Annotated in this window: 56 protein-coding genes and 5 pseudogenes (2 of these 61 only partly in view); 6 read left to right on the top strand and 55 right to left on the bottom strand. The window is 36.0% G+C overall.

What is annotated here, in order from left to right; translation table 11 throughout:
* The 20 genes and pseudogenes from AAHI02_RS19335 to AAHI02_RS19240 all read right to left on the bottom strand — a co-directional run.
* Positions 1–1,731, bottom strand: the 5' portion of a protein-coding gene (locus tag AAHI02_RS19335; RefSeq protein ID WP_322924778.1) for a TonB-dependent receptor. Its footprint begins 690 nt before the window's first position; only the first 1,731 of its 2,421 coding nucleotides appear in the window; it begins with the start codon at positions 1,729–1,731; the stop codon falls past the left edge of the window.
* A 151-nt stretch (positions 1,732–1,882) separates the two neighbouring features.
* Positions 1,883–2,326, bottom strand: coding sequence for a hypothetical protein (locus AAHI02_RS19330; protein WP_322924776.1), 444 nt, complete (start codon positions 2,324–2,326; stop codon positions 1,883–1,885).
* A 279-nt stretch (positions 2,327–2,605) separates the two neighbouring features.
* On the bottom strand, positions 2,606–3,649 hold the full coding sequence (locus AAHI02_RS19325; protein WP_322924774.1) for a hypothetical protein: 1,044 nt from the start codon (positions 3,647–3,649) through the stop codon (positions 2,606–2,608).
* Between the two features lie 137 nt (positions 3,650–3,786).
* On the bottom strand, positions 3,787–4,989 hold the full coding sequence (locus AAHI02_RS19320) for a HAMP domain-containing sensor histidine kinase (RefSeq protein ID WP_346984601.1): 1,203 nt from the start codon (positions 4,987–4,989) through the stop codon (positions 3,787–3,789).
* Between the two features lie 62 nt (positions 4,990–5,051).
* Positions 5,052–5,666, bottom strand: a complete 615-nt coding sequence (locus AAHI02_RS19315; RefSeq protein ID WP_346984600.1) for a response regulator transcription factor — start codon at positions 5,664–5,666, stop codon at positions 5,052–5,054.
* Between the two features lie 15 nt (positions 5,667–5,681).
* Entirely contained in the window at positions 5,682–6,062 is a 381-nt protein-coding gene (locus tag AAHI02_RS19310) for a phosphatase PAP2 family protein (RefSeq protein WP_346984599.1), read from the bottom strand.
* Positions 6,063–6,078: 16 nt separating this feature from the next.
* Positions 6,079–6,348: a hypothetical protein gene (locus tag AAHI02_RS19305; protein ID WP_346984598.1), complete on the bottom strand. Its 270-nt coding sequence runs from the start codon at positions 6,346–6,348 to the stop codon at positions 6,079–6,081.
* Positions 6,349–6,415: 67 nt separating this feature from the next.
* Positions 6,416–6,865, bottom strand: a complete 450-nt coding sequence (locus AAHI02_RS19300; RefSeq protein ID WP_322924767.1) for a DUF2147 domain-containing protein — start codon at positions 6,863–6,865, stop codon at positions 6,416–6,418.
* A 167-nt stretch (positions 6,866–7,032) separates the two neighbouring features.
* Positions 7,033–8,554 (bottom strand): annotated as a pseudogene (gene eptA / locus AAHI02_RS19295) (phosphoethanolamine--lipid A transferase EptA).
* Positions 8,541–9,368, bottom strand: a complete 828-nt coding sequence (locus tag AAHI02_RS19290; protein ID WP_322924762.1) for a phosphatase PAP2 family protein — start codon at positions 9,366–9,368, stop codon at positions 8,541–8,543. Before AAHI02_RS19290 ends, eptA begins: the two are co-directional and overlap by 14 nt.
* Before the next feature lie 116 nt (positions 9,369–9,484).
* Positions 9,485–12,520 (bottom strand): efflux RND transporter permease subunit, encoded by a 3,036-nt coding sequence (locus tag AAHI02_RS19285; protein ID WP_322924760.1) that lies wholly within the window; start codon positions 12,518–12,520, stop codon positions 9,485–9,487.
* An 87-nt stretch (positions 12,521–12,607) separates the two neighbouring features.
* On the bottom strand, positions 12,608–13,543 hold the full coding sequence (locus AAHI02_RS19280; RefSeq protein ID WP_346984597.1) for an efflux RND transporter periplasmic adaptor subunit: 936 nt from the start codon (positions 13,541–13,543) through the stop codon (positions 12,608–12,610).
* Positions 13,544–13,545: 2 nt separating this feature from the next.
* Entirely contained in the window at positions 13,546–14,214 is a 669-nt protein-coding gene (locus tag AAHI02_RS19275; RefSeq protein ID WP_346984596.1) for a TolC family protein, read from the bottom strand.
* Between the two features lie 46 nt (positions 14,215–14,260).
* The gene (locus AAHI02_RS19270; protein WP_346984595.1) at positions 14,261–14,758 is read right to left on the bottom strand and encodes a hypothetical protein; all 498 of its coding nucleotides are present in this window, start codon (positions 14,756–14,758) and stop codon (positions 14,261–14,263) included.
* Between the two features lie 166 nt (positions 14,759–14,924).
* On the bottom strand, positions 14,925–15,518 hold the full coding sequence (locus AAHI02_RS19265; protein WP_322924752.1) for a phosphatase PAP2 family protein: 594 nt from the start codon (positions 15,516–15,518) through the stop codon (positions 14,925–14,927).
* Between the two features lie 44 nt (positions 15,519–15,562).
* Positions 15,563–17,215, bottom strand: a complete 1,653-nt coding sequence (locus AAHI02_RS19260; RefSeq protein ID WP_322924750.1) for an LTA synthase family protein — start codon at positions 17,213–17,215, stop codon at positions 15,563–15,565.
* Positions 17,216–17,653: 438 nt separating this feature from the next.
* The gene (locus AAHI02_RS19255; RefSeq protein ID WP_322924748.1) at positions 17,654–19,057 is read right to left on the bottom strand and encodes a BamA/TamA family outer membrane protein; all 1,404 of its coding nucleotides are present in this window, start codon (positions 19,055–19,057) and stop codon (positions 17,654–17,656) included.
* A 107-nt stretch (positions 19,058–19,164) separates the two neighbouring features.
* The gene (locus AAHI02_RS19250) at positions 19,165–20,448 is read right to left on the bottom strand and encodes a HAMP domain-containing sensor histidine kinase (protein WP_322924746.1); all 1,284 of its coding nucleotides are present in this window, start codon (positions 20,446–20,448) and stop codon (positions 19,165–19,167) included.
* A 14-nt stretch (positions 20,449–20,462) separates the two neighbouring features.
* A complete protein-coding gene (locus AAHI02_RS19245) occupies positions 20,463–21,137 on the bottom strand; it encodes a response regulator transcription factor (protein ID WP_322924744.1) in 675 nt (224 codons plus the stop codon).
* A 308-nt stretch (positions 21,138–21,445) separates the two neighbouring features.
* The gene (locus AAHI02_RS19240; RefSeq protein ID WP_322924742.1) at positions 21,446–21,718 is read right to left on the bottom strand and encodes a hypothetical protein; all 273 of its coding nucleotides are present in this window, start codon (positions 21,716–21,718) and stop codon (positions 21,446–21,448) included.
* A 234-nt stretch (positions 21,719–21,952) separates the two neighbouring features.
* Here AAHI02_RS19240 and AAHI02_RS19235 point away from each other — a divergent pair, with 234 nt between their 5' ends.
* The gene (locus AAHI02_RS19235) at positions 21,953–22,618 is read left to right on the top strand and encodes a transposase (RefSeq protein WP_322924740.1); all 666 of its coding nucleotides are present in this window, start codon (positions 21,953–21,955) and stop codon (positions 22,616–22,618) included.
* A gap of 340 nt (positions 22,619–22,958) precedes the next feature.
* Here the strand turns inward: AAHI02_RS19235 and AAHI02_RS19230 are convergent, their stop codons facing one another.
* The gene (locus tag AAHI02_RS19230) at positions 22,959–23,360 is read right to left on the bottom strand and encodes a hypothetical protein (RefSeq protein WP_346984594.1); all 402 of its coding nucleotides are present in this window, start codon (positions 23,358–23,360) and stop codon (positions 22,959–22,961) included.
* A gap of 315 nt (positions 23,361–23,675) precedes the next feature.
* Positions 23,676–24,281, bottom strand: a complete 606-nt coding sequence (locus AAHI02_RS19225; RefSeq protein WP_322924734.1) for a recombinase family protein — start codon at positions 24,279–24,281, stop codon at positions 23,676–23,678.
* 219 nt (positions 24,282–24,500) lie between these two features.
* On the opposite strand from AAHI02_RS19225, the gene AAHI02_RS19220 reads away from it, so the two are divergent.
* On the top strand, positions 24,501–24,992 hold the full coding sequence (locus AAHI02_RS19220) for a Crp/Fnr family transcriptional regulator (protein ID WP_346984593.1): 492 nt from the start codon (positions 24,501–24,503) through the stop codon (positions 24,990–24,992).
* A 224-nt stretch (positions 24,993–25,216) separates the two neighbouring features.
* Here AAHI02_RS19220 and AAHI02_RS19215 read toward each other — a convergent pair whose 3' ends face one another.
* From AAHI02_RS19215 to AAHI02_RS19150, 14 genes and pseudogenes are all read right to left on the bottom strand, one after another.
* Positions 25,217–26,407 (bottom strand): DUF3570 domain-containing protein, encoded by a 1,191-nt coding sequence (locus tag AAHI02_RS19215; protein WP_322924729.1) that lies wholly within the window; start codon positions 26,405–26,407, stop codon positions 25,217–25,219.
* 24 nt (positions 26,408–26,431) lie between these two features.
* Positions 26,432–26,659, bottom strand: a complete 228-nt coding sequence (locus AAHI02_RS19210) for a DUF4266 domain-containing protein (protein ID WP_322924727.1) — start codon at positions 26,657–26,659, stop codon at positions 26,432–26,434.
* 42 nt (positions 26,660–26,701) lie between these two features.
* The gene (locus AAHI02_RS19205; RefSeq protein ID WP_322924725.1) at positions 26,702–27,628 is read right to left on the bottom strand and encodes an FAD:protein FMN transferase; all 927 of its coding nucleotides are present in this window, start codon (positions 27,626–27,628) and stop codon (positions 26,702–26,704) included.
* 6 nt (positions 27,629–27,634) lie between these two features.
* Positions 27,635–28,081 (bottom strand): thioredoxin family protein, encoded by a 447-nt coding sequence (locus tag AAHI02_RS19200; protein WP_322924723.1) that lies wholly within the window; start codon positions 28,079–28,081, stop codon positions 27,635–27,637.
* Between the two features lie 70 nt (positions 28,082–28,151).
* Positions 28,152–28,541 carry a hypothetical protein gene (locus AAHI02_RS19195; protein ID WP_240581666.1) on the bottom strand — a complete coding sequence of 130 codons (390 nt, stop codon included), beginning with the start codon at positions 28,539–28,541 and terminating at the stop codon, positions 28,152–28,154.
* Positions 28,542–28,582: 41 nt separating this feature from the next.
* A pseudogene (locus AAHI02_RS19190) lies at positions 28,583–31,092 on the bottom strand (cation-translocating P-type ATPase).
* Positions 31,093–31,163: 71 nt separating this feature from the next.
* Positions 31,164–31,628 (bottom strand): heme-binding domain-containing protein, encoded by a 465-nt coding sequence (locus tag AAHI02_RS19185; protein WP_322924716.1) that lies wholly within the window; start codon positions 31,626–31,628, stop codon positions 31,164–31,166.
* Between the two features lie 45 nt (positions 31,629–31,673).
* Positions 31,674–32,828: an efflux RND transporter periplasmic adaptor subunit gene (locus AAHI02_RS19180; RefSeq protein ID WP_322924714.1), complete on the bottom strand. Its 1,155-nt coding sequence runs from the start codon at positions 32,826–32,828 to the stop codon at positions 31,674–31,676.
* A 2-nt stretch (positions 32,829–32,830) separates the two neighbouring features.
* Positions 32,831–37,174, bottom strand: coding sequence for a CusA/CzcA family heavy metal efflux RND transporter (locus AAHI02_RS19175; RefSeq protein WP_322924712.1), 4,344 nt, complete (start codon positions 37,172–37,174; stop codon positions 32,831–32,833).
* A 135-nt stretch (positions 37,175–37,309) separates the two neighbouring features.
* On the bottom strand, positions 37,310–37,696 hold the full coding sequence (locus AAHI02_RS19170; RefSeq protein WP_322924710.1) for a hypothetical protein: 387 nt from the start codon (positions 37,694–37,696) through the stop codon (positions 37,310–37,312).
* A gap of 203 nt (positions 37,697–37,899) precedes the next feature.
* A complete protein-coding gene (locus AAHI02_RS19165) occupies positions 37,900–38,481 on the bottom strand; it encodes a TlpA disulfide reductase family protein (protein ID WP_322924708.1) in 582 nt (193 codons plus the stop codon).
* 6 nt (positions 38,482–38,487) lie between these two features.
* Positions 38,488–39,192 (bottom strand): thioredoxin domain-containing protein, encoded by a 705-nt coding sequence (locus tag AAHI02_RS19160; protein WP_322924706.1) that lies wholly within the window; start codon positions 39,190–39,192, stop codon positions 38,488–38,490.
* 1 nt (position 39,193) lies between these two features.
* On the bottom strand, positions 39,194–39,490 hold the full coding sequence (gene trxA / locus AAHI02_RS19155) for a thioredoxin (RefSeq protein ID WP_322924704.1): 297 nt from the start codon (positions 39,488–39,490) through the stop codon (positions 39,194–39,196).
* A gap of 12 nt (positions 39,491–39,502) precedes the next feature.
* On the bottom strand, positions 39,503–39,739 hold the full coding sequence (locus AAHI02_RS19150; protein WP_322924702.1) for a hypothetical protein: 237 nt from the start codon (positions 39,737–39,739) through the stop codon (positions 39,503–39,505).
* Between the two features lie 107 nt (positions 39,740–39,846).
* Between AAHI02_RS19150 and AAHI02_RS19145 the strand changes: the two genes are divergently transcribed.
* From AAHI02_RS19145 to AAHI02_RS19135, 3 genes are all read left to right on the top strand, one after another.
* Entirely contained in the window at positions 39,847–40,320 is a 474-nt protein-coding gene (locus AAHI02_RS19145; RefSeq protein WP_322924699.1) for a hypothetical protein, read from the top strand.
* 8 nt (positions 40,321–40,328) lie between these two features.
* Positions 40,329–41,612: an alginate export family protein gene (locus AAHI02_RS19140; RefSeq protein WP_322924698.1), complete on the top strand. Its 1,284-nt coding sequence runs from the start codon at positions 40,329–40,331 to the stop codon at positions 41,610–41,612.
* 70 nt (positions 41,613–41,682) lie between these two features.
* A complete protein-coding gene (locus AAHI02_RS19135) occupies positions 41,683–42,102 on the top strand; it encodes an Rrf2 family transcriptional regulator (protein WP_322924696.1) in 420 nt (139 codons plus the stop codon).
* Here the strand turns inward: AAHI02_RS19135 and AAHI02_RS19130 are convergent.
* The 14 genes and pseudogenes from AAHI02_RS19130 to AAHI02_RS19065 all read right to left on the bottom strand — a co-directional run bounded on the left by AAHI02_RS19130 (position 42,048) and on the right by AAHI02_RS19065 (position 53,576).
* Complete coding sequence (locus AAHI02_RS19130; protein ID WP_346984592.1) at positions 42,048–43,292, bottom strand: hypothetical protein; 1,245 nt, start codon at positions 43,290–43,292, stop codon at positions 42,048–42,050. The genes AAHI02_RS19135 and AAHI02_RS19130 overlap by 55 nt on opposite strands.
* Positions 43,292–43,519, bottom strand: a complete 228-nt coding sequence (locus AAHI02_RS19125) for a hypothetical protein (protein ID WP_322924692.1) — start codon at positions 43,517–43,519, stop codon at positions 43,292–43,294. Before AAHI02_RS19125 ends, AAHI02_RS19130 begins: the two co-directional genes overlap by 1 nt.
* A gap of 102 nt (positions 43,520–43,621) precedes the next feature.
* Positions 43,622–44,074, bottom strand: coding sequence for a hemerythrin domain-containing protein (locus AAHI02_RS19120; RefSeq protein WP_322924690.1), 453 nt, complete (start codon positions 44,072–44,074; stop codon positions 43,622–43,624).
* A gap of 93 nt (positions 44,075–44,167) precedes the next feature.
* Positions 44,168–46,417 carry a nitric-oxide reductase large subunit gene (locus tag AAHI02_RS19115; RefSeq protein WP_322924688.1) on the bottom strand — a complete coding sequence of 750 codons (2,250 nt, stop codon included), beginning with the start codon at positions 46,415–46,417 and terminating at the stop codon, positions 44,168–44,170.
* Positions 46,418–46,528: 111 nt separating this feature from the next.
* On the bottom strand, positions 46,529–47,254 hold the full coding sequence (gene ric, locus AAHI02_RS19110) for an iron-sulfur cluster repair di-iron protein (protein ID WP_322924686.1): 726 nt from the start codon (positions 47,252–47,254) through the stop codon (positions 46,529–46,531).
* Between the two features lie 89 nt (positions 47,255–47,343).
* Positions 47,344–47,763: a c-type cytochrome gene (locus AAHI02_RS19105; protein ID WP_322924684.1), complete on the bottom strand. Its 420-nt coding sequence runs from the start codon at positions 47,761–47,763 to the stop codon at positions 47,344–47,346.
* A gap of 20 nt (positions 47,764–47,783) precedes the next feature.
* Positions 47,784–48,005: a hypothetical protein gene (locus AAHI02_RS19100; protein ID WP_346984591.1), complete on the bottom strand. Its 222-nt coding sequence runs from the start codon at positions 48,003–48,005 to the stop codon at positions 47,784–47,786.
* Complete coding sequence (locus AAHI02_RS19095) at positions 47,971–48,348, bottom strand: SCO family protein (RefSeq protein ID WP_346984590.1); 378 nt, start codon at positions 48,346–48,348, stop codon at positions 47,971–47,973. The genes AAHI02_RS19100 and AAHI02_RS19095 overlap by 35 nt, the downstream gene beginning before the upstream one ends.
* Positions 48,348–49,184 (bottom strand): formylglycine-generating enzyme family protein, encoded by an 837-nt coding sequence (locus tag AAHI02_RS19090; protein WP_322924680.1) that lies wholly within the window; start codon positions 49,182–49,184, stop codon positions 48,348–48,350. The genes AAHI02_RS19095 and AAHI02_RS19090 overlap by 1 nt, the downstream gene beginning before the upstream one ends.
* Before the next feature lie 36 nt (positions 49,185–49,220).
* A complete protein-coding gene (gene nirK, locus AAHI02_RS19085) occupies positions 49,221–50,258 on the bottom strand; it encodes a copper-containing nitrite reductase (protein ID WP_322924679.1) in 1,038 nt (345 codons plus the stop codon).
* A 103-nt stretch (positions 50,259–50,361) separates the two neighbouring features.
* A complete protein-coding gene (locus AAHI02_RS19080) occupies positions 50,362–50,793 on the bottom strand; it encodes an Rrf2 family transcriptional regulator (protein WP_322924676.1) in 432 nt (143 codons plus the stop codon).
* 432 nt (positions 50,794–51,225) lie between these two features.
* The gene (locus AAHI02_RS19075) at positions 51,226–51,663 is read right to left on the bottom strand and encodes a Rid family detoxifying hydrolase (protein WP_322924674.1); all 438 of its coding nucleotides are present in this window, start codon (positions 51,661–51,663) and stop codon (positions 51,226–51,228) included.
* 64 nt (positions 51,664–51,727) lie between these two features.
* Positions 51,728–52,636 (bottom strand): alpha/beta hydrolase, encoded by a 909-nt coding sequence (locus AAHI02_RS19070; RefSeq protein WP_322924672.1) that lies wholly within the window; start codon positions 52,634–52,636, stop codon positions 51,728–51,730.
* Between the two features lie 119 nt (positions 52,637–52,755).
* Positions 52,756–53,576 (bottom strand): annotated as a pseudogene (locus AAHI02_RS19065) (alpha/beta hydrolase).
* Positions 53,577–53,757: 181 nt separating this feature from the next.
* On the opposite strand from AAHI02_RS19065, the pseudogene AAHI02_RS19060 reads away from it, so the two are divergent.
* Positions 53,758–55,299: pseudogene (locus AAHI02_RS19060) on the top strand (cbb3-type cytochrome c oxidase subunit I); the annotation flags it as partial.
* Here AAHI02_RS19060 and AAHI02_RS19055 read toward each other — a convergent pair.
* From AAHI02_RS19055 to AAHI02_RS19035, 5 genes and pseudogenes are all read right to left on the bottom strand, one after another.
* Positions 55,225–55,490 (bottom strand): annotated as a pseudogene (locus AAHI02_RS19055) (glutaminase); the annotation flags it as partial. The pseudogenes AAHI02_RS19060 and AAHI02_RS19055 overlap by 75 nt on opposite strands.
* 49 nt (positions 55,491–55,539) lie before the next feature.
* Positions 55,540–55,968, bottom strand: a complete 429-nt coding sequence (locus AAHI02_RS19050; protein ID WP_346984589.1) for a chloride channel protein — start codon at positions 55,966–55,968, stop codon at positions 55,540–55,542.
* Positions 55,955–56,791, bottom strand: a complete 837-nt coding sequence (locus tag AAHI02_RS19045; RefSeq protein ID WP_346984588.1) for a chloride channel protein — start codon at positions 56,789–56,791, stop codon at positions 55,955–55,957. Before AAHI02_RS19045 ends, AAHI02_RS19050 begins: the two co-directional genes overlap by 14 nt.
* Before the next feature lie 66 nt (positions 56,792–56,857).
* Positions 56,858–57,223, bottom strand: a complete 366-nt coding sequence (locus AAHI02_RS19040; protein ID WP_322924666.1) for a DUF488 domain-containing protein — start codon at positions 57,221–57,223, stop codon at positions 56,858–56,860.
* 85 nt (positions 57,224–57,308) lie between these two features.
* Positions 57,309–57,671: the 3' portion of a hypothetical protein gene (locus tag AAHI02_RS19035; protein ID WP_322924665.1), read on the bottom strand. 39 nt of this gene lie beyond the right edge of the window; the window shows 363 of its 402 coding nt (coding positions 40–402); its start codon lies beyond the right edge, outside the window — the gene reads right to left on this strand; it ends in the stop codon at positions 57,309–57,311.

The following is a 57,671-nucleotide window of genomic DNA, read 5'->3' as shown; positions in this document are numbered from 1 at the left end:
ATCTACTTCATTCGGACGGTCTACCCTTCTATTATAAAAAATAGAAAATTTGTTTCTGTCATTGAGCTTATAAGCCAATCTCAGATTTGGAAACGGCTGTGTGTAATTGTAACCATCGCTTTTATACGTCGGATGATTCGGATTGACATCATACTGAATTTTCACATACTCCAACCTCACTCCCAATTCAGCTTCCCATTTTGGAGTTTCAAAAATATAATTCGCGTAAACAGCGGGAATTAATTCTTTATAAGTCGCCCAACCTCCTGCATTGACATCCAAAACAGAGTTTGCTCCGGGAAGAAAATTCATATTTGTCGGGATGCTTCTGTTTCTTAATTTGATTCCAGTTTCTAATCTTCCGTATTTCAGAGGTTTGATATAATCTACATTGAAATCATAAACCTGTTCGTCAGACAATAATTTAAAAGCATCTGTTCCTTTGGAAGTTGGCAAATAATTATCGTAAAAATACTTCTCATCTTCTCTGTGAAAAGTATAATTAAAACCTACATTCAATAAATGCCCTGCTTCCTTAAATTTATGCTGATAATTGGCAGTTCCCATGATTGTCGTTTTCAATTCATCTTCCAAAAACTGCCACAAACGAAGTCTTTGTGAAAAATCTCCGTTGAAAAAAGGCTGGTCGCCACGGTCAATTATTTTTTCACTTCCGTACATCCCAGAAACCGTTAATGAATTTTGAGAATCGATATTCCAATCCAAACCTGCTTTTGTTGTTAAGAAATTGGTATTTCTGTTTCTTTTTAACTGAGATTTAATGATTGTTCCGTCGTCGTAAGTTCTTGTGACGAATTCATTTTTATTCAAAGTCTGGGTGTAAAGATTGTCTGCCTGAAGAAATACATTAACCTTATCTTTTCTATAATTAAGCGACAAAGAAGGATTGATTTTCGGGGCAAAAGTATATTGAGGTCTTATTGTCGGAAGATTTTCTTTTCGTACCCAAAGCGAACCCGTTCCGTAAGTGAAACCCACTTTCCCGTTCAAACCGTTTTTTGAATTTTTCTTCATAATAATATTGATGATTCCAGCGTTTCCATTGGCATCATATTTTGACGAAGGATTGTTGATGATTTCGATTCTATCAATGGATGAAGCAGGAATGTTATCCAATCCGGTCTGGCTTCCGAATCCTGTCAACGCAGTTTGTTTTCCATCAATCAGAACCGTGATTTTATCATTCCCACGCAACTGAACTTTCCCGTCCTGAACCGTTACACCCGGTAAATTCTGCATCGATTGTAATAAAGAACCTCCACTTTGACTGATATTATCGGCTAATGAAAATGTTTTTTTATCCATCTGATTGCTGATTTCGTTTTTCTTGGTAGATGTTATAACAACTTCCTCAATTTTAGTTTCTTTCGTCGAAGAAGAATTCTCCAGTTCAATAATTGGAATTTCAATAAACTCAGAAAGACTTCCTACAAAGAGATTTTGTTTTTTGGCAGTAAATCCAGAAATAGATATTTCCAAATAATAATTATCGGGTTTCACTCCTTCAAGCGAAAATCTCCCTTCTTCATTGGTAATGGTTCCAGCGACAAAAGCCTCATCATTTGATTTTTTTAAGATAATATTTACATATGGCAGATTTTTTTGATCCGATTGATTTTTAACCATTCCGGAAATAGTTACATTTGAAAACTGCGATTTAAAAAAACTCATCGTCATTAGTAAAACAAGGAAAAACAAATTCTTCAGCATTTTATATCATTTTAATTTTATGAGACAAAAATGAGATGAGATTTAGAAGAAATTTAGAATTTGATAATATAAATCTTACATGTTTACATAAAAATGGAAGCAGTTTCGGTCAGACAGCTTCCATTCAATAAACACTAAATTACTAACACATCTAATCTTTCTGAAGTTTTATAAAATTACCTTTTGCATCAAACAAAGCATCACCACCATACACTTCGGCTTCATAATTTACAGTACCATTTGCTTTTGTAATTTTTGCAGCTTCTTTGATCTTACCTAATTTGTTTTTTGTAATATAAGCTGAAACTGTTGCTGGTAACTGATTAGCTTTAATTTCAACTTCCTTTTCTTCTAAAGTTCCCTGTGCGTTATAAACAACACTCATTTCCTGACCTTTGTATTTAAAAGAGCCTTCAAGTTTTCCGCCTTCATCTTCCCATTCTGCTTTTGTATTAGGATAAGCCTTTTGAAATGCCTTTTCCACAACAGCCGGAACTTCTACATTCTCTTTTTTTTCATCTTTCTCTTTTTTCTTCTGAGAATATGCCAATGTACTTACGCATAATAGAGACATTGCTAACATTAAATTTTTCATTTTATAATATTTTAAATTAATACTGTAAAGTTGAAATTCAATTCTGTAGAGATACTGAATTTTGAAAGTAAATTGAAAATTTATTTGAAGAATAAATATTATTTTTTAATGACTTTATATGTCTTAACTCCATTCTTAGAATTTAAAGAAATGAAATAGACTCCATTTGGATATTTCTGGAAATCTATCTTGTTTGAAGCAAGATTAGAAACTTCCAGATTCTCACCTAAAACATTAGAAATAACATATTGACATCCTGAAAAATCAGCTTTTAAATCCTTAAAAAAAAATAGAATCAGAAGTAGGATTCGGATATATTTCCATCAAATTATTTGAACTTAAATCTGAGGTTTGAAGGTTGGTTGTAGCAGTTGCAAGCCAGATAACAGCATTTAAAAGCAATGGTTTGTGATTTCCGTTGCCATCTCCTGTATATCCATTGTAAAGACTGTCACCTGAATCTCCAGTTCCGTCATCAGGAACCGAACTATCGCCCAAAGCCACCACTTTTCCGGTACCATAACTTGCTGTTGCAACCATAGCTCCTGTAAGCCCTGTTGTAGAAGAACCTGTTTTAAAAATCAAACCCTGAACTGCGGAATTATTCACTTTATTAAGTGTCATAGAAGTCCCGTTTGAATATTGCATTTGTGTAGGATTTCCAACAATTCCGTGTAAAATTGTATTTGCTGGAAGTGAGGCAAAATTACTAGTAGTTTGACTAAAATTACCAAGATCAAAAGTAATCCCGAACGGATTTGTCTGTACGGTATTATTTTGCAGGATATCATTCCAGATCGCTGGTGAATCCCATCCATCATTGTTTCTGTCGCTGATGTTATGGTCGCTGATCATAAACAAACCGCCTCCATTTTGAACAAAGTTTACTAGCGCATTAGCCTCTGCTGTTGTAAATTTCAGATTAGGTTCATCAATAATAAAAACTTTATAAAGAGAAAGATCCTGTGTATTAGTTAAATCACCATAGCTGATTCTTCCATTGTACGGTAAAGTTTCAACGGCATAACCCAATTTGACCAGATCAACTGCCCAACCGCTTAATGCGCCATTCCAATACGCTTCAGAGGTAGAACTTGTGATACCGCTTTGTGCGGGTGATGGAATTCTCTGAGGATTGCTTTGACTTCCACCTGTGGTGACAGTTCCATTGGAATTTGCTTTAAGATTATGCAGATCTGCATCGATCACCCAATCTGCATTACCAGCCATTTCAGCTTTCGTTGCATCAAATAAAATTTTAATCTGAGCATTGGATAAATGAACTACACAGATTAATGTAATAAGGGTAATAATTTTCTTCATAGAAGTAATTGAAATTTGTAAACATGGCAAAGCTGCAATTCAATTCTGTAGACATGCTGAATTTTTAGAAATCAGCTTATTTAAAACAAACTGTAAAAGAATGCCTGTTTTCTACAAAATCATACCGAATATCGTAATTATAAAGATTGCATATTTTTTTTACAAATTTCAAGACCAAGACCTAAGCTTCTATTGTCATTTGACTGTTTCTTGAAACGTTGAAATAATTCAGATTCATTTAGTTTTCCTACACCATTCTTTGAATCATTACTGAAAGTGAGCGTTTCTCTATTAATTTCAATTTTTATCGTTTTATTTTCATCCGTATATCTTAGAGCATTTGAAAAAAGATTTCCGAACAGGATGTCGATCAAAATAGGATTTGCCGTAATTACAGAACTATTGTTGAATTGGATATCTAAATTTATATCCTTTAACTGCAAAGTATCTTTGTACTGACTGATAATGCCATCCAATACATCTTTGAGTACGATCCTTTCAACATTTGGAAACTGGTTATTTTCGATTTTGGTAAGCAGCAGTAATGTTCTGTTAATTCGCTGCATCTTTTCTCCGGCAGAAAAAATTTCGCTGATGAGTTCTGCCTGCTCTTCGGTGATAGGACTGGTCTGCATCAAGAGTTCCAGTTTGCTGGTAAAAACAGCAATCGGAGTCTGCAATTCGTGAGAAGCATTCTCGGTAAATTCTTTTTGGGCCTTATACAATTTGCCATTGCGATTCACCAGATCGCTGATTGAACTTTCAAGATCCTTAAATTCAAAAATTCTGGTTGGCATAAAATTAAGTTTGTCACTTATATCCACTCGATATCCCTTCATTTTATTGACAATATCATTAAACGGTAACCAAAGTTTCTTTGAAATTGAAAAATTAATTAAGCCAAGACCAACAATAAGAATCAAAATAAATACAAACTGAAGCAATAGGATGTTCTGTAAAAGATCCTCATCTTCGATCATTGATTTTTGAATGCGGATCACATAGTTTTTTCCATTTACACTGACATTAGAAAGCAGAACACGGTGCATAACGGTTTCATGATCAGCTTCTACAAATACAGGTTCATTGAAAGATTGTTCAGATTTCCGAAACTTCTCCTTTATAGGCGTTATTGTTATATTATTTTCAAATGTTGAAATAGCATTGGGCTTTTCAGTCTTCAATTTATTTTCAATCCAGCTTTTTTGCTGCTTCATGCCTTCATCAAGACCTTTAAGTAATAAATGCTGCAACGAAACGTAGAAAAGAGGAATAGCAATAAGAGATATTATCGTTGAATAAATAATATATCTACGTGATATGTAATGTATAAGTTTCATATCAGATTTCATATTTATATCCCATACCATAGACAGATTTTAGGTAGTCGTCACTTCCGGCCTTAGCAAGTTTCTTTTTTTAAATTTTTAATATGAGCATAGATAAAGTCGTAATTATCATACAGATATAAATCTTCTCCTGAAAGGTGTTCTGCAATAGCGGCTTTTGAAAGCACTCTGTTTTTATTGACTGCAAAATAAAGCAACAAGTCATACTCTGTTCTTGTAAGATCAACGATATGATTGTTTACCGCAACTGTTTTGGCCAATATATCAATCGTAATTTCATTCAGGATCAAAATATTATCTCCATTAAATTTTCTACGCCTAATAACTGCAGCGATTCTCGCGCTCAATTCCGATAAGTGAAATGGCTTGGGAATATAATCATCTGCTCCTAATTTTAATCCTTCAATTTTATCTTCTATTGAGTTTTTGGCAGAAATAATAATAACACCTTCGGTCTTATTATTTTCCTTTAAAAACTTAAGGACATTAAGACCGTTTCCATCGGGCAATGAAATATCTAATAATATACAATCGTAATCGTAGGAATCCACTTTTTCGATACCGTCGGTGAAATTACCTGCGACCTCACATAGATAATTTTCCGATTTTAAATAACTGACTATGCTTTTACTTAAAGCCACTTCGTCTTCTACAATTAATATCTTCATAAAGATTTTTTTTAGTTAAAGTTTACTACCAATCCAAGAATCTTTGAGATAGTAGTGGCCCGTGATAAATAAAAACAAGATTCCTAAAATAAATCCACCAAGCACATCCGTAAACCAATGTGCTCCTAAATAAACCCTGGAAACAGCACCCATAAAGATCATTCCGAGACAAGCAGCTGCAAGAAATATTTTCATTTTGTTACTGAAAATTTTTAAAGTCATTATAATCATAATTATAGATCCAAAAAATACGGTGTAGAACAAAACGTGTCCACTTGGAAAGCTTTGATATTTGGTATCTTCCAGCAGTAGTACAAGGTCTTGTGTAGGTCGTGGCCTGTTAATTAATATCTTAAGACCCAAACCTAAAACTCCTGAGAACAAAGTCGATATCATTAGAAGAGCTTCCTTTTTATGTTTCTTCAAAGCCAAAAAAAGATGAGAAAAATATTACTATAATAACAGAAACTGTTGTTCTTCCTAAAGAACTGATCCCTATCATAACATTATTGATATATATATTTTGGTTTTCTTGTATCTCCTTTGAAATGTGAATATCCAGATATTGGGGAGGTTCTACCATGACATATAAGCTGAGTAAAACGAAAGTAATCAGGCATACAGTAAAAATACCCGCTAATAAAGGTTTTAGATTGGTATCATTGAAAAAAAATGGTTTCATAAATTTTAATTTATAGCGACAAAATAAAAACCTAATTTTGAATTAATTCTGAATTTGGATTTCAGTGTTATTTCTCTTTAATTCTTGTGAAGTAAAGAGATCTACCCAGATATTTCCATTTCCAATAGCCTCGAACATACATTTGTCCTTCATCATTAATTTCGGCAAAAGCGTCCCAGGTTTTTCCGCTTGAAGCATCGTAAATCTTTCCATTTTCCCATTGTTGCTTTTGGGAATTATAATTCAATCCTTCCAAAATATCCATTCCGATAACTTTAGTACCCCGTAATTTTGGATTTGGATTGTGAGAATCAACACGTGTGTTCATCGGAGTTCCACTTCCCAATCTTTCATCAAACCAAATCACTTTTGCTTTAAAAGAAATCCCTTCACGATAAATATGAACGGCTACACTTTTGTCTGTCGCCATCCATTTTCCTAAAATGTCGTCCTTCGATGTTTGACCGGAAATATTTAGGAAGAATAAGAAAGAGAGCAATAAAAAAGATTTTTCCATTTTGAAGTAGGGATCTATTATTTTTTTAAAAATTAATTATCACCCACAAATATTTATGGAAAAACTGTATAGAATCTGAATTCTATAAAGAAATGAAAAATTAAACCATCAATTTGTATAAAATTGATGGTTTTTAATTGTGGAAGTGATTATTATCTAATTATCTGCTACTTAAAAATATTCATATTCTCATCATAAATCGGACTTTGTACATTTAGAAAATTCAAAACGCTGTGGAAAACATTATGCTGAGACAATGTTTTATTCGGTTTCAATTGTTTTGAATCATCGGAAGACCAAACGATAAATGGAATTTCGTACTGTTCTTTTGGCGCCATACTCAGCGGCAATCCGTGCATATAAAGATTTTTTTCGCCCAAAGATTCACCGTGGTCGGAAACGAAAATCATTGCACTGTTATAATCTTTCAGTTGTTTCAAATCCTCAATGACTTTGGATAAAATATAATCAGTGTAAACAATCGTGTTGTCATAAGCGTTCATCAATTCGGTTTGAGAACATTTTCCCAATTCCACGCTATTACAAACCGGTTTGAATTTTTCAAATTGTAAAGGATATTTCTTACTGTAAGTTGGTCCGTGGCTGGTGCTTGTGTGAAGGACAATCAGTATTTTATTCTTTTTGCTTGCTAAAATCTGCCCGTTCAAATCAGTCAGAAGAACTTCATCATAACTACAGCCTTCGCCTTTACATTTTGGTACTAAAAAAGCTCTGTCCTGATAATTTTTTATGTGAACAGGAGGTTCTCCCCAGTTTGTGGTTCTCCAGATAACTTCAACATTATTTCGGTCTAAATAATTAGGTAAAATCTCATACAAGTCGCCTGTATCTTTATATTCCAAGATACTTTTCACACCTGCAGTTGTATAAGTTGCATTAGAATTCGCATTGAAATGATGGACATTCGGAATTTTCGAAAGCAATGGATTGGTATCTTTTTTTATATCCATAAAGAGAAAAGTTCGCCCTTCTAACAGACTCTCCAATTACCAAAACAACAACCGATTTTTTATTGTCTTTTATAGTTGCATTTGGCAGTAAAATTTCCTTTTGATTTTTCTGACTTTTATGAATGTAAAACAGTGAAATATTCACCGAATAAGACCAAGGCATTGCCAATCCGCCTAGTGTTTTTGAGTTTTTATCAATCCAAAGCCAATTGCTTGCATTTACGAAAACCATCGTCAGCATAAATAAAAGTGTAAGAGAAATTGTAATGAAAAATTTCTTCAGTGGAACAGTGGTAACTTTAGCTTTAATGATATAGATGCTTGGAAGAATTCCCAATAAAAGAACATATAATACTAGTTTAAAGGAAAAAAAAGTGCTTGATTCAGAATAATTTGTATTCAGAACATTTCCAATCATACTTTCATCAATAATAACGCTATATGTATTGATAAAATATACTGCGATTGAACTAATGATAAAAGTAATAACCAATAAAAATTTTCCTACATAACGTGACAAAAAATAAAACAGATAGAAAGCAAAAGCATTGGCAACTAACATTAAAATTATTAAACTAATGATAAGAAAAATACCGCTAATACTTTTATAATCAACGTTTTCAAAAACAAAACTGAAAAATGGAAAATGAAAAAACAGAAAATTTAGTAAACTTATCAATAAAACAAAATGAATCAGTTTTATATTATTTTTTAACATATACCGTAACAATTTTATATAATGAAACCACTAAGCTAACGAATGCTAAATAAAAAATAATCAAATTTTCATTAATTATTCTGTTGATTAATGAAATGCAGCAACCAGAAAATAACAGAATAAAAATTGGATAATATTTTTTATTCCCAATCCAACTCCAGATTTTATATTTTCGGCATATAAAAATTCCGACAAGTCCGGAAACAAATCCAATAATTCCGCCAATAATAGTATCCAGCGGATAATGTGCTCCTACTCCAACCCTCGTCAAAATAAGAATGAAACCGACAAACAGTATGGCAAAAATCCATAAAATTTTATACATTATTTTCTTGGGAAAAAATGCAAATAATACAATCGTAAGCGATGTAAAAATCGTAATCGAATGTCCCGAAGGAATACTGTTATGACCTGCCAATGTTTTTCCTACAATCACAAAACTGTTGTTATCAAAAGCTCCCGCCGGTCTTGGAACTGCAAATATTTTCTTCAATGAACTTGAAAATAAACAAGATAAAAGTGAAGCAGATAGCAATGCTTCCCACATTTTTGGTGCTGAAATAAATATCAAAGCTAAAAATGATGAGAAAATAAGCGCATCTCCAAACTGAGTAAGATTATATTCCAGATTCGGAAACTGACCTAATCTTGAATTCAAATTATAAAAACATTCCTTCTGAGCCTGAATGTATCCTTTAACAGATAATGCATTTTTGCTATATAGAAATCCAACAATTAAAATCAAAAGAGCTAGTGGCACAAGGAATATAGAAAGTTTCAGTCGTGAATAATTTTTGATGACAATCGTATTCATAATTATTTTTGATTACAGATTTTAAATACTTTTTAGCTTGTAAAAAAATTTCTGTAAAAATGAAATCCGACTTTGTAGAAATTCTGAATTATTTCATTGCCAATTTTAACAAATCATTAATTGTTTATTTCATCTTGATTAAATTTGATTTTACTTAATAGTGTTGGCAATACGATCAATAAAAGTGGTAAAGCCACAATGAATCCACCAATAACCGCAATCGCTAAAGGTTGATGCATTTGCGCTCCTGTTCCGATTCCCAATGCTAAAGGCATTAACGCAATGATAGCTCCTAAAGCGGTCATTAATTTGGGTCGAAGTCTTGTACTGATAGCATAAATTACCGCCTGTTCTTTTGTTTTCGTTGCTAAACTTTCATGAAATTGCAGATAAGTGAAAATGGCATTTTCGCCGATGATTCCGACCATCATAATGAGTCCTGTGTAGCTTCCGACATTCAGGGGTGTATTCGTTAGAAACAATAATAAAATTCCTCCCGAAAGTCCTAAAATAGATACAAATAAAATGATTAAAGCCACCAAAACATTCCGGAATAAAAACAACATCACAGAAAACACCAATAAGCTGGAAACCACCAAAATGATGAGCAATTCTTTAAAAGACTGCTGTTGTTCCGCATAAGCACCGCCATAAACCACAGAATATCCGCTTGGTAGTTTTATTTTCTGATCAATCTGTTTCTGAATTTCCTGAATCGTTCCGCCTAGATTTCCGTTATCCAATCTTGCCGTTACAATTCCTAAAGTCTGTAGATCTTCCCTGTTTACCTCAGCTGTACCGGTAACAACGCTTACTGTCGCAAATTCGCTCAGCGGTTTTAAAGTTCCATTGGGCAGAGCAATCATACTGTTGTTGATATCACTTAAAGACTGGTTGCTTTTTTCATTGTATAATAATCTTATCGGTGTATACTGAACCTGATCAAAAATATTTCCTGCAACATTTCCATCCAGATTGGCCTGCAGCTGATTCTGAAAATCTGGTAATGAAATATTATACTGTGCTAAAACAGGCAGTTTCGGAGTGACAACCATTGATGGACCTGCAATTACAATTCCGTCGAAAACATCGGCTGTACCGTTTACTTTTTCTACAATTCCTGCAATCTTTTGAGAATAATCTTCAATCACCTTTTGGTCTGTCCCAAAAACTTTGATTTCAATCGGCTGAACACTGCTCATCAAATCACCTAACATATCTGTAATTACCTGTCCGAAATCTACAGTCAACGGTAAACCTGAAGCATCAATTTTTGCACGTATTTCATCGGTCACTTCATTCGTGGTTTTACTTCTGTTTTTCTTTAATTGAATTAAATAATCTCCCCGATTGGGTTCTGTAATAAAAAATCCCATTTGCGTTCCCGTTCTTCTGCTGTAAGCCTGAACTTCCGGTGTTGAAGTGATAATTTTTTCAACTTCTTTTAATTCTCTGTCGGTTTCTTCCAGTGAAGTTCCCGGGGGTGAATTGTAATCCAAAACAATACTTCCTTCATCCATATCCGGTAAAAATCCTGTACTGATATTAGGAAGAATAACCGCTGTTAAAACAATTAATATTAAAATAAATGCATAACTGAATAATGGTTTCCTAATGAAAAACCCCACCCATTTTCTTTCTTTCACATCGTGATGCTGAAGATTATTTTCTTTTTTCTTGCCTGACGATAAAAGTAAATAAACGATGGGTAATAAGATCCAGGTTGCAAAGAATGAACAGATCAACGTTATAATCATTGTATCTGTCATTACCTTAAAATAAGCTCCTGCAACTCCACTCATCAACATAAATGGCAAGAAAATCACAATTGTACTAAGCGACGAACCAACCATTGCTTTTAATAAATAATTAATTGCTTTTTGCACTAAAGTTTTGGAAGATTTTTCAGGATGTTCTTCGTGAGTTCTATGGATTTGTTCCACGACAACAATTGCGTCATCAATGATTAATCCTATCGCAGCTGCAATTGCTCCCAAAGTCATAATATTGAAGGTCTGTCCCATCGTATAAAGAACCAACATTGTAAGACTTAAGGTGATCGGGATCGTGATCAAAATAACCGCACTCGCTTTCCAGGAACGGAGAAAAATAATGGCAACGATAATCGCCAAAACCAATCCGATCCATAAAGCATCGGTAACACTTTTGATGGAATCATTTACAAAATCCGCCTGAACGTAATACGGTTTTAAAACCAAATCTTTCGGTAAAGTTTTCTGCAATTCAGCAATTTTAGCTTCCATTGCTATACTTAAATCCACAACATTGGCATTTGGTTGTTGTATGATAGCAATCAGAATACTTTCCTGTCCGTTGGCATTAACTTTAATATATTGTTTGGCATTATGAACATTGATTTGAGCAATATCACCCAACAAAACAATTCGGTTTGCGTTGTTGCTTACAACCAGATTTTTCAACTGACTTTCATTGCGAATTTGAGCATCAGTAAGTGTTAAATATAAATATCGGAAATCAGAAGAATATCCATTCGATTTAATGAAGTTGGTATTTTTAATCGCCTGTTCCACAGAAGAGGGGGCAATTCCCAATCTCGCCATCATTGCCTGATTCATCACAACACGAAATTCCTTGTCCTGTCCGCCAATAATTCTGACTTCACTTACTCCTGGAACTTGCGAAAGAAAAGGCTTGATGGTATAAAGTGCCAATTGTTTTAATTCAATAGGATCTTTTGAACTGGAATTCAACGAGTATCCCATTACCGGTAGAATCGACGGATTCATTTTCTCAACAGAGATATTAACGTCAGGCGGTAATTGATTTCTAACCTGATTAATACTGCTTTCTATCTGCTGTTTGGATAAATCAACATCTACATTCCAATCCATAAAAGCGGAAATTTCGCAGCTTCCACGGCTCGTTGTACTTTTCAAAACCTGCAAATCCGGTACTCTTTTCACCGCATCTTCCAAAACTTTGGTCACTCCAATCGTCATTTGATTCACAGGTTGTTGACCTGCATCTGAAATAATTTTTATTTTCGGAAAAGTAATTTGCGGAAATAAAGCCGACTGAATTTTAGTGTAAGAATAAATTCCTCCTGCTAAAATCAGGAAAATCAATACCAGCAAAGGACTTCTGTAGGTTACAAAAAAAGACTTTTTCATCTGTAGTTATATATTTTTTTAAAATTATCAGATGGAATTCGCCAAAGTAAATTCTGTTATCATTCGACGAGATTCCATTGGCTCATTTCATCGGATTAAGGTTTTTTGTATTTTCACAGTTGCAGTATCACTCAATCCAAAGTTTCCTGATACAATTACTCTGTCTTTCGTTGTTAGATTTCCCGATTTAATTTGAATATATTTATCGGTTTCGACTCCTTTTGTAATGTCTGTTTTTACGGCTGTCGTATCATTAATTAATTTCATTACCCAAAAAGAAGATTGCGTTTCGTCACTAACTACTGCCATTTTAGGAACTGAGAGTCCGTAAGCGGAAGTTTTGGAAAAGCTAACGGTACCAATTAAATTCTCAGGAATATTGTTACTGGAAACTTGTAATAACACTTTTACGGTTTGAGAAATCGCATCAACAGAAGGCATTACCTTTGCGATTCTTCCCTGCAAAATTGTATTGTCGGGCAAAGTTATCGGTAAAGAACCTTTGCTTTTAATGATTTGAAGATATTCATAAGGGACATCGACTACAAAACCAAAACTACTTGCATCGGTAATGGTTGCTAAAACTTCTCCGTCCTGTACATAATCTCCGATTTGATGATTGAGCGCAGCAACATATCCGTTTGCCGGACTGGTAACTGTTGTTGTTCCGTTGAAACGAAAAGATTTGTCCAGTTTATTAATGGTATTTCCCAATGCTCTTGCTTCTTTGGTCTGCAATCGGAAAAGTACCGAACCCTTGCCAACGTGATCTGCCAACTTGACGGTCATTTTTGTAATATAACCTGTGGAATTGGCTTTCACATCTGATTTAAGTAAATAAGTTGCCGTTGCATTCAGCGTAATTGTATTATTCAGTTGAGCTGTATCAGATGGATATGTAACGCTAACCAACGTTTTAGGTTTTGCAGCTGCTGCAGTTGTATCAGTAGGAACAGTTTCGCTTGTTTTATTACAACTGAAAACAAGGATAGATACTATGATGAGAGTAATTATATTTTTCATAATTATTGAATAATTAGATATTGTAACTGGTTTTTCAGATTGAATAGTGTCGTGTTATACTGGATGATGTTTCCTTTGAGACTTAATAAGTTATTGATTGATAAGATAAAATCAACCATTCTCACATCGCCTGTCGGAAGCTGTTTGGCATTGGCTTCTACTAATGTTTTAGAATAAATAATTTGCTGATTAGCAGTGTTTATTAATTTATCATATTGTTCCATCTGATTATTAATCTGAATAATCTGCTGTTGGTATTGTCTTTGGGTTTGTTCAAAATATTTTTTTCGGGTTTGTAACGATAACTGATTTTGTTGCAATAGCATTTTTTTCTGATGACCATCATAAATAGGAATGGTAACACCAACTCCGAAACTCATTCCGAAGTTTTTATATGGAGTACTTGTAAATGAAGACTGATAGCCACCATCTGAAAAAGCTGTAATCTTAGGTTTGTAATTGTACTGGATGATTTTAGCATCATTGGAAAGTTTCAAACTATCAGCTTTAAAAACATTTTCATAAATACTTTCGTCAAAAGAAGCTGGAGTAAGCGCTTCTTTAAATTCAGGAGCTTCAACAGGTTCGAAAGTGTCATCAACAATTCCCGATAAGTATTTTAATAAAGAGTAATTGTTCTGCCAATCAGCTTTTTGTTGTTCTAAGGTCAACTCGTTTTGTTGAAGTGTTACCTTAAAGGTCAGATAATCAGTTTGCTTAAAAACCGAAGCTTGTGTCAGCTTTTTTTAATACAATATCTTCCTGATTCAGCAAATGAATAATTTCTTTGCTTAAATCATATTGTTGCTGACTTGCATATGTTGCAATATACTGGTCGGTAATTTGTTTTCTAAGTGTCTGAAGGCTTATATTTTTTTGTGCTAAAACCTGAGAAATACTTGCATTAATTCCTGCCAATCGGGTGTTCAGATTATTTCGACTGATAAATTCTTTCGCAACACGAACGCCTGCAAAAAGAGATTGTCCGTTTGTTAATGAGCTGTCATATCCCCAACCTTTTATATTTGGTGAATATCCTGCTGTTCCTTCTCCTGTAAGAATAAAACCGTACGTTGCTTTTAATTTTAAACTGTCAATTCGGTTTGAAAAAATTTGATTGTTATAATCATTCAAAACCGGACTATTTGTCTCTGCTGTTGCAAGAAAATATGGTAGAGTATTTTTTGACTGTGCATCAAGTTTTAAACAGCTCATTAAAATCATCAAAATCAAAAAAGTCCGAGCGAAATATCTTTGTAAAGTATTCATATTCTACCAATTATTTGGTAAAGATGAAACCTGATTCTGTAGAAATTCTGAATAAAAAAAGATTGATAAAAAATCAATCTTTCTTTCCTCATACTTTTTATGATTTGATCATTTAACTATTTATAGGGGCAGACTTCGTTTTTGTAAGTATCGTTTTAAATAAAATCCAAACGATGCATCCTGAAAAAATTCCCACACCAGCTCCCCCGACAACATCCGAAGGATAATGTACCCCATTGTATATTCGGCTGTAAGAAACCAATAATGCCCATAATAAAAGAACTGCTTTAAGCCAACTGTATTTTTTGGGAAGTAAAAAATACAAAAATGTGATCAATGCAAAGGCATTCGCACTGTGTGAAGAAACAAAACCATACATTCCGCCAGGACCTGCTTTACTTAAATGAATTAGCGAAATCAAATCTGGTTCGTGAGAAGGTCTTAGTCTTTTAAAGGTTTTCTTGATAATTCCCGATGCAATTTGATCAGACATCGTTATTGTAAGCGCAATAGCTAATAGAATGTAAATACTGAATTTTCTGTACACCTTTATTACAAAAAATAATAAGACGGCATAAAAAGGAATCCAAAATAATTTGTCACTCGCCCAAAACATGATGACATCAAAAAAGGCATTATGTACATTATTTATGGCAAAAAAAAGTTCCAGATCAAATTGTTTGATAGATCCCAAAATTGTATTCATCTTATTAAATAACTGTATTATAGATTACAAATAATTAATTGGTTTTAATTCTTATCTACTTTCATGTTTCCATTCTTAAATCTTTCGCTTGCCGTTTGATAATAGGATATTGTTTCGGAAACCTGAGAATTATTCTTTGATTTGACTTCAGACAAAGATTTATCTTCTCCTGAAACTGTAAACTGTTTTACTCTTTTGCGGTCATCGATCTGAGTAAAAACATTGCCTTTCAGCATTCCTAAAGTTCTGTAATTTCCGATAAAAGCTCTTTCGTCTCCAGCTTTAGTTTGATTAATGTCTTTTCCGTACAAGCTTGTGTTGTAATTCCAACCTAAATAACCAAATAATGTTGGCATAATATCAATCTGAGATGTCAGTCTTTCAATCTTTTGACTAGGCTGATTTAAGTTGTAAATAATTGCCGGAATGTGGTGTTTTGCAATATTAATTTCCCATTTCCCTGCACTGCTTGCACAATGGTCTGCAACAATTACGAAGACTGTATTTTTAAACCAAGGCTTTGATTTTGCGTCATTGATAAATTTTCCTAAAGCATAATCTGTATATTTCACGGCACCGTTTCTTTCTCCTTGCGGAAGGTCAATTTTTCCTGCAGGAAAAGTGTATGGTTTATGATTGGAAGTCGTCATGACAAATTGGAAAAACGGTTTGTGTTCTGCTGTACTTTTATCAGCATATTTTATCGATTGTCGGTACAAATCTTCATCGCAAATTCCCCAAGCATTTTCAAAACTCACTTCTTTATCTTCTATCTTGAATCTTTGGGTTTTAATGTTATCAGACAATGGATTTCCTCTGTCTCTATCAACAATATCGAAGCCTTGTCCGCCAAAGAAATTATTCATATTATCAAAATATCCGTCTCCGCCATAAATAAAGTAAGACTGATAATTTTTAGATTTTACAATGGAAGCAACTGAAAATAAATTGTCATTATTAGGTCTTCTCACAATACTGTTTCCAGGAGTTGGCGGCACTGATAATGTTAATGCTTCCATTCCACGTACGGTTCTTGTTCCAGTTGCGTAAAGATTCGTAAAAAAGATACTTTCGTTCGCCAGTTTTTCATAATTCGGCGTCAGATTATCTTTATTTCCGAATTCGCTCAAAAAATCGGCACTAAAGCTTTCGATTGCAATTAAAATAATATTCGGACTTTGTTCCTTACTACCTTTTGTTGCTCGGGAAATATCATCAAATTTTGTTGAAGTATAACTTTGATTTTCCTGCAAAAGACTTTTCTTCACAACAGAGTACGATTCTTTGTCCGAAAGTTTCGGGTAAAAAATTTCATAATCCAATTCATTTGATTGATATGCTGAAACGAATGAAAATGCTCCATTTTTTCCAAGTTCATTCACAACTAAATTATTGCTGAAATCTGCCTGTTTATTTTTCATTATAAATCCTAATCCAGTTGAAATGATGACAAAAGGAAGTATGTACTTACTACGACTTGAAACAGAAATTTTATCTGAAAAAGTATTTTTGAAAACGTTTAATTTTTTAAAAATAAAAATCGTTGAGACAATTAATCCTACTAATACCAATGCAATAACCGGCAATGGATAAGACTGATTAATGTTCTCCACCACTTCATACGTGTAAATCAGGTAATCAACTGCAATGAAATTGAATCTTACACCAAACTCATCCCAAAAAGGAATTTCTGCCAAAAGACTAAAATAAATAATGATAAAAATTAAAGTCAGATAAAAATAAGTAAAAGATTTATCGAAAACAGATCCTATCCATCGCTTTGGAAAAATAAAAAGATAAACTGAATACAAAACGAGGAATAAAGTCCCAATCGTAATATCAAAAAGAAATCCTGTGAAAAATGCCCTTAAAAGATATAAAAAATTAAAATCTATATCCTTTGCAGACCAAATTAGAAGAATTATTCTGATCAGAAATGATAGTAAAAGATATAAACTTAATGTACTGAAAAGTACTGAAAACCGTCCTGAGAATAGCTTTTTTTACTAAATTAGATATTTTTAGAGCTGCCATAAGTTAAATTATAGACAGCAATATTAGAGTCCAATTTTGAAGAAATTTTGAATTTTCTAAATTGAACTCTAACTTTTTGAAAATTAAGAACGTATTTTATACTAGAAATTCTGACCGATTCCGAAGAAAAATAATCCGTCTTCCTTCGATTTACCGTAATCAAAATACAAAATGGTTGATTGATTCCAACCAATTCGAAGTCCCGCTCCATACGAGTATTTAATTTTTTGAAAATTAAGGTCTTGCCAACGGTCACGTACTGTTCCCATATCAAAGAAAGGTGCGACTGTAAATGATAAATGCTGTTTCCATAAATTGGTTTCAGCAACTCTTGCTCTTAATTCGAAATTGGCGAACCACATTGATCTTGCAAGAAAACGGTTTGCTCTGTATCCTCTTAGAGAAGCTTTTCCTCCCATTGCGTTGATACTACCTTCTGGACTCCATTGATCCTGATATTCGAAAAATGGTGCGTTTTTACCAAAAACATTTCCAACTCCCACACGACCTGCCAAAACAGTTCGGGGACCAAATGGTAATTTTTGATAATAACGTCCTTGAATCAATAATTTATCAAAATTAAATTGTGAACCTATCGCCTTACCTGAATATTCATTAGCTATTTCAAAATAAGCACCTCTTGAAGGATCCGGCTCAAAATCTCTTGTATCATAAATTAGAGCACTTTGGATAATTGAAACCCATCCACCATCAACTCCTGAAATATTTCCCTGTTCAAAATCACGCCTTAAAAGTGATGTTCCGTTAGGAGCTTTTATTTCTCCACCAGTTACTGGGTCGATTGCCTCTGCTTCTGTTCCTTCAAAAGTGGCATAATTTAAATGCTGAATTTCATAGCCTCCCATTAATCTCCATTTTCCGTTTCCTAAAGCATAATCAGCCTTTAGATTAAGCATAAATTCAGTTTCACGAAAACGGTTTGAAAGAGCGTCTGTGGCATACTGTGCTTCCCCTGCAGTTCCGGGACGTAACGTTTTTCTGGCTTTGTCGAAATCCTTGTACGTTGAAAAAGTTACATTTTCATTGGATGGAAGGCTGATGTTGCCCAACGTTTTCTCTTTAAGACCGAAGTAAAGATTTGCAGGATTTTGCTGAGCTTTAAAATCTACTTTAAAACGCCAACGTGTCCCTTGATAATAAGGTACATCAAGTGATAATGCCAATTCTCTCGCATTCGAGGTGTAATAGGCAGCATTGGCTTTAAGCTTCATCAGATAAGGAGTGTAGGCAAATAATTCATTATCTCTCTTACCATTCCAAATAAAATTGCTTCGTACTCCAAAACCAAACCCTGTGACCGGATCTGAAGAAATATCCGGAATCCCCGTTACAAAAGTTCCTTCTTTTTTCTTCGCCAAATCTGCGTCGCTCATACGTTTTGACTTCACATAAGACATCGTATCGTTCTTCGTCGACGAAACTTCCTGCGCTTCGGCCGCAACCGAGGTGACAAAAGTTGCCGCAATTGAAATAAATTTTCTCATATTATAAAGTTTAAAATTGTAAAAATCAAGACACCAACGATATACTTTGATTAGGCATCGTATTATGATTACAAAGAAACTTTAGAATTTAGAAGAAATTTAGAACTTTATAATTTGACAGAAAAAGTATGATGATTATTTTCAAAAGTATAGGAGATTTCCCAATTCTGAAATCGACATATCTCACGGATAATTGCAAGTCCAAGTCCACTGCCGTTACTATCATTAGAAAATCTTGAAAAGCGTTTAAATATTAAATCAGGGTTTAATCCTTCGGATCCGGAATTCGATATGCTGAAATATTCTTTTGATAGATCTATTTTAATATTTCCTCCGATATCAGTATGTCTGATCGCATTAATCACAAGATTATTAATCAATACATCGGTTAAAGATATATTACCACGAGATTTTACATTTTCCTGAATATTAGTAGAAAGGTTTATATTTTTTTGATAAATGTGTTCTTCAAGATTATTGATACTCTGATTTACTTGTTCATCAATATTAATTTCGACAATATCAAACTGACTATTTTCGATTTTAGCCAACAATAAAAGATTTTTATTTATTCTTGAGCTTCTGGTTAAGGCCATATTTATTTCCTCAACAATCTCATAATGTTGATCCGTTAAATCTTTGCTTTGCAATAATACATCTAACTTGTTTTTTATGATGGCTAATGGCGTCTGTAACTCGTGAGATGCATTCTCTGTAAATTCTTTCTGGCCTTTAAATACAGAAACACTATGATCAATCAACCTGCCTAATGACTCATTGAGCTCTTCAAACTCTTTTGTATCTGTTTTTATAAAATTGATCTTGTTTTGATTATTAAGATTGAATTTTTTTAACTGATTAAGAGTATCATTAAAAGGTGCCCAAATAACTTTGGAAAGCCTTCTGTTCAGAATAACAAGACCAATAACAATTAGAGTAAAGAAAAAGAATGTAATAAAGCTTATGATCATTATGGTGCTTTCCGTTTCTTCAATATTCGTCTCAATGGTAAAAAGATAAGGTGAATTTCTTATGAAAACAACTTTTCTCAAAGACCTGTAGCGTTCTATCGTAGGGTCCGCAGAAAACGGTTTATATTTTTCTTCTGTGAAAATTGAATCTTTTGGAAGTTTTTGAGAAGTAATTTTTTCAATATTGGTACCTGGCTGAATCTGGTTCCACAGTGCAATATTATTTTGTAAATCTTCAGCAGAAATATTTAATCGATTAAGTTCATGTGCTGTTTTTTCAGCAACGATTTCATTATGCTCATCCAACTCATCCTGCCATATTACATCAATTACATAATAATAAACAGGAATACTGATCGTAAGAACAATCAATAAAAATAGAACGAATGGTTTGGTCGTTTTACTTAAAAGAGGTTTCATTGTAAATGTTTTTTTTAGCTTTCCCATTTATAGCCTGTTCCATAGACCGTTTTCAAATAATGGTCACAACCAGCATCGTAAAGTTTCTTTTTAAGATTTTTCACGTGGGCATAAACAAAATCGTGATTATCCAGCATATCAGCAAAATCACCGGACAAATGTTCTGCTAATGTACTTTTAGAGATTACCTTATTTTTATTCCCGATAAAATAAATCAAGAGATCAAATTCTTTTTTAGTTAACATAATTGGCTGATCATTTATAGTAACAGTCTTTGACAGCAAATCAATTTGTAATTCGTTATTATTTATGGTATTGGAATTATCAAATTGCTTCCTTCGAATAATTGAAAAAACTCTTGCCATCAATTCAGAAAGATGGAATGGTTTCGTTAGATAATCATCAGCACCTAATTGCAGACCATTCACACGGTCATCAACGGCATTTTTTGCCGATACGATTATCACCCCCTCTTGTTTATCCTGCCTTTTCAGTTCTTCCAGAATATGAAGGCCATTTCCGTCAGGAAGCATGATATCCAAAATGATGCAATCATACTGATACGTATTGATTTTTTCTAATGCCTGAACATATGTCGTTGCAAATTCACATAAATAGTTTTCTTCCGAAAGATATTCAGCAATACTTTTTGACAAATCAATCTCGTCTTCTATTATTAGGATTTTCATTTTGCAAAATTACTATTGAATTCTGAATAAATTTTGAATTTAAAATTATGAAATTTGTATCATTACATTGTAAGAAAATTGTGGTTACTTATGAAAAATGAACTTTGTAATTCTTGTTTAATTTGGCTTAATCGAACCAAATCATCAATAAAAGTGTTTGAAGATACGCTCGTCGAGGCACAAACAGCCAAATGGCGCCTACTGAAGACAGTTGGCGCCATTTTATGGTCTTTGTTAAGTTATTTTAATAATCGTTTTTTGAGATTTATTATATATTATAATTAGCTTAATTGGTACAATATTAAATTCTAATTGATTTCGTCTTCCTTGCCTTGCATAGCACTATTTAGAATCTGCTCAGCTTCTGCGTAAAATGTATTAATCGATATTTCAAACCCATTTTGCATGAAAAAAGTCACCTGCCCATCATTATTGTGACTTAAAAAAGCAATATTGCATCCATTGATTAAAACGGGCTTACCTAAGACTTTTGCTCCTTCAAGAGAATTAGGTCTTTTAATACCTAAAATTACTTTTTGGCTGATATAAATTAAACTGTTACTATTGCATTTTAATCTCATAATACAAATTTCCTTTTTTTAATATTCATACCTAATTGAATGGGTTTAATTCTACCTGATAGGAAAGTATTGTATTATTTTATAAAACTTTTATCCATCTTAATATGTCTGTAAAGTTAATATTAAAATGCATCCTAAACCAGCATTATTTTTAATTGCTCTAAAGATTTAAAACGAATTTTGAGGGATTTAATTAATTAAAATTTTCCAGGTTGATATTATTTATCAAACCATATGCATTATTCTCCCACAGATCCCGATGCAAAAATCTCTGTAAAACCTGGGAAAGCCAGACATTTGAATTATTCGGGACAAGTTTCAGTAGACGATGCTCATCACGTAATTACAGGAGCTTGCGGAAGTACTTCTGGGAGTAAAGATTCAGCAATTTTTAATAAAATTATGGATCAGACTTTAGCCAATTTTAAAGAAAACCATTTACAACCCGATGAAATTTTAGCCGATGCGGGTTACAGCAGTGGAGAAAGTTTAAGCTATTGTCAAAAGCGCGGTATTAATGCTTATATCCCCAATTTTGGACAGTACAAATCTCATCGTGAGGGTTTTGTTTTCAACCAAGCAGAAAACCGCTATGAATGCACAAAAGAAGGAGGCAACAAAGCTTTTTTACCATTCAAAAAAGAAGCGATCGATTCTAAAGGCTACACAAAAAAAGTCTACCGAAGCAGTGAAAAAGATTGTGGGAAATGCCCACTTAGAGAGGGTTGTTGTGGGAAAGTTACGAAATTTAAAAAGCTTGACGACAGCATTCACAAACCACTTTACGATGCCATGCACGAAAAGCTGAACAGAGATAAAAACTACACAAGATACCTCACCAAACGCCGGAGTTCTACGGTGGAGCCTGTTTTGGGCACGCTATCAATCATCATTCGATGAAACGCATCAATGCTCGCGGCATAAAATCTGCCAACAAGCATGTTTTGATGGCGGCATTATCTTATAATTTAAAGAAACTACTCAAATTTTCTGCCCGAAAAGTAAAAAGCAAAGCTCAAATTCAAGACCTTCCAAAAGTAAAGTCTTGGCTTTTTCCAAAACTACAAAATACGACCTTCATATCCCTGAATTAAGACCCTCAAAATCCTAAAAAAACTTACCCGCCAAAAAAAGCAAAAACCTCTCTAAAATCGCTTCTAAAGAGGTCATATTTATTAATGATTTTTAAAATAGGAGTTGTGCAACGGTTACCAATGTTAGCAGAAGTCGCAATTTCCTTTTAGAATGCAAGAATATTTGTATTTAATCCCCATTCTTTGTCAATATTTTCTTTTAAATATTCAATCGTTTGTTCTTTTGTTTTTAAATTAACCAAAACACTTCCACACCAAAAATCAGTTACTTTTTCGCTGTCAAACTCAAATATTAGAATTTTAGTAGACATTCCAATTCCTCCCAAATTATAATTTAATATCGCAATATTTTTTCCATTTCCAAAATATAGTAACTTTCTTCTCGGTAATGTTTTATCTGCAATTACATCTGTTGCATTCCATTTTTCATTTGGATTTGCAATCGAAAAAGAAGGATCATAAGATTGTAAAAAATCGAAGATAACTCCATCAATTTTTTTCGTCTCATTTTCGGTTTGTAATTCAGTGCTTTCGAGTTTTGAAATCAATTTGGGAAGATTCTCATTGTTTAAAATTCTTTTTGAATTAATAACAAATTGATATTCATCTTTATCCTTAGAATTTAGTTTCTCAGCTTTTTTTGCAGCTGAAAAAACATAATAAAAATATTAATACTATTGTTATGCTTCGAGATTTCATGCGATTTCTGCTAACGTTTGGCTTTACGCATTGTGTCAATCCATAATTATATAATATTCGCAAAGCCATTATGGTACAAATATAAAATATTGTTTTAATTAATTGAAAATTAGTTAAAAACAGTTGTCATATGGTTCGATTTATTTTAGGATTGGCGAACTTTTTTACTTTTTAAGGCCCATATTTTTTATCTCTTCGTCCGTATGATTATCCAAAATTTTAGCATACCGATAAAATGTTGCTCGAGTCAATCCCATAGGCTTATAAATATCTTCCGGACGTTTCGTGACATCCTTATATATATTACGTAAAAGTAATAGCTTCGAAATTGTTTCTGCAGTGTACCCCTTCGGTCTTCCGCCTAATCTACCTCTTGCTCTTGCAGATTGCAAACCAGCATTAGTTCTCTCTCTTATCAACTCTCTTTCATATTCAGCTAGGGAAGCCATTAAATTTAAAAATAGCCGCCCATTAATAGTTGAAGTATCTACACCATCCACAAGACCTTTTATTATAATTCCTTTACCACTCAAACTTAAGACAAGATCAATAATGTTTTTCAAACTTCTTCCTAACCGGTCTAGTCTCCAAACATACAGTTCATCACCTTCCCTAAACTGTTCAATCATTCTATCAAGCTCAGGACGATTTTTTGTTGCACCCGAAATTTTCTCTTGATAAATTTTCTCACAACCTGCTTTTTCTAAAGCTTCAATTTGAAAATCCAAATTTTGATCTTTGGTTGAAACCCGGGCATATCCTATTTTCATAATTTGTTACATTAAACTCATGCATTGTAAATTTATGAAACTTTGTTTATTGATACGACATTTTGAGAAAATATTCTTAAAAAATAAAGTGATCAATTCTGACCACTTATAAAATCTCACAAAACCACCGTAATCATGAAGCTATATTTACAGACGGTACAAAACCCACCGGTATTTACTATTTAAATGAAGGTAAAATAAAGAAGTACAAGGTAGATAATGATGGCAGATAGCAAATTATTTACATTTACAGTTCGGGGGGAATTTTTCGGATATTCTGCTATTTTAAGTAATGAGACTTATGGAGATACCACATTAACCCTTGAAAATTCTGTAATCTCATTTATTTCAAAAGAGGATTTCTTACACATCCTTGATCAGTCATCAGTTTTTTCAAGACTATTACTAAAGTCCCTTAGTCACGAGTTTAGTGTCATGGCCAACCTCATGGCTGTATTATCACATCGAACCGTTAGAGAACGGGCCGCTCTCAGCTTATTGATCCTTCATGATAAATATACATCTAACGAGTCCAAGGAAAATGTTTTTATCACGCTATCCCGAATTGATCTAGCCAATATGGTGGGAACTGCAAGAGAAACATTAGCCCGTATTCTCAATGATTTCAAGCAGGAAAAACTAATCAAAATTGAAGGACGTAAAATTCGTTTAATCAATATTGAACAATTAGTCCGTATTGCCAATTTTTAAAAGACTATCTGCTTTTAGTATTATTTAAGCCATCAACGAAAAGAGATTTACCCTATTTTTGAAATAAAATTTGGTAACTATATAGATTTTACTTTACATTTTTTTACCCAATCGCCTAGTCAAGGTAACAAATAGCCAAAAGGCGCCACTTGTTTTAAGTAGCGCCTTTTTCAATACACATCTTAATAGGAGTTTAATCTTGATTATTATAACCAGAAAAGATTTTATTTGAATCTCAGGTTTAATGAAATAATATCTGATTTCATTCCAACAGATTTTGTATAATGCCCATATCTGATTTCCAGCATATTCAGCCTTTCCACTCCAAATAAACCATTTTTCGGACTGATTCTGATTCCTGCTCCATAAAAGTTACTGTTAAATTTCGAAAGGTCATAATTACTCGTATAAAAGTCATCAAAAGCAGTATGCTGCTGATAAGGCGCAAAATATTTAGCTGCTGTCTGAGAATAATATCTGTAAAACGGACTTACCGAAACAAAAGGCGAAATTTTCACCGGTGTTTCCAGACTGAATGTATTGGACTTCAACCCCCAATCGTCGGTATAATAACGATAATACGCTCTCAAAATAACTTTATCCCCCAGGAAATAATTCGCTCTTATCCCCAAAGGAATTTTAAATCGTTTATCAGGCAAAGCTTCCTGATGAACTGAATTGTCCGTAAAGTAAACACGATGGAAAGGCAAACTTAAATATCCTATCTGCTGAACTCCATCCGCCAAAAATTCAACCTGAAAATTCTGGTTGATGATCTGTGAATAAGATAGGGACAGTGCAAAAGTATTTCTTCCGCTGGTTCCGTAGTTTTCGTGTTCCCCTCCTGTGCTTCCATTTGTTCTAAGCTCAATCGGGGCAATCAGTTTTACCTGGTCGAGATAAGCCTGAAATTTCGCTGTAAACTCCCCCATTCTATTTTTTGTTTTTTGCGAAAAACCGATATTAGCGCCATAAGACTGATAATCAAATTCAGTCGAAAACGAAACTCCAGCCATTAAAGTGGTTCCCTTCGTATCATTTTCCCGACTCCAGCTAAGAGCAGGATAAATTCTATTGTCTGCATGGGAAGCGGATGAATTGGCCTTTAAATCTATCATATCGGAAGAGGCGGAAGTATAATGATCTATCCCCACGCTGAAATTAAATTTATTTTTTCTGGCTTTTTTATCATATTTTACCATTGTTACATCAATGGTATTAGAAATGTCAGTTAATTTTTCTGTTCCTATTCCGCCCGTAACCGCCGAGTTATTTCCATCCTGCTTATAATAACTGGACACCAAATTAGCTTCATCAAAACTAAGCTTTTTAGGCTGTTCATTATTTGAGTTTTCCTGTGCTTTTGCGTTGAAAATTCCGAAAAGAGCGAAAATGCTTATTATAATTTTTTTCATTTTAAATCACACTTAAATTTTACTTTAATTACAACCGCATCCGCCTCCTACTTTCCCTGCATTGGCTCCCGAAGAACCTTCTCTGTAAGATTGAAAGCTGAGTTCTGTTTTTTCAATGGTTCTGTTTCCCAACACCATTTCAGCATCATTAAGTTTATTTTTTTCATATTCTTTTACGGTTGTGCAAGAATGTATCGAACCAACCAGGAAAATAAAAAAGCCTGTTATTATTATTTTTATAAAATTTTTCATTTGAATTGAATTTGTTTTAGTTATAAAATGAAATCTAAAACTTCATTTTAAATTAATATTTTGAGAGGAATATATATTGTCCTGATCATCAATAATGATACATTCCAGATGATTGATCTGGTTTACCATATTGAGTGACGCATCAATTCCCATAATGCTTACAGGGGTTGCCATTGCATCAGCAATTTCTGCATTAGGACAAAAGATGGTAACACTTTTCACCCCCGAAACAGGCATTCCTGTTTTTGGATTAATGGTATGAGAATATTTTTTACCGTTGATGACCACAAATTTTTCGTAATTCCCAGATGTTGCTACCGCCATATCAGTAATATTCATGTAAGAAAATGGTTTTCCGGCGTTATCAGGATCAGCAATTCCAACCGTCCAAGGTTTTCCGTCTGCCTGATTTCCCCAAGCTGTTAAATCACCTGATGCATTTACAATTCCTGATTCTACACCTCTATTCTGAAGAAGTCTTTTTGCCATCTCCGCTGCATAACCTTTCCCAATTCCCCCAAAACCTATTCTCATTCCTTTTTCTTTCAGGAAAACTGTTTGATTGTGATGGTCAAGAATGATGTTATGATAATTAACCAGTTTCAGATGTTTTTTGATCAGTTCAGGATCAGGAAGCTGTTGCATCTGCCGGTCAAAATTCCAGAAGCTTTTGTCGATTCCACCGTAAGAAATATCAAAATATCCGTCTGTAATTTTACTGATTCTCAAACTTCTTTCAATTAAACCAAAGATTTCCCCATCTACTTTCACAGGCTTTATGCCTGCATTTTTATTGATAAAATGGGTTTGGCTTTCGTCGTTGAAAGTAGTTAAAAGTCTTTCAATCCTCCGAATTTCGTCAATAGCTGCATCAATATGCTGATTAGCCAAATTTTCATTATCACTTACAACGGTAATTTCAAAAGCGTTCCCCATTAATTTCTGAGGTCTTTTGAACTCTCTCAACATATGATCTTATTTATTTTGGTTTTCTTTAATGTCCCGTACTTCTTTGGTGAAAGCTAAAGCATTTTCAGATGGAAGCCCCTCCCAGCTTTTCAAAATCTTTCCCTCCGAATTCAACAAAAGGGTGTAAGGAAAAAGTCCTTTCGGATTATATTGATCAGCAAGCACTGCATTTTCTTTTTTCAATTCCGGAGAAAGCTGATTCTTTTTGTTTCTTGGAAAGTCTGCATTGATGTAAACAGCGATATTTTCTGTTGCCAGCTTTTTAAATTCATCGGTTTCAATGATATTTTTATGAAGTTTGATGCATGGAATACACCAATCTGAACCTGAAAAGTTCAGTAAAATAAGTTCTTTATTTTGAGACGCCAGTTTTTTGGCACTTTCCAAACGACTCTGCGCTTGAATGCCAACAGCGAATACAACCATTAATATGGCTGAAAATAGTGTTTTCATTATTTAATTTTTATAATGATTTTAGAGAATAATGATGTTGTTTGATTGTAGATCAATCAAATTAAATAGATTATATGGACAAAGATTTCGGTGGTTCCCAGACCGATCCTGTAAATCCTTTGTAACAAAAATCTTCATCTTTTGAAGGAATTTTATGAGATTGTAACGGTCTGAAACTTTCAGCCTTTGCTTCAAAACAAAAGCCTGGGTGAATCGTGAATATCAAAGTTAATGGTGCAGAATGAATTACAAACGGCAGTTTCTGATCTTTACCATAATCTCCGTCTTTAACGGGATTTTCATAATGGGTTTTCAGAAACGCTGTAAGAGACATTTCCGGATTCAACTTTTTGTGTTCCCAATAATGTTCTATCAAAGTCGGAATTTTCAACAGCTGATATACTTCAGTTGTTGAAATTAAATACAGTGACAATAACAGTATGGAAATCAATTTTTTCACAAATCAAAATTATAAAATATTTTATTAAGAATGATTATTTTTTATTTCCTTTCCAAAAGCCTTTTTAGAAGCTTATAAATCTCAAACCAAAGCACAGAAACTGCAGCAGTAAGGAATGTTAATCCTAATTCTTTTACTGTAAGAGGCGCTACACTAAAGAATCCTGATACCGGCTTTACGTATAGAATAACAAACAATAATACAAGAACCAACGCGGAAATCCCTACTAATAAATAATTGCGATTTTTAAAACTTTCAAAAATACTGTAATGGAAAGATCGATTTACCAAACTCAGTAAAATATTCGCAAATATCAAAGTACTGAACACCCAAGCTCTTGTTGTAGGCTCATCATTCCCCAGGTGGACAGAATGTTGATATATCCATAGTATTCCTGCTGTGATAACCAGTCCCTGAATAATACTTACCATAAGCTCCCTCCAGTTCAGAAATGTATCTGTAAGCACTCTTGGAGGTCTTTGCATTGCATCTTTTTCAATAGGCTCATTTTCATATACAATAGAACAGGTAGGTCCCATTACCAGTTCAAGAAAAATAACGTGAACCGGAGTAAATATGTGAGGGAACACCCATCCAAGGAATAAAGGCAAAGAAACTGTAAGGATAATGGGAATATGAATAGAAATAATATACTGAACAGCTTTTTTGATATTGGCATAAATTCTCCTACCCGCAGCAATTCCTACTACCAGCTTTTCAAGATCATCATTCGTAATGACGAGTGCTGCTGCTGATTTGGCAATTTCGGTTCCTTTATTTCCCATTGCAACTCCTATATGGGCCGCTTTTAATGCAGGTCCGTCATTCACTCCATCTCCCAACATGGCCACTACGTTACCCTGTGCTTTCAGCGCATTCACCACTTCAAGCTTTGCTTCAGGAAACATTCTGGTAAACAGAGTCGTTTTTTCAGAAAGCTTCATTAAATCATCTTCTGAACTCGCGGTGACCTCACTCCCATTAACCGCAGGAGCGTTATTGATAATCCCGGCCTGCAATGCAATGGCCTTTGTGGTATCCGCATTATCCCCCGTAATTACCTTTACCTTAATCCCCGCATTATAAATATGCTGAAGCACTTCTTTTATTTCTTTTTTAGGAGGGTCATAAAATGCGGTCAGTCCTAAAAATTCAAAACTAAAATCCTGCTGGTTTTTAGGGAAATTATTTCCTTCGAAATGAGATTTGGCAACTCCAAGAACCCGATATCCCTTTTCACCAAATTCTTTTACGATATTTCTGATTTTATTTTTTTCCTCTTCTGAAAGTTCAGAAACAGTAAGGATGGCTTCAGGCGCACCTTTTGCCGCAATAATTCTCTCTTTTTGTTCATTTTCAAAAAGATGGGTCATCATAGGAGGTTTTCCTTCCAACGGATATTCATGAAATAACTGATAATCTTTTCTGTCGTCAGAATCCTCAGTCTGCTCATACACCTTATGTAAGGTTATTTCCATCGGATCAAACGGAACTGGCTCACTGCTCCACATCGCATAATCAATAAGTTCATCCAGCTCTTTTGTCTTGAAATTCTCCTGTTCATAAATCGTATCAGACTTATAATCATAAAGATGTTTTAGCTGCATTGAGTTTTCGGTAATTGTTCCCGTTTTATCTGTACATATCACTGTAACACTTCCCAACGTTTCGACAATACTGCTTCGTTTGATAATAATTCCTTCCCTCATCAGCTTCCAGGCCCCCAAAGCCATAAAAGTGGTAAAAGCCACAGGAATTTCCTCAGGAAGTACAGACATCGCCAAAGTCAAACCGCTTAATAGGCTGGTCACAAAGTCTTCTGTTTTAATATAGCTGAAAATACATACCGCCAAAAAAATTATTAACCCAATAATAGCCATGCCTTTTACAAAATTCCGGATCTGGAGCTGTAAAGGAGACACTTCTTCTTTTATTCCCAGTAAAGATTGCCCTATTTTTCCTACTTTGGTTTCTTTTCCTATTTGTTCTACCTCAAAAACGGCAAGTCCGGAAACAGTAATTGTTCCGCTGTATACTTTATTATCTTCTGATTTGCTGTCTTTAAAAACAGAGAAACTCTCCCCTGTAAGTGAAGACTGATTAACGGAAAAATCATTGCTATGTACAATGGTACCGTCTGCATTGATCAGATTTCCTTCTTCGGTAATACAGAGATCTCCCACAGCAATTTCAAAAGTGGGTATTTTAATAATCTTTGAATTTCTTATGACCGTACTTAAAGGCTCGTTCAATTTTTTCAAGTTCTTCCAGGGCCTTTTTACTTCGGTTATCCTGATAGAAAGAGATAGCCGTAACTCCTATTATCGCGACCAACATAAATAATGCCTCACCATAGTCACCTATGATTACATAGATAAGAGAAACACATATCAATAAAATAAGCATAGGTTCTTTCAGAATACCAATAAGCATATCTGCCCATGTTTCTTTTTTTAACCGCTTCCAGCCGGTTATATCCGTATTTTTTTCGGGAAGCTTCCACTTCCGCTTCTGTAAGACCTTTGAGATTTTCAGGGATATTGTAATTCATGTGAAATGGATGTAGTATTAAAATTACTGAATGTTTTTGTCATAACAGAATAATATTGATGATTTTAATCCTTAATTGATCTCCTTTTTAACCTGAACCACCCATTTTTCTATTTCCGATTTATCCGTAGAAGATAATTTTGCATTATGATGGATTATTGTATACGAGCTAAGCGGCATTTCTCCCTCTTTAACGGTTTCGGCAATTTCATCTAATTTCTTCAATTTCTTTTCTTTAGTATAGGTATTAAATTCATCAAAATTCAAATGTCTCTTTCCTGAATTAACGTGATCTGCCAACCACCATTTTACCGGCTGTATATTATTGTACCAGGGATAAGCTGTATTATTAGAATGACAATCGTAACAGCTTGCTTTTAATAAGCCCTGTACGTGTCCGGGCACCACATAATGTTTTTCAATAGCATTTTCCGAAGGAACCGTCGCTATATTTTTATCAGTATCAAAAAACTGAATCACAATTAGAAACAGGGCTATAAATCCTGCTCCTGTTTTTATTAAAGATGATGTTTTCATAATTTGTATTTATTTATAAGTTCTTTTATTTTTTTACTATAATTTTTATTCATCTGCTGTGTTCTTAAGTTTCATAAGAAGGGTATAGGCATTCTTGGTGACAATTTTCTTATTTTTAAAATCATCAGTATTAAGTATCTGTATGAACCCGTTCTCTGTTTCACCCAGTGTTACAGATGTCAACCGATAGGTACGTGTTTTCTCTTCCACAAAAACAAAGCTTTTTCCTTCAAAATTGACAATGCTTTCTTCAGGAACAGCATTGGAAAAAGAAGTGCTTGTTTCTATTTCTGCATTCATATACATTCCCGGTACAAGGCTCTGGTCATATTTTTCAAAATGACAGTGCACTTCAGCCATACCTCCCGGGTTAACATCCTTACTGATCAGAATAATCTCTCCGTAATATTTTTTATCAGGAGCCGAATTCGTGTAGGCTGTAAACCGTTGTCCCATTTTAAGGTTTCCAAGATCTTTTTCATATACTTTAAGGTTAAGATGTATATCATCCGGATTGATAAGTTCAAAAAGGACATCCGAAGGATTTACATATTTTCCGATGTTCACATTTACCTTACTCACAAACCCATTGATGCTGCTGTAAACCGGAACGCTTTTTTTAATATTTCCGGAATTCAGCGATGCTGGGTTAATATTGATAAGACGGAGCTGCTGTGCCAGAGAATTCATCAGGATTTTCTGGCTGTTCATTTCAGACTGGGCCTGCTGCATGACTTTATCACTGGTAGCCTGGCTTTGATTAAGAGTTTTCTGACGGTTGTAGTCAAGTTCGGCAAAATGCATTTTAGACCTTGCCATTAAATAATCCTGCTGAAGCTGGATAAACTGCGGGTTTTCAATAACGGCAATCACCTGTCCTTTTGAAACCGGCTTTCCTGGCAACAGACTGCTGGATTTGAGATATCCGCCCAGTGGAATACTTACCGAAACCAGGTTTTGCGGAGGAACATCAATCATTCCATTAAGCTTTAAAAGCGAAGATATCTTCTGTAAAGAAAGGGTTGTAGTTGCTATAGGAGCATTTTTTAATTGGGCTTCAGTAAGCGTTACTACGTTTTCATCTTTGGAAGAGACCGCTGCTGGTACCGGTTCCGTTTTACCATGGTCTTTACACTCATAAAACATGAGCAATCCTATTATTGGCAGAGAATATGATATGATTTTAAATTTACGTTTCATTATTATGGGTTTAAAGTAAGATATTCCAATTCTATAGCACTCTGATTCAATTTCCAGACTGCATCGGTATAACTGTTTTTTAAGGTGACTGCCTGATTGACCAATATTACAAATTCGAGGTAATTGATCTCTCCGGCAAGAAACTGTTTTTTAGCTATTTCAGTGATAACAGCGGCGTTTTTAAGTTCTGCGCTTTCATAGCGGGAAACAATGTCAAGATTAGCATGATAGATACCGGATGCTTTTTTACGCTGATTCTGCAGGTTGAATTCCATATTGGAAATATCATTTTCAGCAACAGATTCTGCAATTTTAGCAGCCTGAATTCTGGCTTTCTGTCCGCCTGAAAAAACAGGAACCGAAACACCCAGCTGTACGGAATGAAATTGTGGTGCAGAGCCGTACACTTTGTCATCCGCCCCCGTTCCTTTAAAACTGTTAAGATTGTAAGCAAGCTGCAACCCCGGAAGCAGCTTAGCTTTTTCAAGAGCTGTCTGCTGTTCGGAAACTTTTTTCTGCTGCTGCAATACCTGGATTACAGGATGTGAATTAAGCTCTTCTTTAAGTCCTCCGCTAAATAACTTTTTATCTTCAGGAACAAAATCTGTTTCAGTATTCAAAAGCCATTGCAGCTGATATTTCAAAACTGAAAGCTCCTGATTCAATTGCGTCAGCTGGATTTCAATAGCAGATTTCTGGTTGGAAGCAGTTGTTTTTTCTAAAATATTACTTTCTCCTGCTTTCAGACGAATGCTTGCTTTATCCAGAAAGTCGGTATACAGCTTTAATGTTTCCTGCAGAAGCTTTTCTTTTTCTTTCCAGTAGAGAATATTATAAAAAGTAAGGCTTACGGCTTTCTTTAGCTCATATTCTTTAAGGGAAACATTCAGCAGAGACTTTTTCCATTCTTCCGTATAAAGATTCTTTTGTTTTTTATATACAGTAGGAAATGCTATATTCTGAGAAATACCGAATTTCATATCTGTCAGGGCACTGTTGATTTGGCCATAATCCATCGTAACTCCTGTCTGAGGAATATCTGATGATGATCTGATAAGTTCCTTTGAATACTCAGATTTTAATTTTTCATTTTTAATAATCCGGTTATTTTTCAAAGCGACATCAACGGCTTCTTCCAAGGTAACAGGAGTTTGGGATTTTACTTCAAGTCCAATAAAACAGAATAAAAATACCAATACGGAAGCTATATTTCTGTTTTTCATTTTTTTCATTTTGATTCCTTTTTCAATATTTACATAAAGCAATGGTAAAACAAACAGAGTAAGGAAAGTTGCCACTATTAATCCTCCGATAACAACTGTAGCCAGTGGCCGCTGTACTTCGGCTCCGGCCCCGTTACTCAATGCCATCGGGATAAAGCCCAGCGAGGCAACAAAAGCGGTCATAAGGACCGGGCGGAGACGTGATTCTCCTCCGTCAATAACAATTCTTACAATATTTCTCATTCCGCTATTGTAAAGACGGTTAAACTCAGATATTAAAACAATTCCGTTCAGCACAGCCACTCCGAAAAGCGCAATAAATCCTACTCCGGCACTGATACTGAAAGGCATTCCTCTCAGAGCCAGAAAAAAGACTCCTCCAATGATGGAAAGAGGAATTGCAGTATAAATAAGTAAGCTTTCTTTTACAGATTTAAATGCAAAAAACAACATCACAAAAATAAGTGCAAGTGCAATAGGAACTGCGATCATGAGGCGCTGTTTGGCATTGTTGAGGTTCTCAAAAGATCCTCCATAGGTCATATAGTATCCCGTAGGGAGCTTCATTTTCTGATCTACTTTTCCCTGCAGCTCTTCAACAATGCTTTGTACATCCCTGTCTTTTATATTAAAACCTACGACAATTCTTCTTTGGGCATTTTCTCTCTGAATCTGGTTGGGACCATTCTTCACTTCCACTTTGGCAAGCTGAGACAGCGGAATCTGATTTCCAAAAGGTGTGGGAACCAAAAGATTCTTAATATCGGTAACATTTTTCCGGTCTTTGGTATCCAGGCGTACAACCATATCGAAGCGTTTTTCACCTTCAAACACCAGCCCTGTACTTTGTCCGGCAAATGCCGTATTGACAATTCTGTTAATATCTGCAACAGATAGGTGGTACTGGGCAATTAAAGGACGGTTGTATTCTATAATTACCTGAGGCATCCCGGAAATAGGTTCGATGTAAAGATTCTGTGTTCCTTCAACTGTTTCTATAATTTTACCAAGTTTTTGAGCATTCTGGGAAAGAACATCCAGATCATCACCAAAAATTTTCACTACTACATCCTGTCTTGCTCCGGTCATCAATTCATTAAAACGCATCTGCACAGGATACTGAAAGCTGGCTGTAATTCCGGGTACTTCCTGAAGCTGTTTCCCCATTTTATCTGCTAATTCGGGAAAAGTAGAGGCAGAGGTCCATTCTTTTTTATCTTTCAGAATAACCATCATATCCGAAGCATCCATCGGCATTGGGTCTGTAGGCACTTCCCCGCTTCCTATCTTTGTAACTACCTTCTGTACCTCAGGAAATCTTGATTTGAGAATATGTGCCGCTTTTTGGGTACTCTCAATTGTTGTGGTCAAATTACTTCCCGGAAGCACTCTTGTGTCTACGGCAAAATCTCCTTCTTCAAGGGAAGGAATAAATTCGCCTCCCATTTTGGATAAAATGAAAACAGCTGTTATAAATAAGATTGCCACTACCCCAAAAACTATTTTGGGTACTCTGAGAAGTTTGAGCAAAACTGCAAGATAGATCTTCTCTACCTTTTTCATCATTCTGTCTGATAAAGTAGGTTTATTGCTTCTTTTTCTCAGCAATACCGCGCTCATCATCGGAATATAGGTCAGTGAAAGTAAAAATGCTCCAAGCAGTGCAAAAGCTACGGTCTGTGCCATGGGTTTGAACATTTTCCCTTCAATTCCCTGCAGGGTAAGAATCGGCAGATAAACAATCAGAATGATAATCTGTCCAAAAACAGCACTGTTCATCATCTTTCCGGCAGAATCAGTAACTAAAGCATCCATTTCTGTTTTGCCCACAGAAAATACTCTTTTGAATTTTGAATTATGGGTAAACTGATGCAGAACAGATTCCACAATAATAACTGCCCCATCAATAATAAGCCCGAAATCCAAAGCCCCAAGGCTCATAAGGTTCCCGCTGACTCCAAAAAGGTTCATCATGCAGATCGCAAACAGCATAGCCAGTGGAATTACTGAGGCTACCAAAAGCCCGGCGCGGACATTTCCTAAAAACAGGACCAACACAAAGACTACGATCAGGGCTCCTTCAGTAAGGTTCTTTTCTACCGTTCCAATAGCATTATTTACCATTTTGGTGCGGTCCAGAAAGGGTTCTATGACAACTCCTTTAGGAAGTGTTTTCTGAATCTGGGTAATTTTTTCTTTTACATTTTTTATAACCTGATTACTGTTTTCACCTTTAAGCATCATCACCACAGCTCCTGAAACTTCTCCCTGGTCATTAAAGGTCATGGCTCCATAGCGGGTTGCAAAGCCTGGTTTCACTTCAGCAATATCTCTTATGAACAGAGGAACAGTATTTGTTTTTGTTGCAATAGAAATATTGTTAATTTCTTCAATATTTCCTACCAAGCCTTCACTTCTGATGTATAAAACGGTAGGCCCTTTTTCAATATAGGCACCTCCGGTATTCTGATTATTGGCCTGTAACGCATCAAATATATCATTGATCGTTATTCCATAGGCATTAAGCTTGTCTGGATTTACGGCAATCTCATACTGTTTCAGCTTACCGCCAAAACTGCTGACTTCCGCTACTCCCTTTACTCCCAGCAGCTGTCTTCTTACAACCCAATCCTGGATAGTACGAAGCTCTGTGATATTGTATTTTTTTTCATATCCCTTTTCAGGTCTTACGACATATTGGAAAATTTCGCCAAGTCCTGTAGAAATGGGGCCAAGCTGGGGATTTCCTATTCCCTGCGGGATAACAGCCTGTACCTGCTGGAGCCTTTCAGCAACCTGCTGTCTGGCCCAGTAGATGTCAACATCATCTTCAAAGACAATGGTAACCAGCGATAGTCCAAACCTGGAAAAACTCCTGATTTCCTTTAATCCTGAAATATTATTGTTGGCCTGTTCTATAGGAAAAGTAACAAGCCGTTCTATATCTGTTGCACCAAAAGACGGGGCCATCGTAATAACCTGTACCTGATTATTAGTGATATCCGGAACAGCATCTATCGGCAACTTGGTGACCTGATAAGAACCAACTCCGATAAGCCCCAGTATCAACAATGCAATAATGAGTTTATTCTTTACAGAAAACTCAATGATTTTTGTAAGCATAAAATGATTAATTATCTTAATTATTGTAATGAAATTCTGGTATCCTGAAACGTAGCCACAAGCATCTACATTTCATGTAAACACCTATAAGGAACAGAATACCTTCCCAATCAAAAAATGACTGAGAAAAACAGATTAAGATTGACAGAATCTTGGCGGCTGCCAGATAGAATTGAGAATTTCTTTATTGTAAAGAGCACTCTTATAAAAGATCTTTTTGATCTCGATAGGGCTAAATACTTTCCCTATATAATGAAAATCTAAGGAAGGATTAATAGTGAAAACGACAGATAACAGGTTTGCATGTGAAATAAAAGGTAATTTCTGGTCCTGATCGTGGTCACTATCTTTCACAGGATGATCATAATGAGTTTTCAGAAATGCAGTAAGTGACATTTCAGGATTCAGGTTTTTATGCTGAAAATAATGCTCAATGAGAAGCGGCATTTTCAAAAGCTGATATAGTTCGGTTGTAGAAACCAAATACAATGTTAACAACAATATGGAGATCAGCTTTTTCACTCTATCAAAATTATGAAATATTTCATTAAGAATGATTTTAAATAAAAGAATGAGAAATTATTTCGGCTTATATTATTCATGAAGATTTAAAAATAAATTCTCATATTTTACATGTCGTCAACTTCTAATTCCTTTCGTATATAAAATTACAAAGTCTGTCATAAAAAATGACAAGTCAATATTTTAAGTGAATTTTTTCATTACTATTCATTTAAAAGCTGATTGATTTCGTCATAGAATGAATCTTTGCTGTAATCTGCCATTCCGGTATGATGCATTCTTATATTCCCTGATTTGTCCAGAACTACTGTTGTCGGAAGTGAACCGTTAAAAAAAACCTTTGGAACAAATCCTTCCGAAACCAGAAACGGCACATTAAATTGTTCTTTATTAAGATATGCTTTTCCTGCAGCAGCGTCATCTTCAAGGTTAATGGTCAGAAAAACCAAATCTTTATTTTCTCTGTACTTCTCGTAAAACTTTTGAATCGACGGAAATTCTGCACGACAAGGAAGACACCACGACGCCCAGAAGCTAATGAAAACCACTTTTCCTTTGAGTTCAGAAGTATTGGTAAGCTTTCCGTTATCATTTCTTATACTCAAACTCTCTGTAATTCCGGGTTCTGTTTTCTTTTTTTCAATCTTTGAATTCAGAAGACCGGTAGAGATAATCTGGCGCATCAACCACGCTTTTGTATCAGGACTTACAAGCAATACTATGAATATTGAAAATAGAAGTACAGTGCTCCAGCTTTTCAGGAACCATATTTTAAGTTTATTCATTTAAGACTATTTCAGAATCTGTTTCTTCACTTCTTCTTCAATCACAAATCCGAGATTATCCCACACTACTCTGTCATTTTTATACAGCTTTAAAACCGGAAGTGCTGAAACATTCAGTTCTTTGCAAAGTTCTGTGTTCTCATCAGCATTAATTCTTATAATTTTTACTTTTTCCGGCATTTCAGCAGCCATTTTTTTTAGGTAAGGCTCCATTTTTTTGCAGGGAGCACACCATTCTGCATAAAAATCTACCAAAACAGGTGTACTACTTTTTAGCATTTCGTTGTATTGGGCAAGACTCATTCCTGCAGAATGTGACACTTTAACTTCCGGAAGACTGGCATCTCTCCACTTCATCATTCCGCCCTGCATTTCATAGACATTTTTAAAACCCATTTCCTTGAGTCTCGCAGCTGCGGCCATACTTCTCGGTCCGCTCATACAATATACAAAAACAGGTTTGGATTTGTCCAGGGCTTTTGCTTTTTCATTAAAATCACCCGCACTCCAGTCGATATTCATCGCATTTTTCAGATGTCCGTTACGGAATTCTACGGGGGTTCTTACATCCACAAGCTGTGCCTCTTTGGTCTGGTCCAGTCTTTTAGAAAATTCTGTGGCAGGAAGACTGCTCTCGCTTTTGGTATTCTGGGCTTTTCCGCATCCTGTAAGTACGATAAGAAAAAATACAGCGATTAAGTTTTTATACATTTTAACTGTTTTGCTTGATTAATCTCTCCAATTCATCCGCCTGAAAAACACCGGACTGTTTCCATTTCACTTCGCCATTTTTGAAAATCATCAAAGTAGGAACACTCCGGATTCCAAACTGTGCGGCAACAGCCTGATTTTTATCAACATCAATCTTAACGATACTGGCTGCATCGCCAATATTCTTTTTTAAATCCTGAAGAATAGGAGCCTGCATTTTGCACGGGCCACACCATTCTGCAAAGAAGTCAACCAAAACAGGTTTATCCTGATTAATAAGTTCTTGAAATTTATTCATTTTGCTATCCTTTTATTTAATTTCTTCATATTCAGTGTCATCATTTGTATTGTTTGAATGACGGGTGGGTACGGAACAATTACCTGTTGCACAACATCCGATATTCAATAATGGCATTGCAACAAAAACTGCTCCAACAGCAACTAAAAACCACATTCCTGATTTTACCGCTTCCACTACAAGAACAATTCCCATTACGAGGCGAAGCAGTCTTACAAAGTTCCAGTTTTTTATTATATTTTGTATCATTTTAAATTCATTATTGGTTTCACATGATTTTAACACTAAAAGTAAAAAAAAATTAAATAAGATGTTTTTATCCGATTTAATAATATCTTTGCAAAAAGACCTCAGACATGTCAACAATAAAAAGAAAATACTTACTTATCCTATCCCTGTTATCGCTGCTTCTTAATGCAGGACTGCTGTATGTGTTCTTTTACAGGGGCGATAAAGCCGTTGTAAGTCCGGACGGAAGAACGGAAATAAAAATGCCGGAAGAAAACCGGGCTTTTATCATGAAAGAAATGCGCGGTTTCCTGGAAAGTGTCCAACAAATAAATGAAGGAATTGCTAAAAACGATCCGGAAATTATTGCCAAAGTCGGTAATCAATCCGGAACATGTAAAGTGAATCAGGTTCCCCAGGGAATGATAAGGTCTTTACCGTTTGGATTCAAACAAATGGGATTCGGAACCCACGAGCTTTTCGATGAAATGGCAAAAATGGCAAAAGAAAACTACAACCGCCAGCAGACACAAGAAAAACTCAATCAACTGCTTAACAACTGTGTCGCATGTCATAAAACATACAAAATAACTGCTGAATAATCTTTACAATGTATACTCATACCATTATTATAGGTCTTTTACTTACATCAGGAATGGCTCACGCACAAATCGACAGTCTGAAAATGAATATAGACCTGAGAACCAGAGGAGAGCTTGATAACGGTGTCAAAACCCTTATTGCAAAAGGAAAATCTCCTGAAACGACGGTTGCTTCACGGGCCCGTTTCGGAATTGATTACTATTATCAAAAGCTGGAGGTTTATGTCTCCGCGCAGGACGTAAGAACCTGGGGTGAAACCAACTCGGTTGCTGCAAAGAATCAGAATTTTACCTTACATGAAGCTTGGGCAAAATATCCGTTTTCTGAAAAATTTGCGGTCAAGCTTGGAAGACAAATCCTGGCTTACGATAATGAGAGACTAATCGGTGCTTTAGACTGGGCCATGCAGGGAAGAAGCTTTGACGCTTTAAAAGGAATATATACAATTAATCAGAACTCAAAGATTGAGGCTGTATTAACGTACAATAACGATGACAATGACGCAAATGACCTTCCTGATAAGGAAATTTACAGCATTGTAGACGGTGGAGAAATAACAAAATCGCTACAGGTTATCCATTACCAGTTTTCCGGACACCATAAATTCCTGTTTTCTGCTATTGCCATGAATACTGTTTTACAGAATCCTTCCGGAACGCATTACGATATGATAACGGTTGGCGTTAATTCTAAAAAATATGTTGACGGTATAGAATTTTTCGGATCTGCGTATTACCAGACCGGTAAAAATACAGACGGACAAACAAAGAATGCCTACGAGCTTTCTTTAAATGCAGATTTTACAGTTTTACCGGCACTTCATCTGACAGCGGGCGCCGAATGGCTTTCAGGGAATAATTATAATACGGAACCCGGAAAAAATCAGTCTTTCAGTCCGTTGTATGGAACCAATCACCTGTACAATGGTCTTATGGACTATTTCTACTCCGGTACCAGTCATTTCAATACATATGGTCTGAATGATTACTATCTTAATTCTACACTGACTTTCAATTCAAATACAGATTTAAAAGCCGCGCTTCACTCCTTTACGACAAATGGAAAAGTAGGATATGACAAATCCGGAAACGATTTATCATCCTATCTGGGAACTGAGCTGGATTTGATTTTCACGAAGAAATTAGGAAAAATCATTACCGCTAATCTTGGCCATTCCTTTATGTTGGCAGGAAGTACAATGGAAGTACTGAAAAACAATCCTGATCCTAAAAAACTACAGACCTGGACCTGGCTTGCATTTAAAATCAACCCGAATTTCAGTTTAAAATAATAATTCCTAAGGTTTGAGTAATCCGCACTCGTTCTTAAATTCATTATCTTTACATTCACAAACCATATAAATGCTGATATTTTCAAATACCTGCCAATATGCTATTAAAGCCTGTATCGTTCTCGCAGAGGAAAGAGAAAAGACAGGCATCCGGGATGTTTCTGAGAAAATCGGAACACCTACTGCTTTTACTTCTAAAATTCTGCAGCATCTGGTAAAAAAAGGTCTGATCTCTTCCGGAAAAGGAAAAGGCGGAGGTTTTTATATGAACGAAGAACAGTATGAAAAGCTCAGCATCAGGGATATTTATGAGCATTTCGAAGGTAAAGAAGTCTTGGAATCATGTCTGCTGGGACTGAAAAAATGCGATGGAAACAATCCCTGCCCTATTCATCATCAGGCCGCTGAAATAAAGCAGAAAGTCGTTCTTATGTTTCAATATAAAATAAAAGATCTTAAAGATTTCGGAAGTGTTATGATGCAGGAGTGAGCTCTTTCAGAAAAGAGGCGATAGAAAGCATGATCAGCACAGAAGCAAAAAGAAGCACAAAGGATGCATACGGAAAAGGGATATAAAAAGCGGAAAGAGCACCCGCCAATACTAAAATAATTTCGTTTAGTACAATACCGGAAATCATCAGTATAATGCTTTTTTTGAAGCATTTTGCTGATTTTTACAGTGTACAGCTCTACAATAATCCAAATCAAAAAGAGACTTACACCCATCAACAGCACCAGGTGAAGATAGGCAATAACTATATTAACATTGCTGAATACTATAGTACCCAATGCGGGAACTGCCGACAAAGTCTGGAGGATACATTTCGAAAAAAATGCGAGTCCGGAAACTGACAAAAGAATTTTCTTTATAAAATCCTGATTCCTGAATACATTTGTTTTTTTACTCCATATTAGCAACTTCATTATTCCCAATACCTGAAGAATGGATATAAAGCAGAAGAATGCCCGACAGATGTCTTCCATTGGGATCCACAGGACAGAAAGGCCATAGCCGAATAAACAAGCGGTGAATAAAAGGTAAAAGATGTTTCTGTTGAGTTTTCCCGGGATGCAGATTTTATACTTCTTTAGTACGGTCAGAAACAATCCGATACACGAAAACATAAAGAAGCCATTGTACTGATAATGCAGATAAAAATAGGTTGATGCCTTAAACAAGACATCATATTCATCTTTTTTTCCTGAAAAATACGCCAATCCAAAAATTCCTATTGAAGAAAAGACTGCGAAAAAAGCACCCACTTTCAGCCAAATGACTTCAGGCTCACTGCTTATTTTGGTGTCCATCATCAGAAATATAAAATAGGCAAAACCAGTAAACAAGACCACCGATGAAAAAACAATGGAAAGCCAGAAATAGCCTCCGTAAAGAAAAGAAAACAGCATTCCGTAAGATCCCAGCTGGTTGAAGATCATCAAAATTTCGTATTTCCTGATTTTAATTTTATTGATATGCTCGCTGAGATACCGGGTTACAAAAATATAAATAGCAGCACTTACCCATCCGTAAAAAGCAAAATGGGAATGCGACTCCTGCATAAATGTATGGCAAATTCCCCGAAGAGAAAATGCCATTCCGTACCTCATCATCACACCGATAACCGATACGATAAAGAAATTAAACACGCAAAGCTTTATCCAAAATCCGGAATTTTTCATTAATCCGGATTTTTGCTTATTGTGCCGCATTTCACTTTATCGCCTGTTTTTACAACCGAAACATCAAGGTATTGTACAGCTCCGCAGCTGGCAGCTTCAAACTCTTTTGCTTTTTTGTCAGCGTATTCGTAGGTATATCCGATTCCCATTATAACTTTGTGACCATTGCATTGTCCCATAGCCAGATAAAGATATTCTCCCAATTCGGTCTTGATTATCGTATTCATTTTTATTCAATATTAAGTTTACATATATTTAATTTCAGGTCTTCGACAGCTGATTTTTATACACTTATATCAGTACAACTTTCATCTTATGATTGTTTTAATTTACTTCCAAAATTCATCCGGATAGCTATCTTCCTCTTTTCGATGAAAATGCAGGAGATGTTCTCCAATGGTATCCAGCTCCTCTCCGGAAAGCTGCTCTTCCAGATAAGGGAAAATCATTCGTTCTTCAAAACGGATATGTTTATGTAAGGCATCGGCAAAATCAGACAGTAATTCCCTGCTGCCGGCCTGACTAATACTTTTAATAAGCTTCCTGATTTGCCTGTGTTCATCCTGCATCTGGATCTGCAAAGGCTCATTATTAACTTCAGGAAGCACAAGGTCTTCGATGTCAAAATGCCGGCTTAGATTTTTTCCCCAATAATCAGCGACATAATTTTTAATTCTTTCATAAGGAATATTTTTTTTAATTCCTTGTCTGATTTTCCAGCAGCACAGCAATCCAAAGTGATGGTCTCGGGATAGAGGCACTAAATTTTCGTTTCTTTTCATAAAGATATTTTTACGGTAGCTCCTGCTCTATTGTTAAAATATGAAAAGAACCGCCACTGCTTTGCAGCAGCAGTTCTATAATCAGATAATCTATTATCGCTTTTCTTTTAAAGACCAACCTGTTTTCAGTCCGATGATAAATATTACCAGCAGTAATTCTCCGACTGCAAGCAGAATATCACCAGGCACGCGTAACCAACGTAAGGTTTTCATAAGATCAGTATGCATAAATTCTGCAGAACGCGCATACCAGTATCCTTCTTTAATGGAAGCGACAGATTGCATAATTCCTATCGGCAACAGACTGATGGTCACCATCACCAAGAGCCCAATATTGGTAAGCCAAAATGCCCAGCCAATTAGCTTATCGTTCCATTCCCTGTCAGGATATAAGCCTCTCAGCATAAACATCATCAGGCCTATTCCCAAAATTCCGTATACCCCGAACAGTGCGGCGTGGCCGTGAACCGCCGTGGTATTAAGTCCCTGAATATAGTAAAGTGCAATAGGAGGATTAATGGCAAATCCGAAGATTCCGGCACCCAGAAAGTTCCAAAAACACATGGCGATAAAGCAGTAGATCGGCCATTTGTATGCTTTAATCCACTTGGTAGATTTGCTGAGCTGATAATTCTGCCAGGCTTCAAAGCCAATCAGTACCAGCGGAACGATCTCCAATGCACTGAATGTTGCTCCCAATGCTAAAACAGCCGTTGGAGTTGCACTGAAATACAGATGGTGAAATGTTCCCAGAATACCACCGGCAAGAAAAATAATCGTAGAAAACAATACAGCGTGAGTTGCTGATTTCAGCCTTAATAATCCCAACCTTGTAAAAAGGAAAGCAGCTACGACAGTGGCAAAAACTTCAAAAAAGCCTTCCACCCAAAGATGAACTACCCACCATCTCCAATATTCTGCTATAGCCATATGAGTTTGTCTTCCGTACATGAGCCCCGCTCCGTAAAACATGGCAATAGCTACCGCTGAGAGTGTGAACAGCAATAATAAATGTCTGTCACCGTCTCTCTTCTTAAGTGCCGGAAGCAATGCCCGGATCATTAAAATCAGCCAGAGAATAAGGCCAACCAGCAATAAAATCTGCCAGATTCTGCCCAACTCCACATATTCATAACCGGAGTGGCCCCAAAGGAAATTATCGACATAGCCCAATTTCTGCATTACTCCCATCCATTGTCCTGCCAACGAGCCGAAAACAACGATCAGCAGTGCCCCGAACAATATATTGACACCCAATACCTGATATTTGGGCTCGTATCCGGAAACAGCGGGGGCAATATACAATCCGGTAGCCAGCCAGGAAGTGGCAATCCAGAAAATAGCCAGCTGAACGTGCCAGCTTCTGGAAATGGACTGGGGAAGAATTTCATCAAGCGGAATTCCGTAAAAGGCATTTCCTTCCACTCCATAATGTGCCGTGACTACTCCGGCAAGCATCTGAACCAGAATAAGCAGCGCCACAACCCAGATATATTTTAATGTAGCTCTCATCGAAGCCGTAGGTTTCATATTCCTGAGCGGATCTTCCAGAGGCAGCATTTCCCTCTCATTGATTTCTTCTTCTTTGTTTCTGGCGTGATATAATACCAGCAGACCGACGCAGCCAAGAAGCAGCAATACACTGAATCCGGACCAGAGGTGCAGCGATGGCGGCGGAACATTTCCTATGGTTTCATCGTGCGGCCAGTTATTGGTATAACTGACATCATCACCCGGACGGTCTGTGATGCAGACCCATGCCGCCCAGGAGAAAAAAGCATTCATTTTAGCCATTCTCTCCGCTGTTTTCACGGTATTTTTCGGTATAGCATACTGATCGCGCAGCTTCGCCATTTCAGGAGCATTCATGAAAATTTTAGTATAATATTCGGCTAATTCTGCCTGTACTTTTGCCCGCTCCGGAGAAATGACAATCGTGTTTGTCGTCTGATCCAGTGTATTTTTCCGAAGTTCCTTTTTCAGAAGTACTCTGTATTTTGCCTGCTCATCGTCCGGTAAATCTTTATATACTTTACCGTCCTTTTTAGCAAGTTCTTCCAGCAAAAGCAGCGATTCCCGATGGAGGTAATCAGCACTCCAGTCCGGTGCAATATAGGCTCCGTGGCCCCAAATACTGCCGACCGTCTGTCCCCCAATTGATTGCCATACATTTTGTCCGTCTTTAATGTCCTGTCCAGTAGCAACTGTCCTCCCATCGGTAGTTATTACCTTATCGGGTATGGGCGGAATTTTCCGGTAGATTTCCACTCCATAGAAAATCAGGACTATAAAGGAACCTATGATTACAGCGGCAAGCCAGGTCCATAATTTTTTAGGTGTCATATATTTTTATATTTTAATTCTTAGAATTTGTTTAAATGGTCAAGGTGATGATTCTGTGTTAAGAATTCCTCATTTTTACACCTTAATGACCAATGTTAAACAAACCGCGTGTTAATATGTTGCTGAAAATTCTTTTTCCAATTCGATGGCTTTCGGAAAGAGGATGTTATTCTCAAGATGAATATGCCGGTGAAGATCGTTTTCGAAATCCTGAAGCATTGCAAAGGCTACTTTATAGGTATTGCAGGCATCTGCAGGCGGCGTATATTCATCAGTAAGCTCTGCAATTTTTCTCAGGCGTTCACCTTCTACCGTATGCTCGTGCTTCATCATATTGACAGGATTTTCCACGGTACCGAAATGGGGCTGCGGAATGGCGCCTCCATCTATCTCAGACTTCACCATATTTTTGATGAATGGGAAAAGCATTAGCTCTTCTTTCTTCATATGTGCTCCTAAATCTTGAGCAGAAGTATCAAAAAGTTCCCTGATCTGAAACAATTCGGGGTGATGCCCTCCGTGTACTTTGCAGAGCTTATCTAAAAACTGTTGAAGGACAGGTGTCTTTTCTGCTACATAGCGGTGGTGTGTTTTCTCTATATAGTCTGCCAGTAAATCAAGGGGCCAGCTTTTAAAATCAATGGATGATGCAACATTTTGCGGGAGATTTTCAATCTCTTTATAGATGTTTTGTGCATCCAGCTTTTTGGTTTCACAGGCATTTTCAATTGTTCTGTCTCCTTTGCAGCAAAAGTCGATACCATGTTTCTTGAAAATTGCTGCCGTTCTGAAATCTTCTGCAACAATCTCTCCTATAAAATCTGTTTTGATATTCATAATTAAATACTTTTTTATCTTTTATTATTGTAAATTTTTTTTATTTTTTTGCCTGTAAAGCAGCGTAACTGCGACGAGCCTTTTAACCATTATTTTTTCATTGAAAGGATATATTTCACCATTTTTTGTGCATTCTCTTTACTGAGTCCTGCATGCGGCGTCATCGGAATTTCTCCCCAAACACCTTTACCTCCGTCAATAACTTTCTGTGCAAGGTGATCTATATCAGCATCCGTATATTTTCCAGCAACATCCTGGTAAGCCGGACCTACTAATTTGGAGTCTACTTTATGACAAGACAGGCAGTCTGCCCCTTCCACAAGAGCTTTTCCTTCGGCTTCAGGAGATGCGGGTGCTTCTTTTGCGGCAACGGCTGCCGAGTCTACCGGTTTCGGCTCTTCCAGCATGGTATTGGATTCGGCAACGGGTACAGGATCAGTATCTTTTTTATCTGAGCAGGAGATGATCGTGAGCGATAACAGCATTGCTGTCATAAATACATTTTTCATTGTTTAAAATTTTTAACGGGTTACAATTCTATTTGTTTTCTAATTTCTTTTACGATGGCATCATTATCCGTGTCCAGCCCTTCCTGCTGAAAAGCAAGTGTTCCTTTTTTGGAATAAACACTGATGATATTGGAGTGTGAAAATTCTATGGGAGAAATTTCTTTGTATTTCACTGCCATTATATTGGCAAGTTCACGGGTGTCGACTTCATTGCTTCGGATGAAGGTCCACTTTTTTGTCATCAAATCTGTTGACTGCTAGATAAGCTTTCATCACTTCCGGCGTATCGGTTTCCGGGTCAATGGAAATCAGCAGGAAACTGATGTCTTCCGGATTTGTTTTTCCCACTTTTTCTGAAATTGCCCTCATTTCGGCTGTCAGTCTCGGGCAGGCCGTTTTACAGGAAGTAAAAATCATTGCGGTAACAATCACTTTTCCTTTGAAGTCGGAAAAAGTAATGGCATTACCATCCTGTTTCTGCCATTTTGAACTGACGTTGTAAATGGAATCCGAGCTTATTTCTTCATTTTTTTTACTGCAGGATAACACTGTCATCGCAAGCAGAATGTATAGTATACTTTTCATTATTTAAAATTTTTATAATCTTTGGCACATCTGAAACCTAGATTGTTGAGACAGTAATTTGCTTTTAGGCTTCCTCTTAATGCATAGCGCACGAATGCAGCATAATTCCTGAGGTCTGATGAAGTAACTGCTGCTCCTGCACAAAAAAGATTCTCATTGGTGGTGTTATCTTTTCTCGATTCCCCGCTCATCATTACCGAATTAAAATCGTAGGTCCATTCCCAAACCATACCGTACATATTGTAAACACCGTAATAATTGGGCTTTTCGTGTTTTACCAGCTGTCTGGTTTTGTCCTTTTTCTGATAAGATCTCAGCACATAGTCGGTAAACTGCGGTTTTTTTGACGCATTGCGCGAATTTTGGTCGGCCAGTGCCACGTATTCCCATTCATCAATGGTGGGAAGACGTTTTCCTACACTTTGGGCATAAGCTTCCGCTGCAAACCAGGATATATTGGTTACCGGCGATTCGGGATCAAGGTTTTCAGGTATTTCATAATCGTTTTTCCAATGCTTCAGATAGGTACTGTCTGCATACAACCGCAGCACTTTGCTTCTTGCCCATTGTGGATTTTTCTTCAGGAACGTGAGATACTCCGAATTGGTTACTGGACTGTCATCCATATAAAAAGATTCTACTTTTATAATTCTCCCTGTATCTTTACCAATGAAAGCTTCATATGTCCCGCCCTGAACCTTCACCATTTTCTTAGCATCTGCAACAGGCTTCAGTACAAAAATCTGAGGTTTCGCATCAGGAATAGTTTTGTTTTGGCCACAGGAAATTAATGCGGTAACCGTAAATATTCTTAATATGCTGATTAGAATTTTCATTTTTCCCAGAATTAAAACCTCAGTAAACAATATTAACTATGGATTTTTTTTGTAAACAGCAGGATTTTCTGGTCCGGTCACTTTTATTTTACCTAATGCACCTTTATTAAAGGCTCGGAAGATCGCGTGATCAACAATTACATATTCTCCAGGAACCGTTGCTTTGAACTCTACAATAGATGCTCCTCCTGGAGGAATTATTGTAGTCTGTACATTTTCATTAATTTTGCTACCTCCTTCCATATATACTCTATCAAAAATTTCTCCAATGACGTGGAAAGATGAAGTAAGATTAGGTCCGCCATTCCCAACGAAGAAACGAACGTTTTCCCCTACTTTTGCCTGCAATTCTCCATCTCCCAGCAGGGTGCCTGTTTTTCCGTTAAAAACGACATATTCAGGATGTTCAGCAATTGCTTTGTCCATATCAAACTCCTGCAAACCTTTGTCCCCGAATTTTCCTTTGGTATAGAAATCTCCCTGCATGATATAGAATTCTTTATCTACTTTTGGAAGCCCGCCTTCAGGCTCAATCAGGATGAGGCCGTACATGCCATTGGCAATGTGCATTCCTACAGGTGCCGTTGCGCAATGGTATACGTAAAGCCCCGGATTCAACGCTTTAAAATTGAATATTTTTTCTGTTCCCGGAGCAACAAAAGTAGCTTCTGCCCCACCGCCGGGACCATTTACCGCATGAAGATCGATATTATGTGGGAATGTATTGTTTTCATTATTCTTTAGGTGAAGCTCGATCTCATCTCCCACTCTGGCGCGGATAAAACTTCCAGGAACCGTTCCGTTGAAGGTCCAGAAATGATATTGTGTTCCGTCTGCAAGATCTCCTGTCTTTTCAATCGTCTCCAGCTTGACGATCACTTTTTTCGAAGCACGGCTTCCAACCGGTGCGGGAACATTTGGCGGAGCAACAGACTGTTGAATTTCTGTTGTCCCGTCTGTTTTTATTTTTTCAGTATCAGTTTTATTTTCAGAGTTGTCGGAAGCATTTTGCCCACAGGAAATCAGGCTGATAAATGATGACAAAATAGCGGTGATGAACAGTGTCTTTTTCATGATGGAATTATTATAGTAATTTTAACTTACGAGGTTTTTTATTGTATCAATTATATTTAATAAGATAAAAACACCTTTTAGTATTTTATTAAATTAATTTTTTTTATTTTTTCAGGAATGTAAGCTTTAAATCCAGGTTTTCTACAAACAGCTGAATCTTTGATCCTTCCAGCATTACTTGTATAGCCTGCCTTACGTGCTTAAATTCATTATGAATAGGACAAGGATGATTTTCCGAGCATTCCTTTAATCCCAACCCACAACCTGAGAACAGCTTGTTACCATCAATTTCCCTCACAATATCGGCAATGGATAATCCTAAATTGTTATCATCCATATAAAAACCGCCATTAGGTCCCTTGGCCGATTGCACAAAGTCTTTTCTGCTTAAATCCTGAAGAATTTTTGCAATGAAATATTCCGGTGAATCAATCCCCGATGCAATATCTTTAATCCCGATCCTGCTTCCGTCTTTAGACTTCTGCGCGACATAAATGAGTGCACGGATGGCATATTCACAGGTTTTGGAAAACATTCTCTATTATTTTATATGACAAAAGTAAAACAAGTTTTTCAAATAAAAGAGTAAAAGGTATTTTATTTTTAATGATTATTGTCATAATTTGCTACTCAGCACATTACCATTGGGTAATGCTCCCTTTCGTTGCAGGAAATCTATTTCTCGGGAAACATTTTTTTTATAACAAAAAAATATATCTATAGGAAACGAAAAAGTATCATCTTTGATAACGCAATTTTAGTAATAATTTACCATTTCAATCATAATTACAAGGTAATATTGTGGGTATTTGTGTCGGACAAAGATTGATAATATCATTTTTGTAGTGAGTATCCTTTTCGAAGGACGAGGATTTTTATAGATAATCAGCAATTGGAAACGACGGACTGATGATCAGAAAATCTGCCATTCCACACCTATGAAGATCTATATCCTGTATTAAGAAAGTCATCTTTTAACAGCAATACATTCAATCTCAACTGCCGCACCTCTAGCTAATGAAGAGACTTCAACCGTACTTCTTGCAGGCAAACTATTTTTAAAATAACTGCCATAAATTTTGTTGACTGTTTCAAACTGTTTTATATCCGTCAAAAAAATTGTTGTTTTGGTAATGTGCTGAAAATCGGATTGATTATTTTTTAAAATAATTTTCAGATTTTCCATGATCTGAACCATTTGTTCCTCGACACTTCTTTTAAGTGTATTGGTTTTTTGGTCTAAACCAATTTGACCCGATACAAAAATAAGATTGCCATAACTGGTCGAATGGCTATAAGGGCCTGATTCTTTTGGCAAGCTGCTATGTTTTACGGTTACAATCTTTGATTTTGTGCTACAAGAAAATAATAGGAGTGTTGTTAGAAGTAATAGGAATTTTTGCATTCTGATTGATTTTACATAAAAAAATGAGGTTAGCTTTCTATACTAACCTCATGCTTGAATTATCTTATTCTTTGATGAAGTTTAATAACTCGCTATTGAATTTATCAAGCTCTTCGATAAACAGGGCATGACCACTTTTTTCCAAAGGAACTAAAGTTGAGTTTTTAAGTAAGGCATGCATTTGTTCTGCAAGGTCATAAGAACAGATTTTATCCAACTTACCGTGCAGGATCAAAGTAGGGATGGTTATTTTCTTCAAATCACCGCGCAGATCACTGTCTCTCAATGTTTTTAGTCCTTCAGCCATTGCATAAGGTGATGCCTGTGCCTGGATGCCTCCTAACCATGTGCCCAGACCTTGCGAAACACTGTTCTCATTTGCTGGAAATATCTTACCGAAAGTGGCGAATAGTTCCGGACGGTTGGTGTTGTTCAGATTGATCAATCCGTTAACATCTTCCTTGGTCCATTGACCATAGTTAAAGTCAGCTCGTTTTGTCCAGATCGGTGCTGCTGCTCCGAAAAGAGCCATTTTTGAAACGTGGGCGGCATTATATTTAGCCACATAGTGGATTACTGTTGCACCTCCCATAGAGAAACCACCTATTGTTGCATTTTCAATTTTTAGTTTATCCAGTATAACTTTGATGTCATCCGCAAAAACATCATAATTATATTTTCCTCCTGGTTTATCAGAAAGACCGAAGCCTCTCAATGTAATCCCAATCACGCGGTATCCTTTCTGTATAAAATCGGCATATTGGTATTCATACATCGCGTCGCTTAAAGGCCAGCCGTGAACCAGGACAATAGGTTCTCCCTCGCCAAGATCCGTTACATGCAGTCGAACATTTTTTTCTACTTCGATATATTCTTCCCGGCCCAGTGATGCCGGAGTTCTTTTAGTTTGTGCAATTAATGAGCTTGAGATTAAAGTTGTAAACAGTGTGAATGCTAAGATTAAATTTCTCATGATTTTTGATATTATTGTTGTTATTTTCTTGTTATTTTGATTATACAAAGCTGGTTTAATTCCAACCGCACTACAATGGATAGTTTACCCTTTGCATTGTACTTTTTGCCCTTGAAATATTACCCGTTGATAAATGCTAGAATATCACGGTTGATCACGTCAGCATTAATGGTAGGCATTCCATGGGAGAAACCGGGATAGATGATGAGTTTTCCATTTTTAAGAAGTTCCGCTGCTTTAACCGCTGTTGTAGCGTAAGGAACAATTTGGTCATCATCACCATGCAGGACAAGTACAGGTGCATCTACAGTTTTTAGATCCTCTGTAAAATCAGTCTCTGAAAACACTTTGATACAATCATATTGTGCCTTTATACCGCCCATCATTCCCTGTCTCCACCAATTGTCCTGAATGCCTTTTTTAATTTCAGCACCTTCCCTATTGTAACCATAGAAAGGCACGGTTAGGTCATGATAGAATTGCTGTCTGTTGTGCAGGGTATTGTGACGGATATCATCAAAGACAGCTAAAGGAACTCCATCCGGGTTATTTTCATCCACTATCATATAGGGAGTAACAGCACTAATCAATACTACTTTGGAAACCCTGTCCTTACCATATTTAGATGCATATCGAATCGCTTCACCGCCACCTGTTGAATGTCCTACATGGATACATCTTTTAGATCCAGAAACGCTACCAATTCTGCGACGTCTGCTGCATACGTGTCCATATCGTTTCCCTTATAGGTTTGAGTCGATCTACCATGCCCTCTTCTATCATGTGAAATAACTCTAAATCCCTTTTCCAGAAAGTACATGATCTGCGCATCCCAATCATCGGATGACAATGGCCATCCATGATGGAAAAATATGGGTTGTCCTTCGCCTAAATCTTTGAAATAAATTTCTGTTCCGTCTTTTACTGTAAACTTGTTCATGTCTGTATTATTTAATTGTTATTACTATTGTTTTATTTTGATATTGCAAAGTTGGGGTAATTTCGAAGGCGCATCAATGGACGGCTTTCGCTTTGAATTGCACTTTTTGCCCAAAAGAGTTTATAGCCTCCTCGAATAGCTAATTGTAAGGAACAAAACATTAAAAAAGCACAGCCTTAGAGGAAGGATGGCCAGAATGAATGCCTTTTTTGCATGGAGTACCTGGGTTTGCATCACAGAAAGACCCGGAGATGATGTCACCTATACCAACAACTGGCCTCATGATGAGGCTGTAGGAAATGTTCCACCTCCATCGCTTCACCTGTGGTCAGGATTCAGTGTATTGTTACTGTTGGCTTGTGTTGGACTTCTGGTATTTTATCACGCAAGGAATAAAGAGGAAGAAATCAACGAAGCGCTTCCTCTTGAAGATCCTCTGCGGAATATGAAGCCTACTCCATCTATGAAAGCTACTTTAAAATATATCTGGGTGGTTGCCTTACTAATCCTGGTTCAGATGCTTGCCGGAGTCATTACAGCCCATTATGGAGTCGAAGGAAGTGGTTTCTACGGCATTCCTTTAGATCAGTTTCTTCCTCAATCTGTTTCCAGAAGCTGGCATGTCCAACTGGCAATATTCTGGATTGCTACCTCATGGCTGGCTACGGGATTGTATATAGCACCAGCGGTTTCAGGATATGAGCCCAAATATCAGAAATTGGGTGTCAATGTATTGTTTGGAGCGTTACTGATCGTTGTGTTAGGATCTTTAACCGGGCAATGGCTGGGAGTGATGCAAAAATTAGGGTTGGTAGATAACTTTTTATGGGGACATCAGGGATATGAGTATGTAGAACTGGGGAGAATCTGGCAGATTTTATTGCTGATCGGGCTGATTCTCTGGCTGATTTTGATGGTAAGAGCATTACTTCCTGCTTTAAGACGTAAAGACGGAGACCGCCACTTACTCCTTTTGTTTACTCTTTCTTCTGTAGCAATTGCCATGTTCTATGGCGCCGGTCTGATGTATGGAAGGCAAACTCATATGGCTATTGCCGAATATTGGAGATGGTGGGTTGTACACCTTTGGGTAGAAGGTTTCTTTGAAGTTTTTGCTACCGTAGTGGCGGCATTCTTATTTACAAGATTGGGATTATTACGCCTGAAATCAGCTACCAATGCCGTATTATTTTCTACTATTATTTTCCTTGGCGGAGGTATTTTAGGTACTTTCCATCACCTGTATTTCAGCGCTACGCCTACTGCTGTGCTTGCTTTGGGGGCTACCTTCAGTGCATTGGAAATTGTACCTCTTGTCCTGATTGGTTATGAAGCCTATCAGAATTATCAGCTCAGCAAATCTACAAAATGGATTCAGGCTTACAAATGGCCAATATATTGTTTTATCGCCATGTGCTTCTGGAATTTCCTAGGAGCAGGAATCTTCGGATTTGCCATCAATCCTCCGATTGCCCTGTATTATATCCAAGGATTAAACACAACGGCCGTTCATGGCCATGCTGCCCTGTTCGGCGTATATGGAATTTTAGGAATCGGATTAATGATGTTTGTCCTCAGAGGTCTGTACCCGGACCGCCAATGGAATGACAAATTAATTGGTTGGGCTTTCTGGCTGACCAATATCGGATTATTGGTTATGGTGACGATAAGCCTTCTTCCTATAGGTATTATGCAATCGGTAGCCTCTATTAAAGAAGGATACTCTCGTTAATTCTTCCAAGGATTTCATTCCTCTGTACGAGTTTCCTTTTAAATTTAATTTTGGAAACCATACCGAAACGATATAATGTTTAGGCATGTTGCTACAATTTCGCTCCGTACGCCACTTTTTCCAGGCAAACCAACTCGGAAGGCAAATTCTCCTGATTCGTCATAAAACCCGTATGTTTGCATAAATTATTTGTTTAATTTACACACTTTTAAGAAAAGAAAACAGACATTATTAGCTTTTAATATCATATGAATATACATTATAGGGTATAATTCTCCTAGCTAAGTTTTGCGAAGCCCAACATCCTAATAATACTGGAAAGAATAACACATATCCGTTAGGTGCTAGATTACATACCAAGAAAAGTGCAGTTAAAGGAGCATAAATAGATGCTGATAAAGTAGCGGCAGCCCCAACCAACACAAAATTTACATAAATTAAAGATGTTCCAAAAAAAGTATTGCAAAAAAGAGCAAAGGTAAGTCCCAAGAATGCACCTGCAACAATACTAGGCGCAAAAACACCACCATCTCCTCCAGCGCCAAGAGTTAGAGCAGAAGCTAATGGTTTTAATAAAATTAGAAAAAGAAGAAAAAGAAAGGAGTAACTCTTGGGATGGTTGAGAATTTCCGATAATGAATGATAACTATCGCCATACAAAAACGGAAAACAAAATATTAGCCCCCCCTACAATTAAAGCTCCTAAATTTACCCTCAAAAAATTATTGGAAATTCCTGAAAAAAAATCTTTAATCTTAATAACTAAAACTGTAAAATAAACAGATAAAACACCTCCTAATAAACTTAAGATTACAAAAAACGGAAGCGCAGTCCATTTCCATCCAGTAATTTCAAAAGAGAGTAATGGTTCACTTTTTATAAAACAAAGAAAAATAGCGGAAATGGTAGCAGATGCAGTACAGCTTATAAAAAGTGTTTTATTAAACTTTCTTGCAATTACTTCCATAGCAAAAAGCCACCCAGCAATTGGACTTCCAAATAAAATACTTACCCCAGCAACAACCCCAGCACTAATAAGTTCCAATTTATAAATATTTGCAGAAAAATGTTTTTCGTATATCGTATTTCCTAGAGTTGCTGTTGCAACGACCGTAGATACTTCAATTCCTGTGGAACCGCCGAAGATTACAGTAAGAAATCCATTAAAATAATGTGATGGAATCTTGAAAAGAGGTAGATGATTTTTTCTTTGATCAAGAGTTTTGTAAATTTCGGTGATTCCTTTATTTTTTCTATTCAAAAAAAAGTATTTTCTTAAAAAGTAGATTGCTGTAATCCCAATCGTTGGCAGAAAAATAAAAATTAAGGTATTTTCTTCTTCTGCAAAATGAAATATGAGCTTTTGAAAATATTCAGTAATTAACTTTAATGAGTATCCTAGAAAAGAAGCGCAGATACTTATTATGATAGAAATTAAAATTAATCTGAAATAATGGTGTCTTTGTATGCTTTTTCTTTTCATTACCAATATAAATTCAATTTTTTCACAAAATTAGGTGCTGGATAGATGGATTCAAAAAGAAATCTATCATATTTTATCATTTAAAATCAAATTTTCTAAATATTTTTTTAAAATCAAAGGATGGCAATGCTGCTCATCTTTAGCACCATAGACCAAAGTGATGATATCTTGTTTTTTATTTCGATTTAGAAATTCTTTTCCAGAACCATTTTCTTTGAGTTCGGTTTCGTATTTTTCTGAAAAACCCTTCCAAAGTTTAGGATCATGGTGAAACCACTTTCGGAGTTCATTAGAAGGAGCTAACTCTTTATTCCATTCTTCAATATGGGCATTTTCTTTAGAGATTCCTCGAGGCCATAATCTATCTACTAAAACACGGTATCCATCTGTAGGAGAAAAAGTTTCATAGATTCTTTTGAGTTTTATTTTCATTCAGTGTAGTATTAATGTTAAATAAATTAAAAAAATCGTCAAAATTTATCGTGACTAGGTTAATAAAAATAGACAAATATTTAATTTAAAGACTAAAATTCGTAACAATATAAAAAGCTGCCCAAGCTATAAATATCAAAGCGATAACCCAAACCCAAACTGGAATAGTTCTCGGGTTTTCACTTCCTTTAATAATAAAACTCTGATTTCTACCTGTATCATACGCATTGATCATCAATGGTAATATTCCGTTGACGGTTTCATTGTTAGATAGCCCCTCCATATGAATGATCGGTCCATTACGCACATTAAAACGAGTAATTTTCAGGCCTTCTTTATTATCAAATTTGCTAACAATTTTTAAAGTGTGTTCTCCGTCTGCCAATTTCGTGGTATCGAGATTGAAAACTATAGGAGTCTGAAGTTCAGCAATAGGATTCGGTTCCTC

The sequence above is a fragment of the Chryseobacterium sp. POE27 genome, from assembly GCF_039727685.1.
Taxonomy (GTDB): domain Bacteria; phylum Bacteroidota; class Bacteroidia; order Flavobacteriales; family Weeksellaceae; genus Chryseobacterium.
Note: the sequence above shows the minus strand (reverse complement) of the source record. Positions and strands in the feature narration are given on the sequence as shown.

What these genes read in the sequence shown, in the direction of transcription:
- AAHI02_RS19330 (WP_322924776.1), bottom strand. Translation starts at nt 2,326, where the DNA reads ATGAAAAATTTAATGTTAGCAATGTCTCTATTATGCGTAAGTACATTG.
- AAHI02_RS19325 (WP_322924774.1), bottom strand. Translation starts at nt 3,649, where the DNA reads ATGAAGAAAATTATTACCCTTATTACATTAATCTGTGTAGTTCATTTA.
- AAHI02_RS19320 (WP_346984601.1), bottom strand. Translation starts at nt 4,989, where the DNA reads ATGAAACTTATACATTACATATCACGTAGATATATTATTTATTCAACG.
- AAHI02_RS19315 (WP_346984600.1), bottom strand. Translation starts at nt 5,666, where the DNA reads ATGAAGATATTAATTGTAGAAGACGAAGTGGCTTTAAGTAAAAGCATA.
- AAHI02_RS19310 (WP_346984599.1), bottom strand. Translation starts at nt 6,062, where the DNA reads ATGATATCGACTTTGTTCTCAGGAGTTTTAGGTTTGGGTCTTAAGATA.
- AAHI02_RS19305 (WP_346984598.1), bottom strand. Translation starts at nt 6,348, where the DNA reads ATGAAACCATTTTTTTTCAATGATACCAATCTAAAACCTTTATTAGCG.
- AAHI02_RS19300 (WP_322924767.1), bottom strand. Translation starts at nt 6,865, where the DNA reads ATGGAAAAATCTTTTTTATTGCTCTCTTTCTTATTCTTCCTAAATATT.
- AAHI02_RS19290 (WP_322924762.1), bottom strand. Translation starts at nt 9,368, where the DNA reads ATGAATACGATTGTCATCAAAAATTATTCACGACTGAAACTTTCTATA.
- AAHI02_RS19285 (WP_322924760.1), bottom strand. Translation starts at nt 12,520, where the DNA reads ATGAAAAAGTCTTTTTTTGTAACCTACAGAAGTCCTTTGCTGGTATTG.
- AAHI02_RS19280 (WP_346984597.1), bottom strand. Translation starts at nt 13,543, where the DNA reads ATGAAAAATATAATTACTCTCATCATAGTATCTATCCTTGTTTTCAGT.
- AAHI02_RS19270 (WP_346984595.1), bottom strand. Translation starts at nt 14,758, where the DNA reads ATGAGCTGTTTAAAACTTGATGCACAGTCAAAAAATACTCTACCATAT.
- AAHI02_RS19265 (WP_322924752.1), bottom strand. Translation starts at nt 15,518, where the DNA reads ATGAATACAATTTTGGGATCTATCAAACAATTTGATCTGGAACTTTTT.
- AAHI02_RS19255 (WP_322924748.1), bottom strand. Translation starts at nt 19,057, where the DNA reads ATGAGAAAATTTATTTCAATTGCGGCAACTTTTGTCACCTCGGTTGCG.
- AAHI02_RS19250 (WP_322924746.1), bottom strand. Translation starts at nt 20,448, where the DNA reads ATGAAACCTCTTTTAAGTAAAACGACCAAACCATTCGTTCTATTTTTA.
- AAHI02_RS19245 (WP_322924744.1), bottom strand. Translation starts at nt 21,137, where the DNA reads ATGAAAATCCTAATAATAGAAGACGAGATTGATTTGTCAAAAAGTATT.
- AAHI02_RS19240 (WP_322924742.1), bottom strand. Translation starts at nt 21,718, where the DNA reads ATGAGATTAAAATGCAATAGTAACAGTTTAATTTATATCAGCCAAAAA.
- AAHI02_RS19235 (WP_322924740.1), top strand. Translation starts at nt 21,953, where the DNA reads ATGCATTATTCTCCCACAGATCCCGATGCAAAAATCTCTGTAAAACCT.
- AAHI02_RS19225 (WP_322924734.1), bottom strand. Translation starts at nt 24,281, where the DNA reads ATGAAAATAGGATATGCCCGGGTTTCAACCAAAGATCAAAATTTGGAT.
- AAHI02_RS19220 (WP_346984593.1), top strand. Translation starts at nt 24,501, where the DNA reads ATGATGGCAGATAGCAAATTATTTACATTTACAGTTCGGGGGGAATTT.
- AAHI02_RS19215 (WP_322924729.1), bottom strand. Translation starts at nt 26,407, where the DNA reads ATGAAAAAAATTATAATAAGCATTTTCGCTCTTTTCGGAATTTTCAAC.
- AAHI02_RS19210 (WP_322924727.1), bottom strand. Translation starts at nt 26,659, where the DNA reads ATGAAAAATTTTATAAAAATAATAATAACAGGCTTTTTTATTTTCCTG.
- AAHI02_RS19205 (WP_322924725.1), bottom strand. Translation starts at nt 27,628, where the DNA reads ATGTTGAGAGAGTTCAAAAGACCTCAGAAATTAATGGGGAACGCTTTT.
- AAHI02_RS19200 (WP_322924723.1), bottom strand. Translation starts at nt 28,081, where the DNA reads ATGAAAACACTATTTTCAGCCATATTAATGGTTGTATTCGCTGTTGGC.
- AAHI02_RS19185 (WP_322924716.1), bottom strand. Translation starts at nt 31,628, where the DNA reads ATGAAAACATCATCTTTAATAAAAACAGGAGCAGGATTTATAGCCCTG.
- AAHI02_RS19180 (WP_322924714.1), bottom strand. Translation starts at nt 32,828, where the DNA reads ATGAAACGTAAATTTAAAATCATATCATATTCTCTGCCAATAATAGGA.
- AAHI02_RS19175 (WP_322924712.1), bottom strand. Translation starts at nt 37,174, where the DNA reads ATGCTTACAAAAATCATTGAGTTTTCTGTAAAGAATAAACTCATTATT.
- AAHI02_RS19165 (WP_322924708.1), bottom strand. Translation starts at nt 38,481, where the DNA reads ATGAATAAACTTAAAATATGGTTCCTGAAAAGCTGGAGCACTGTACTT.
- AAHI02_RS19160 (WP_322924706.1), bottom strand. Translation starts at nt 39,192, where the DNA reads ATGTATAAAAACTTAATCGCTGTATTTTTTCTTATCGTACTTACAGGA.
- trxA (WP_322924704.1), bottom strand. Translation starts at nt 39,490, where the DNA reads ATGAATAAATTTCAAGAACTTATTAATCAGGATAAACCTGTTTTGGTT.
- AAHI02_RS19150 (WP_322924702.1), bottom strand. Translation starts at nt 39,739, where the DNA reads ATGATACAAAATATAATAAAAAACTGGAACTTTGTAAGACTGCTTCGC.
- AAHI02_RS19145 (WP_322924699.1), top strand. Translation starts at nt 39,847, where the DNA reads ATGTCAACAATAAAAAGAAAATACTTACTTATCCTATCCCTGTTATCG.
- AAHI02_RS19140 (WP_322924698.1), top strand. Translation starts at nt 40,329, where the DNA reads ATGTATACTCATACCATTATTATAGGTCTTTTACTTACATCAGGAATG.
- AAHI02_RS19135 (WP_322924696.1), top strand. Translation starts at nt 41,683, where the DNA reads ATGCTGATATTTTCAAATACCTGCCAATATGCTATTAAAGCCTGTATC.
- AAHI02_RS19130 (WP_346984592.1), bottom strand. Translation starts at nt 43,292, where the DNA reads ATGAAAAATTCCGGATTTTGGATAAAGCTTTGCGTGTTTAATTTCTTT.
- AAHI02_RS19125 (WP_322924692.1), bottom strand. Translation starts at nt 43,519, where the DNA reads ATGAATACGATAATCAAGACCGAATTGGGAGAATATCTTTATCTGGCT.
- AAHI02_RS19120 (WP_322924690.1), bottom strand. Translation starts at nt 44,074, where the DNA reads ATGAAAAGAAACGAAAATTTAGTGCCTCTATCCCGAGACCATCACTTT.
- AAHI02_RS19115 (WP_322924688.1), bottom strand. Translation starts at nt 46,417, where the DNA reads ATGACACCTAAAAAATTATGGACCTGGCTTGCCGCTGTAATCATAGGT.
- ric (WP_322924686.1), bottom strand. Translation starts at nt 47,254, where the DNA reads ATGAATATCAAAACAGATTTTATAGGAGAGATTGTTGCAGAAGATTTC.
- AAHI02_RS19105 (WP_322924684.1), bottom strand. Translation starts at nt 47,763, where the DNA reads ATGAAAAATGTATTTATGACAGCAATGCTGTTATCGCTCACGATCATC.
- AAHI02_RS19100 (WP_346984591.1), bottom strand. Translation starts at nt 48,005, where the DNA reads ATGACAAAAAAGTGGACCTTCATCCGAAGCAATGAAGTCGACACCCGT.
- AAHI02_RS19095 (WP_346984590.1), bottom strand. Translation starts at nt 48,348, where the DNA reads ATGAAAAGTATACTATACATTCTGCTTGCGATGACAGTGTTATCCTGC.
- AAHI02_RS19090 (WP_322924680.1), bottom strand. Translation starts at nt 49,184, where the DNA reads ATGAAAATTCTAATCAGCATATTAAGAATATTTACGGTTACCGCATTA.
- nirK (WP_322924679.1), bottom strand. Translation starts at nt 50,258, where the DNA reads ATGAAAAAGACACTGTTCATCACCGCTATTTTGTCATCATTTATCAGC.
- AAHI02_RS19080 (WP_322924676.1), bottom strand. Translation starts at nt 50,793, where the DNA reads ATGTTTTCCAAAACCTGTGAATATGCCATCCGTGCACTCATTTATGTC.
- AAHI02_RS19075 (WP_322924674.1), bottom strand. Translation starts at nt 51,663, where the DNA reads ATGCAAAAATTCCTATTACTTCTAACAACACTCCTATTATTTTCTTGT.
- AAHI02_RS19070 (WP_322924672.1), bottom strand. Translation starts at nt 52,636, where the DNA reads ATGAGAAATTTAATCTTAGCATTCACACTGTTTACAACTTTAATCTCA.
- AAHI02_RS19045 (WP_346984588.1), bottom strand. Translation starts at nt 56,791, where the DNA reads ATGAAAAGAAAAAGCATACAAAGACACCATTATTTCAGATTAATTTTA.
- AAHI02_RS19040 (WP_322924666.1), bottom strand. Translation starts at nt 57,223, where the DNA reads ATGAAAATAAAACTCAAAAGAATCTATGAAACTTTTTCTCCTACAGAT.